The following is a 57,671-nucleotide window of genomic DNA, read 5'->3' as shown; positions in this document are numbered from 1 at the left end:
CTGACGATTTGTGCAAAGCAAGATCAAGACAGCGAGCTTTATACTCGATTGGCGAACTTCGAAGCTTAATAGAAGTATTCAGTCAGATTGAAGACAACAAAGCCAACATCACTGTTGGCTTTTTTATATGCTAATTAAACGAACCAGCGTTTAGCTTTCAACTTGAACAAGCTTCAAGTACGAATGCAGCTCTCCGCTCTTATACTCAACCGCAGAGTGAATATTAAGGTCAGCACGAGCCACAACAGCAAACTGGTAGCAGTTCTCACCCTTCAGAATCTCGACGTGTAACAAACCGTCTTTTAGTTGCCACTGCCCTGTTGTTTCAAATCGGTCGAACAAACGATATTCAATCAAAGAACCGTCAGCATTGAAGTGCACTTCAGTGATGTAACCGCCGGGGCAGCTCTTCACCCAAACTCGATTCTCGATATCACTGACCGTAAAGTTACGCCTTGTGTCACGCCACGCTAGAAAGCCTTCGCTATCATAAAGAGCAATGTCGAGATCAGTTCTAGAGATTAACGGCTGCTCATTTTGCTCACGACAATAAAGTTGAAGCAAAATTTGCTGAACTGTTTCGCTCTGTAATTCACTCATTGTGGCTTCCCTTTATCATTGCTCTGCGTTAGACGCAGTATTGATCAACAAATTCTATTTAAAGCGGGCTACACAAGCTCGTAAGAAACCACATACAGTTGAGAGATACCCGGGTAGATATCTTGAATCACGTCTTTCAGTACTTGCAGCGTCATGTTCTCTTGCTGAGCATGGAACTCACCTAAGTCATCAAACAAAATTGGCTCAACGCTGATGATCTTAAGATTACAGAACACACGGTCTTGCTCTAGCGTCGATACTTCCACAACACTGCCTGGCTGGTAGTCTCGCTCAGATTCATCACGAATAGTAATCGTCTTCTTGCCAGATAGGATGTCAGTTTCAAAACGTTCGAAGAACGTCATAGTGGTCGGTGCGGTCATTTATTTCGGTCGCTTTACATTTAAAGGTTAGGTAAATGTTTATATACCAGAATGCGTGTTCAAGCGAATAAAAATTAGGTGCGGGATGCGAGATGCGAGATGCGAGATGCGAGATGCGAGATGCGAGATGCGAGAGAGTATGGCAAAGCCAAATTACAGGCAATAAAAAAGGAGAACCGAAGTTCTCCTTTTCTTAAACCTTTAAGCTAACTCTAAATTATAGAGATGCTTTCGCTTTTTCAACTAGAACAGCAAATGCTGCTTTGTCGAATACTGCGATGTCAGCAAGAATCTTACGGTCGATCTCGATAGATGCTTTCTTTAGGCCATTGATGAAACGGCTGTAAGATAGACCATTTTGACGAGATGCCGCGTTGATACGTGCAATCCAAAGTTGACGGAATTGACGTTTCTTGTTGCGACGGTCACGGTAAGCGTATTGACCAGCTTTGGTAACTGCTTGGAAAGCTACGCGGTAAACACGTGAACGTGCTCCGTAGTAACCTTTAGCTTGTTTTAGAACTTTCTTATGACGTGCACGAGCTTGTACACCACGTTTTACGCGAGGCATTATGCTTCTCCTAAACTAAACGAATTTATAAACTAAAAAGAATTAAGCGTATGGCATCATACGTAGAACTTGAGCAACTTCACATTTAGGAAGGATCGAGTTCGGACGTAGCTGACGCTTGTTCTTAGTAGTACGCTTAGTCAGGATGTGACGTTTACCAGCGTGCTTAAACTTAATACCACCAGCAGTTTTCTGGAAACGCTTAGCAGCACCTTTGTTGGTTTTCATCTTAGGCATGATGAATAACTCCGCATTGTTGAGTTGTTAATAACATAGTAATTAGGGCGAATAAAACCCCACAACCTGAGGCTGCAGGGTTCAATTACTTGCAAAGCCGTTAATTACTTCTTTTTAGGGGCCAACACCATGATCATCTGGCGACCTTCAATTCTCGTTGGGAAAGATTCGACTACTGCAAATTCTTCAGTATCCGCTTTCAAACGATTAAGAACGTCAACACCGATTTCTTGGTGAGCCATTTCGCGGCCACGGAAGCGAATTGTTACCTTCACTTTGTTGCCGTCTTCTAGGAAACCAGTCAGGTTGCGTAGTTTTACCTGATAGTCTCCAATATCAGTTCCAGGTCGGAATTTAATTTCCTTGATCTGAACCTGCTTTTGCTTCTTCTTCTGCTCTTTCGCAGCTTTGCTCTTCTCGAAGAGGAACTTACCGTAGTCCATCACACGACAAACTGGCGGCTCGGCGTTAGGGCTGATCTCTACAAGATCCATACCAGCTTCATTTGCAGCTTCCATCGCTTCAGCGATTGATACTACACCAACAGCTTCGCCGTCTGCGCCAGTTAGACGCACTTCACGAACGCCACGAATGTCACCGTTTAAACGGTGCTGGTTTTGTTTGGCCGGTTGTTGGCCACGTCTTCCGCCTTTAATAGCTATTCCTCCAGATTGAGCTTACGGCTTGAAACCTCGGCTTGGATGTATGAAATAAAGTCATCCACTTTAAATTTGCCAAGGTCCTTACCTTTACGTGTACGTACTGCAATTTCGCCGGCTTCCATTTCTTGGTCACCACACACAAGCATGAACGGTACACGTTTCAAAGTATGTTCGCGGATTTTAAAGCCAATCTTCTCATTTCTCAAGTCTGCTTTGACTCTAAATCCACTTTTTTGCAGTTTTTTCGTAATTTCTTGTACATATTCAGACTGTTTGTCTGTAATGCCCATTACAACTGCTTGTTCTGGCGCCAACCACGTTGGGAAGAAGCCAGCGTATTCTTCAATAAGAATACCAATGAAGCGTTCTAGTGAACCTAAAATCGCGCGGTGGATCATAACTGGCGTGTGACGCTCGTTATCTTCACCTACGTAAGTAGCACCTAAACGTTCTGGTAATGCAAAATCGAGCTGCACTGTACCACATTGCCAAGCGCGGTCCAAACAATCATGCAAAGTAAATTCAATCTTAGGTCCGTAGAACGCACCCTCGCCTTCTTGAATCTCGTATGCAATGTCCATTGCCTCTAGCGCTTGCTTAAGGTCAGCCTCTGCACGGTCCCACATTTCGTCTGAACCTACACGCTGTTCTGGACGAGTAGATAGCTTAACAACGATGCTTTCGAAGCCGAAAGTTGTGTAAGTATCGTAAACCATTTCAATACAAGCTTTAACTTCTTGTTGAACTTGGTCTTCAGTACAGAATACGTGAGCATCATCTTGAGTGAAGCCACGAACACGCATAATGCCGTGAAGTGCGCCAGACGGCTCGTTACGGTGACATGAGCCGAACTCAGCCATACGTAGCGGTAGATCACGGTAAGATTTCAAACCTTGGTTGAAGATTTGAACGTGACCAGGACAGTTCATTGGCTTGATAGCGTATTCACGGTTCTCTGAAGAAGTAGTGAACATCGCTTCAGCGTACTTATCCCAGTGACCAGAGCGTTCCCAAAGAACACGGTCCATCATTAATGGGCCTTTAACTTCTTGGTAATCGTACTCAGTCAGTTTTTGACGAATAAATACTTCTAGCTCACGGAAGATAGTCCAACCGTTGTGGTGCCAGAACACCATGCCTGGTGCTTCTTGCTGCATGTGGAATAGGTCAAGCGCTTTACCGATTTTACGGTGGTCACGTTTAGCCGCTTCTTCTAGGCGCACAAGGTGAGCTTTAAGTGCCTTCTTGTCGTGGAATGCAGTGCCGTAGATACGTTGAAGCATCTTGTTGTCACTGTTACCACGCCAGTATGCACCCGCTACGTTAAGTAGAGTGAAGTGCTGGCAGAAGCTCATGTTAGGCACGTGTGGACCACGACACATATCGATGTATTCTTCGTGATGGTACAGGCCTGGACGATCGTCTTTAGAAACGTTCTCGTCCAAGATTTCAATCTTGTAAGTCTCGCCGCGAGCTTCGAATGCGTCGCGCGCTTCCTGCCAGCTAACTTTCTTCTTAACAACCTGGTATTTGGTCTTCGCTAGCTCTTTCATGCGCTTTTCGATCTTTTCTAGATCGTCTTGCGTTAGAGAGTGCTCAAGATCGATATCGTAGTAGAAACCGTTATCGATAGTAGGACCGATCGCCATTTTCGCTTCTGGAAAAAGCTGCTTAACCGCGTGGCCTAAAAGGTGAGCACAAGAGTGACGAACGATTTCAAGGCCATCAACTTCATCTTTAGCTGTGATGATTTCTAGGCTTGCATCGTTTTCGATAAGATCACAAGCATCAACACGCTCGCCGTCTACACGACCAGCAATGGTAGCTTTCGCAAGACCAGGACCGATTGATAGGGCAACATCTAGAGTTGATACAGGGTTGTCAAATTGACGCTGACTACCGTCAGGAAGAGTAATAATTGGCATTATTTGTCCTTTACAGTGGTGTTGCACACCAAGCAACACATGAAAATGTTTAATATATGTCTTTCAATCAACGAGTACGCTGATTGGGGATATATGCATAATAAATATACCCACATAGAAGCAAATACAGATGCCCTATTTGTAGGTATCCGAGCATTGTAACGAAATAATATAAAATGACAATGATGCGCTGTGGGTATGGCGCCGAAGCCGCCCCTCTCCCCTGCAGTCAAATTCAGGCAATTCGCACACCTATCGTGTTATAGACGCAATAAGTCTTCTTGCATAGGATTGATGAAGCGAAACAAAAGAGGTAAATGTAGGGTATTGATATTCTGAGCCTCAACCATTCTTTTTACTCTGAACAAAAATATAGACTCATAAGAGTAATTTTTGGGAGTATTTTCGTCAGTGGTTTGGCAAATGACTTATTGGCAGGGAACACTATTTGGGGCTGTAATACATCTAACCTAGAGATTAAATTTAGCCCCGATGCATTAAATCGCTTCTTCGCACAATTTTGCTGACTTTGATTTAGACAGACTAGTTTCTTTTTTTATCATAGCTGCACATTTTTCACCGATCATAATAGACGGTGCATTAGTATTTCCCGACACAATAATAGGCATGATAGATGCATCCGCTACTCTTAAGCTTTTTAGCCCATGAACTTTTAGCTCATTATCAACGACTGCCATTGCATCATTGCCCATCTTACAAGTACCAACGGGGTGATAGATGGATTGACTGTATTTTGTCGCAGCTTCCAACAATTGTTCATCCGTTTGATACTTTGAACCTGGTACAAACTCTTCAGAAATAACCGAAGATAAAGGACTCGCATCGGTGATTTCTCTCGCTACCTTTATCGCGTTTATTGCAACAGCTTTATCTTTAGGGTGCGAGAGATAGTTAGGTTGGATACTAGGGTGCACGGAGTAGTCTTTGCTGGTGATCTTCACACGACCTCGACTTTCAGGACGCAATTGACAAACCGAAGTAGTAAAGGCCGAAAATGGGTGCACTCCTTCTCCAGGTTTGTCCGCACTGAGTGGCTGCATATGAAACTGTATGTCAGGCCTTGTTAAGTCAGAGGAAGACTGAGTGAAAATACATACCTGACTAGCAGCCAACGTTAAAGGACCTTTGCGAAACAGAGCATATTTAACTCCCACTGTCAGTTTATGCAAAGGTGTTCTCAACTCATCGTTCAGTGTTGTACAACTAGTTTTGTAGACCAGACGAATTTGTAAATGGTCTTGAAGGTTTTCTCCAACTCCAGGTAAATGATGAACGCAATCAACACCTACTGCTTCTAACTCCGCTCTGTTGCCAACTCCAGACAACTGTAATATTTGCGGTGAGCCAATTGCACCAGCACTGACAATAATCTCTTTAGCTGCCGAAACATACATTGCTTTTCCATTGCAAAAAAATTCAACACCTTTTGCTGTCTTATCGACAATATCAAGCTTGGAGGTATGTGCATGAGTCAATATTGTTAAATTATGGCGCTTTCGAGCCGACGTTAAAAAAGCTTTTGCACTGCTGCACCTCAACCCATTAAATGCTGTCTGCTGAAAATAGCCTACTCCTTCTTGGTTCTCACCATTAAAATCATCATTCCAAGGAATACCTACCTCTTGAGCTGCCTCCACAAATCGTTCGGCAATATCCCGTTTCAGTCTAAGATCTGACACTTTCAACGGCCCATCCACGCCATGGTACTTATCTTTTCCTCGGCTTTGACATTCAGACATTTTAAAATAGGGAAGCACGTCGTCATAACTCCACCCCTCATTACCAAGTGACGCCCAGTCGTTATAATCTTCTTTTTGCCCACGTATATATAGCAACCCGTTCAAGGAGCTGCTCCCACCAAGTACTTTGCCTCTAGGCCATTGTAATTGTCGATTATCAATACCTTCATCACGATCGGTTAGATAACACCAATCAGTTGACGGGTTGTGCATGGTTTTAAAATAACCAACCGGGATATGAATCCAAGGATTCCAATCTCGACCACCAGCCTCAAGTAATAACACTGAAACATCTGGATCCTCACTTAAACGACTAGCAATTGCGCACCCAGCCGACCCCGCCCCTACAACAACATAATCAAAGACACCCACATCCTTATGTAACCTTCCCATAACAAAATCTCCTTTGCATTTTCATAAATCGAGACACAGCGTCCCAAAAAACATAAACCAATAACAATAATTAGTAAATATCGAGAGAATATGAATTGTTTTTTGTTGACTTATCGCACACTAATAACAACCCAACTTGGACATTTAACATTTTTTAAACAAGTGTAATTGGGCTATTTACATGAATCAGGATGGGTACATGAGAACTTCAAAAGACAAACCATATAGCCGACGCGACTTTTTTAATGTTGCAAAGCGTGCCGGGCTTACATCAGCTTTATTCGCTGCAGGGACATTAGGGACAGGGGCTACCTTAAGTAGCCTGGCAAATGCGTCGGAAAGCGTATCTCGAACTCGAGAAAAGAAAAAACCAATCGTAGTCTTAAAGTTTGGAGCCTCTGGCTTTAATGAACAAAACTTAGATATCCAAAAGTCGGGACAATTATTTTTCGCTAGAGATCTTGAAGAAAGAACAAATGGTGAAATACAAGTTGAATTCTTTGGCTCCAATCAACTATGTGGGCAATTGGATTGTATAAGAAAAACTCAGCAAGGAATCGTTGACATATATTCCGCATCTACACAAAACTCCGCTGCTGGTGCGCCATACATGAATGTTCTTGATTTTGCATACATGTTCCCTACGCGAGCTTCGCAATTTCATTTTTTTTATGACAAACGAAGCGAATCATTGTTTCGTGAACCATTACGTAAACGCCACAACATTCAATTCCTATTCACGCACTGTGACTTACGTGGACTCATGTTAGGCAACAAATGGAAAGACAAACCCTTGGTTACGTCGCTAGCCGATATTCAAGGCACCAAAAACCGAGTAACAGGAACCCAGTTAGGGCGTATCGCCATGGAGCAACTCAATCTCAACCCTGTACCAGTTGCCTGGGCTGAAACAATTGATGGGCTCCGACAAGGACTACTTGATGGTGCGGAAACTTGGATGAGCGCAGCGGCATATTCAGGAATGACATCAGTAATATCTCAAGCGATCGATTTACGCATGTTCTCTGGCAACGAGAGTACAGCTATGAATTACGACGTTTTTGAAAAGTTAAGCGATAAACATAAAGAAGCGGTCATGGAATCTGCATATTGTGCACAAATTTTTACTCACGGAATGAATGAAGGTGGGTTGTACGAAATTATTGGTGCACAAACTCACCCTAACGAGAATACGCAATTCCGACAAAATAATATCCGCTTTGCTGCACTTTCAGATGAAGAGAGATTTAAGGCTGAACAAATATGCTCACCGGAATATAACCCAGAACCATGGCAAAAATGGCGTAATCGTTTAAATGCTTGGGCAGGCGATATTGATATCTATAAAGAAATTCACGGGATTGCTAGAGAACTCCCTAAAGACGCAGCGGTAGTCAACGTCAAACCACAACGTTGGTGGTTAGGTTAATACTCTGACAACCCATTAAATAAAACTAAGGCATGACATCATGAATGAAATCATCAGCACTGCCGTCCACCCGGCAACCTCAGTCAAAAAGTGTTTGTATTGGCTAGATAACAACATAGAAAAATATCTCATTGTGAGCAGCTACTCTATAATGACTGTCATTATCTTCGTTGAAATAATCAGACGTTTTTTCTTTAGTATTCAGGCTCCGTGGAGCACTAGTATCCCTGTACTACTATTTTTATGGCTTACCTGGGTCGGCGCAGCTGTCAATGTCAAAAACCGTACTCACTTATCGCTCACCGAAATTAGATTACGCCTCCCTTATCAAGCGCAATTTGTATGCCTCATATTAGATGCCGTTCTCTGGCTAGTTTTTGCGGGCGTCGTTCTTTATTTTGCAACGGATCAGGTAAGGATCGCTTACGACAATTTTGCAATTGTTCAAGGAACTGACGATGTCATGCAGTGGTGGTTTTATATGGCAACACCAGTAGGCTGGACATTAATAATCTATCGAGTGATACAGAACTTCTTCCAAGATTGTAAACGGTACATAAATAATGAGCCATTGATAATCCAGACATCATTAGCGGAGAAAGAAGCATGAGTGAAGGTGATTTGATTAGCATTATTAGTGTCATCGTTTTGGTTCTATTTCTAGCAGGCATCCCTATATTTTTAATCATTGGGCTATGGGTTGTTGGGGTTAGTATCGTCATTGACTTTACCCTCGCTAACATCGGTGTAACGCTATTTGAGGGGTTAAACTTTTTCGGCTTACTAGCATTACCTCTTTTCATTCTAACCGGCGATCTAATTAATGCTGCAGGCATTGCAAAACGACTCTCTGATTTTGCGTACTCTATTTTGGGTTCCATTCGTGGTGGTATGGGTATGGCTGCGATTGGAGCTTGTGGGATGTTCGCAGCCATTTCCGGGTCTAATGCTGGGACAACAGCCACAATTGGCTCAATAATGGCTCCAGAAATGAAAAAGAATGGTTACGACGAAAGATTTTCTGCAGCCACAGCAGCATCAGGAGGAACTGTTGGAATTATTATTCCGCCGAGCGTGATATTCATTGTGTATGGCTTCATGATGAACCTTTCCATAACGGATCTGTTTATTGCAGGAATGCTGCCAGGTAGCCTCATGGTATTAGCGATGATGTTCGCATGCCATCTAGTTGCTCGAAAACAAGGATGGGGAACAGTTATTCCTTTTGTCGCAAAGACCAGTTTCAAATATGCAAGACGCGCTTACCTCGGCTTCATTACTATTGGTGTAGTCGTCTACGGCATTTACTCTGGAGCATTCTCACCAACAGAGGCCGCTGCATTCACCGTTGGGTTCACAATTATCGCAGGCTGTATTCTGACCAAAGACTTACATTTCAAAAACATTCCTTCTGTGATGCTCAAATCAGGGCAGATTACAGGGATGCTAGCACCATTAATCGCGATTTCTGTCGTCATGCAACAATTACTTTCCATGATGGGAGTCGGTGAAATAATTGGTAACGCACTTAATGGATTCGGAAGCTATTACGCAGTCTTATTTATGTGTATGGGGATTATACTTTTAGCCGGGATGCTCTTAGAAAGCTTACCGGTTACCATTATTTTAGCTCCAATTCTCGCACCTATTGCCACAGGCATTGGCGTCGATCCGATTCATTTTTCAGTTATCTTCTTAGTCGGAGCTGCAATTGGTTTTGTCACACCACCGTTCGGCTTAAATTTATATGTCGCAAGTAGCGTAACCGGGATCCCTTATGGTAAGTTAGTTCGGTTTGTCATACCTTACTTCACAGCGCTATTTATCTCGTGGGTTTTGATTGCTTTATTACCGAGCATTTCATTATTCTTGGTTCAATTTGGCGGCTAAAGTAGATTAACCGAATTTGCAAGCAATGACCCATTGCTTGCAAATTTATCAGAAAAAACAAAGGAGAAGCAGCATGAGCAATAACGAATCATCAAGTAATTCAGCACTGTCACGTGCATTTAAGATTACTGAGTTCATCGCTAGTGAGACACGCCCCGTTACAGCGGTTGATATTGCTTTGTTCCTAAACCTTCCTAAGGCCAGCGTACACCGGATACTCAGTCAACTTGAAGAGGAGGATATTATTGCGAGAGATCTCCAAGGTCGCTTCTTGTCTATCGGTTCTCGATTTAAAAAAATGTCTCTAGACGTCCTGTCACATTTTGATGGGCGCGCACCTCGCCAGATGGTTTTAAAAGAATTAACAGACGAAATACAGGAAACCTGTAACTTATCCGTATTAGATGGATATGAATTGTTGTATTTTGAGCGTGTTGAGGCTAATTGGCCTATGATGGTCAACTTAAAATTAGGCTCGAGGTTACCTCTGCACTGTACTGCTAGTGGCAAGCTATTTTTGGCCTTAATGCCAAGAAATAAACGAAAGCAGATACTTTCGACCCTAACACTAGAACCACAAACAAAACATTCGATTACCAACGTCGACGACCTAAACAGAGAGCTCGACGAGATTGGGATTCGTGGTATTAGCATCGACAATGAAGAGCTCATTGAAGGTATGGTTGCCATTGCAGTCCCAGTTTGTGATCAAGACGGAAATATGATTGCAGGCATGGCAATACACGCACCTACATTGAGGTTGAGTGTTAGTGACTTACTCACTAAAGCCGGTAGGTTGAAGCTTGCAGCAAAAAAACTAGAAAGCCTAATGACATTTCAATCCCAGATTACCGATGAGGCGGTAGAGTAACGTGACACGAATAGATGTATCCCAATAGGCCTAAATACCGAGTTCACAAACGAGCACAAGTTAAAATAACAAAGTAACAGGTAGTATTACTTCAATGACTCTTCATTAATCTACAGTGCCTTTGAGCACCGTGGTCTTCATCTCTCTACTTTTAAAACTCACCTTTCGAACTAAGCTATAGATAAGTGACGGAATACGGATGAGGTGCATATGGAGAGACAGGCTACTTTTATATCGTTAATACCCTCTTTGCCGTTAATCATAACTGCTGCTATTTACACTCCAGCGGCTTGAGCCAATAAAGATTACGGCCCCTTAATCAGTTATACTCAAGCACCATTGCAGTCTGTTCGTCTCACTCCGGCACTTCGCTCTGGCTTCCCCCTCAAAGAGAATAAAGTTGAAATATTTACCGCCTTAACTGCCGCGAGTATCTGGGCCAATTCCCACGACTACCACTTAGACTATTATCAGAATCAGCTTCACACTGGTTTGCGATGGCAATTAACTAAAACGTGGCAAGTAGAATTCAATTACCGCTACCTTTACGCCGCCAACAATAACCTAGACAAAATCACCATTAACTTTCACGACCTATTTAGCATCGACCAAGCAGGTCGAGATCAGAAAGAGAGACACCAATTCGACATCTATGCACCAGACCATGGCGTCAATAATCGAGACTTCTCCGGCGACACATTGACTAGCGCTTTCACGCTCTACACCCAATATCAGATCATAGATATAGAAAACCATGGCTTATCTTTTGGCGTCTCCCTTTATCATAACAAAGTCAGCCACGGTGCATTTAAGGGAAACAGCACCGAACAAAGCGCTCAACTCAATTATGCATACCAACTCGACATCAATACCTTCTATACAAGCTTAGGATTAGCGAATCAGTCCAGTAGAGAAGTGGAGAATAGCTTTTCACATAAAAAAACGACATGGTCATGGATGGGAGGATATCAACTCACGCTATTTGAAAATCATGAGTTACACCTAGAGTATCGTTGGTATGAAGGCGCAGAAGACGGTGAAACTGAGTTTTCAGAAGCCGCGAATGAAATGATGTTTGGCTATCGCTATCTCATGCAACGCTCGGCAATTGAGATATCCATAATCGAGAACATTTTCAATATGGACAACTCCACCGATGTTGCTTTTCAATTGGCCTATCGGCACCAGTGGTAAACCCATTTCAGGACGGGGCAGATAGTAGAATCAAAAAAGCCGAATGGTTAAGTTCGGCTTGAAAAGTTGTATTGTCTCTATTAATTAATAGACAGAGCGACTGCTAACAGAGAGGGAACTACGCACTCATGATTCTTGATACAGCGTTGCGAATGTCTGAGTCGGCCGCATTAGCAGGTAAGCTGAATGAGATGTATTGGTCGCCGCGGAAGCTCATTGAGCGGTCGATTTCTGCTAGGCAGTGAACCATTGAACCTTCAACGATGAATGACAGCTCGATCTCTTTATTATTCATGAAGCCGCCGCTGCGAAACTCAATCTCTTGGTAACAGCCCGAACGAGAAGCAAAGCTGTTGCCTTTTAAGAAGCCCTTCTCTACGTCAGCTTTCACCATTGCCATACCGGATGCTTCCACGCCTTGGATGATTTTAGCAACTGTTGGCAGTGGGTGTACGGAGATAAAGTCACGGTCTTTAGGGTCAATCGCGAAGCCAATATCTAGGTTGGTTTCTACCCACACATGGCATTGGTTCATTTGTGCGTTCAACGCGGTGACTGGCGTTTCGTCATTTAACTTAAGACGGAATGGAACCAGTTTGGTTTCGTCCGGTTGGATAACGAAAGGCTCTACGGCTTGAATACGACCCAGTGAAAAGGTTTCGTAGCTGGTACTGTCTTCCGTTTCTACTTTTACTTCTGTGTTGAGAACCAAGTTAATCAAGTCGATTTGTTGCTCAACGTCGCCACCAACAATGTGAACATTGCCAGACAACTCTCCACCTTGGAAAACTTCAATATTATCTAAGACAGTATCAACCTTTGCTGCACCGATGCCCAACGAGGCCTTTAATTTCTTAAACATATTATTTCCCTTTCTAATCATCTGATTTACGAATAGTTATTACGTGACAATTTGCGACACTTGCCTCACAGAATCAAGCAATTTGCCCCATCTATGTTGAATAAGGTCACATTGCCCGAGGAAATGTTGAAATCGTGAAAAATTCCGTTACTCTATTTGTATAGTCAAATAAGGTTTCATTATGTCGAAAGCGCCGCTCTACCTTCAGATAAAACAGTTCATAGACGATAATATCAACAGTGGTCACTGGCCAGTGGGTTACCAGATAACCACAGAACTCGAACTCACAGAGCAGTTCAATGTGAGTCGAATGACGGTCAATAAAGCCATTCGAGATCTTGTGTCTGAAGGCAAACTCATCAGGAAGCCAAGGCTAGGTACTTTTGTTTGTGAACCAGACGAAAAAGCGCAATCTCCGCTGCTTGATATCAACAACATCGCACAAGAGATCAAAGACCGAGGTCAAACGTATGCTAGCCAGGTTATCAAGCACAAGAGCATCAAGGCAGATGAAAGCACCGCGACACGGTTAGGTGTGATGATCAATGCCGAAGTATTCTATAGTGAAATCATCCACTTTGCTGACAACACACCGATTCAATTGGAAGCGCGCTGGGTGAACTCGCAAGCCGCACCAAAATACCTAGAGCAAGACTTTTCAACCTCTACACCCAATGAATACCTTTCAAAAAGCTGCCCGTTGAGTGCAATCGAGCACACGGTTGAAGCCATTATTCCTGACTCTCAAATCAGAACGTCACTAAAGCTATCTGAATCAGAACCTTGCCTACTTTTGAATAGAAGAACATGGAGTAAAGAGCGCCTCATCAGCTTTGCATTGCTCTACCATCCTGGTTCTAAGTACAAATTAAGCTCCAAGATACTTCTAAATTAAAGAACATCATCCTGATCGCCGATCACATTTTTGCAACATCGACTTGATTCGGGTCAGCGTTTAGCCTATTTATTTGTATATACATTTAATGTTTAGCAAAGATCTAGGTGATTATGAATTTGATCCTCAAAAATGCACGAGTGGTCTCCATGAGCTCGGGAGTCGACGGTTATCAGCCCTCTTCCCCTCAAGATATCGTTATCGAAAGCGGTAAAATCGTGTCCATCTCTTGTTCAAACCAAGGCGCACTTGCTTCTGAGTTAGAACAAGTACGTGTTGATGGTTCTTTGGATTACGTCACCTATGACTGCAAGAACAAGCTAGTGACACCCGGATTAATTGATTGCCACACTCACCTCGTATTTGCGGGTAATCGTGCCAATGAATTTGAGCAGCGTTTGAATGGTGTGTCTTACACCGACATCGCCAAGCAAGGCGGCGGCATTCTAGCGACAGTCACTGCAACACGCGCAGCGCAAGAGTCTGAGCTGGTTGAAATGGCATTACCGAGACTTGATGGCCTACTAAGAAGTGGCGTAACCAGCATCGAAGTAAAATCTGGCTATGGTTTAACACTTGATGATGAACTCAAAATGTTACGCGCAGCCAAAGCTTTAGAGAATCATCGCCGAATTAAGATCACCACTACTCTCCTTGCAGCGCATGCTGTGCCACCCGAATACAAAGAGCAACCGGACAGCTATATCGATCTGGTTTGCCAAGAGATCATTCCTAAAGCTGCAGAGCAAGGGCTCGCCGATGCAGTTGACGTGTTTTGCGAATCTATCGGCTTCAACCTAGAACAAACCGAACGTGTATTTGCAGCAGCCAAAGCACATGGCCTCGCGATTAAAGGCCACACTGAACAACTTTCGAATATGGGTGGCAGCGCGCTTGCAGCTAAATACGGCGCACTCTCTGTTGACCATGTTGAATACCTTGATGAAACCGGAGTAAAAGCACTGGCAGAATCAGGCACAGTTGCCACCTTGCTACCCGGTGCTTTCTACTTCCTGAAAGAGACTCAACAGCCACCTATTGCTTTACTTCGTGAACACAAAATCCCAATGGCGATCGCGACCGACCTAAACCCCGGCACATCTCCCTTTGCAGACTTAACGCTGATGATGAACATGAGCTGCACCCTGTTTGGTACGACGCCTGAAGAAGCGCTACGCGGTGTAACTTGTAACGCGGCGGCTGCCATTGGTAAGTCACAAACCAAAGGCAAAGTCGAAATCGGTTATGCCGCAGATTTGGCTATCTGGAACATCGACCACCCTGCAGATCTAAGCTATCAAGTCGGTGTTCCTCACCTGCATAAACGCATTGTTAATGGCGAGGTGTGTCATGACTCAATCTAAATCCAACGGTATCCAAGAGAACGCAACAACCGTGCATAACTTTGTGTGGACCGGACGTAATGATCTTGAAGATAGCGCACTCGGTACTCGCGTTCATCACATTACCAAGCAAGTGCAAAGTAGTGAGTTAAGTGACAAGCTGACTGACGGTGATATCGCCTTGGTAGGCTTTGCCAGCGATGCCGGTGTTGCAAGAAATAAAGGACGCGTGGGCGCGAAACAAGCACCTAACTTGATACGCCAAGCGTTGGCGAATATGGCGTGGCACAGTGACGCACACATCGCCGATCTTGGTGATATCGAGTGCAATGATGGTCAATTAGAAGTCAGCCAAAAACAGTGTGCTTCTGTGATTGCCAATGCCTTAGCAACCAACAAAGTGATTACCCTTGGCGGTGGTCACGAGGTGGCTTGGGCAACGTTCCAAGGTCTCGCTGAGCACCTAAATAAAATTCAATCAGAACACAATCCTAAGATCGGCATCGTTAATTTTGATGCTCACTTTGATCTTCGTGAATTTGAAAGCGACATCACCGATGTTAAACCGAGCTCCGGCACGCCTTTTAACCAGATCAGTGATTACTGCCACGCACATCAATGGCCGTTTCATTACGCTTGTCTTGGTGTGAGTGCCGCCAGCAATACCAAAGCGCTGTTTAACAAAGCTGACCAACTGGGCGTGTGGTATGAACACGACCGCAACATGACCCAAGTGAATCAAGTCGCTCAACTGATCAAGTTACAAAAATTCATCGTTGAGTGTGATTATCTCTATCTCACCATTGATCTCGATGTTTTCCCCGCAGCTACTGCGCCGGGCGTAAGTGCACCAGCGGCAAGAGGCGTGAGCTATGAAGCGCTTGCTCCTTTTCTAGAACAGATTTTCCAACACAGTGAAAAACTCATTATCGCGGACATAGCGGAATACAACCCAGACTACGACGTCGATGGCCAAACGGCTCGATTAGCGGCTCGTTTATGTTGGGATATTGCCAGTGCAATGGCCAGCGACTAATCCAGCTATACCGATAACTACAACTACAACTACAACGATATAACGTGAAACAGAAGGAATTCCAAAATGACGGAACACCACAACAGTGACCCTCGTCTCGACACGACTCGCGAAATTCGCGCACCTCACGGCACCACTTTGCGCGCTAAATCTTGGTTAACAGAAGCACCACTGCGTATGCTGATGAACAACCTAGACCCTGATGTGGCAGAACACCCACATGCACTGGTTGTGTATGGCGGTATTGGTCGCGCGGCACGTGATTGGAAATGTTATGACAAAATTGTTGAAGTATTAGAGCGTTTAGAGGACGACCAAACGTTACTTGTTCAATCCGGTAAACCTGTGGGCGTGTTCCCGACTCATAAAAACGCACCTCGCGTACTGATCGCTAACTCGAACCTTGTTCCACACTGGGCGAACTGGGAACACTTCAACGAGCTCGATAAAGAAGGCTTGATGATGTACGGCCAAATGACCGCGGGCAGCTGGATCTACATTGGTTCACAAGGCATCGTTCAAGGTACTTACGAAACCTTTGTCGCTATCGCGAAGAAGCACTTCCAAGGTGAAGCAAACGGCAAGTGGGTTCTAACGGGCGGTCTTGGTGGAATGGGCGGCGCTCAACCTCTTGCTGCAACGATGGCTGGCTTCTCAATGATCGCAGTGGAGTGTGATGAATCACGAATCGACTACCGCTTGCGTACTGGCTATGTAGACAAAAAAGCCACCAGCTTAGATGAAGCGATGGCAATGATTAAAGAGTCAGACACGCCAATCTCTGTTGGCTTATTAGGTAACGCCGCAGACGTCTTCCCAGAGTTAGTTGAACGCAATATCACACCTGATGTGGTGACTGACCAAACCTCTGCCCACGATCCTCTTAACGGCTACTTGCCGCAAGGTTGGACGATGGAGAAAGCCGCACAAGAGCGCTCCATTGATGAAGCAAAAGTGGTGAAAGCCGCTAAGCAATCTATGGCGATTCAAGTACAAGCGATGTTAGACCTGCAATACCGCGGCGCAGCGACCGTGGATTACGGTAATAACATTCGCCAAATGGCACTGGAAGAAGGCGTAGAAAACGCGTTTGATTTCCCAGGTTTCGTTCCGGCTTATATTCGACCTTTATTCTGCGAAGGTATTGGTCCTTTCCGTTGGGCGGCACTATCTGGTGACCCAGAAGACATCTACAAAACAGACCAAAAAGTAAAAGAACTGATTCCAGACAACCCACATCTACATAACTGGCTAGATATGGCGCGTGAACGCATTCAGTTCCAAGGCCTGCCAGCGCGTATTTGTTGGGTTGGCTTGAAAGATCGTGAACGCTTAGGCCAAGCATTCAATGAAATGGTGAAAAATGGCGAACTGAAAGCACCAGTTGTTATCGGTCGTGACCACCTAGATTCAGGTTCAGTAGCAAGCCCGAACCGCGAAACAGAAGGCATGATGGATGGATCAGATGCCGTATCAGATTGGCCTCTATTGAATGCCCTTCTGAACACAGCGGGCGGCGCAACTTGGGTTTCTTTGCACCACGGTGGTGGCGTTGGTATGGGCTTCTCGCAACACTCAGGCATGGTGATTTGTTGTGACGGCAGTGAAGATGCATCACAGCGTATTGCTCGCGTACTTCACAATGACCCAGCAACCGGCGTTATGCGTCATGCTGATGCAGGTTACGATATTGCCAAGCAATGTGCCAAAGAGCAGAAGCTTGATTTACCTATGCTAAACGAAGAACTTCGTCGCCTTTAATGTCTGGAGAGAACATGTTGAACTTATTACTTAAGCCAGGACTTCTTGGCCTATCTGAACTTCGAAAAATCAGCCGTAGCCCTGTGAACTTATCACTCGATCCTGCAGCAATCCCGGATATCGAAGCGAGCATGCAAGTTGTCGAACAAGTGATTGCTGAAGACCGCACTGTGTATGGCATCAACACGGGTTTTGGCTTATTAGCAAACACCAAGATTGCGCCTGAAGATCTCGAAGTTCTACAGAAAAGTATCGTACTTTCTCACGCTGCGGGCATTGGCAAGTTCATGTCTGATGAAACCGTACGCTTGATGATGGTATTGAAGATTAACAGCTTGTCTCGCGGTTACTCTGGTATCCGCCTCAAAGTGATTAACGCTCTTATCGATCTTGTGAACGCGCAGGTTTACCCGTGTGTTCCACAAAAAGGATCAGTAGGCGCATCTGGAGATCTTGCTCCCCTCGCCCACATGAGTACCGTTCTGCTAGGTGAAGGCCAAGCACGCCACAACGGCAAGATCATCACTGGCTTAGAAGCAATGCAGATCGCAGGTCTTGAACCAATCACACTTGCGCCGAAAGAAGGCTTAGCGCTGTTAAACGGCACACAAGCATCGACTGCCTTTGCATTAGAAGGTCTGTTCGCAGCGGAAGACTTGTTTGCGTCTGCAACCGTATGTGGTGCAATGTCTGTTGAAGCTGCACTGGGTAGTCGTCGTCCGTTTGACCCTCGAATTCATCGCGTTCGTGGTCATCGTGGTCAAATGGATGCCGCGCTTGCTTATCGCCATATGCTTGATCAAAAGAGTGAGATTGGTGAATCACACACTTGCTGTGAAAAGGTTCAAGACCCTTACTCGTTGCGCTGTCAGCCTCAAGTGATGGGTGCCTGTTTACAGCAAATTCGTAATTCAGCAGAAACGTTAAACGTTGAAGCGAACTCGGTATCGGATAACCCACTGGTATTTGCTGAAGACGGCGACATTATTTCAGGTGGTAACTTCCACGCAGAACCTGTGGCAATGGCAGCGGATAACCTAGCACTTGCGATTGCAGAAATTGGTAGCCTTTCTGAACGAAGAATGGCACTGCTGATTGATAGCGCACTAAGCAAACTTCCACCTTTCTTGGTCGATAACGGCGGCGTTAATTCAGGCTTTATGATTGCTCAAGTAACCTCTGCTGCTCTGGCAAGCGAGAATAAAACACTGGCACACCCAGCATCAGTAGACAGCCTTCCAACATCGGCAAACCAAGAAGATCATGTATCTATGGCAACCTTTGCGGGTCGTCGACTGCGTGACATGGCAGAAAACACCCGTGGCATCTTGGCTGTTGAATACTTAGCAGCAGCACAAGGCTTGGATTTTAGAGCACCAAATCTCTCTTCTCCTCGAGTAGAAGAAGCAAAACAGATACTGCGCGAGAAAGTCAGCTTCTACGACAAAGATCGCTACTTCTCACCAGATATCGAGCAAGCAAATCTACTGCTCAAATTATCAGTGCATAACCATCTAATGCCAGAAGGCCTACTGTGTAGCTTCTAAGGTTTGGCGAAATAGCACGTCATATAAACAGGGGCTATTGATTAGCCCTTGTTGCATTGAATCCAAGCCCCTATTCCCCTCAAAATCGTCACATACCATCCAACGTATTTATCTAATCGACTGATATATAAGCAAAGTTAACTGGATAGACCATTAGAACGAAGTTAGTTAGCTATAATCCACCCCAGATTTGATGACTAATAGCGATACTATGTTTCTGACACCTTACTTTTCTACTGAAGACAATCAATTTCAATTCACTCGTGAACAAGCAAGCCACTTTGCTAAAAAAGTAGCTGGCGATTTCAACCCGATTCACGATGAAGACAACAAGCGCTTCTGTGTACCTGGCGATCTTTTATTTGCAGTACTTCTGCAAAAAGAAGGCATCAGCCAAAAAATGCGTTTTGATTTTTCAGGTATGGTTGGTAACGGTATTGCGTTAAGCGTTGACAACAAGTGTGAAAAAGAGAGCTCACTTATCGATGCAAATGGTAAAGAGTACCTACACATGTCTTGTGAAGGTGAGAAGAGCCATGATCAAGCATTCATCGAGCACGTAGTAACAAACTACGTTAAGTTCTCTGGCATGAACTTCCCACACATCATGGTTCCTCTTATGGAAGAACAACAAATGATGATCAACTGCCAACGTCCTCTAGTGATTTACGAGAGCATGGAAGTTGAATTTACTCGCCTAGACCTGTCTCACCCAGAAGTTGAATTCTCTGGCGCGACTTTTGATGTTGAAGGCAAACGTGGCATCGTGACCCTGAACTTCGATTTCAAAGAAGACGGCGAAGTAGTAGGTAAAGGCGTGAAGCGTATGGTAGCAAGTGGCCTTAAGCCATACGACCAAGCTTCTGTAGACGACCTAGTAAACCGCTTCAACGAACGCAAAGAGATGTTTCTAGCTCAGTTCACAGCCGCTGCTTAATCAGCTCTAGAACAAGATCAATAAAGCCCAGCTTGATAATCTCAAGCTGGGCTTTTTTATTTCGATTACTAAGCCAGCACTCAAATCATCACTAAATCCAGCGTCCAACCTTTTGTTTGTAATCAACATATTCTGCGCCGAATAATTGTTCTAGTGCTCGCTCTTCGGGTTTGATTTGGAAGTAATTCATGTAGATTACGAAGCCAAAGCTAAGTAGTACACTGAAGATATTCTGGAAGAAGTAGCCAAAGCAAAATAGCAGGATGAACAACCCTAAGTACATTGGGTTTCGCGTGTAGCCAAAAATTCCACTGTCCACGACGGCTGAAGCGGTTTCGACTTTGATCGGGTTAACGGTGGTTTTCTGTTTTCGAAATTCCAATATGCCGGATATTCCAATCACACCACTCAATGTGACTCCGATTCCTAACACAATCATTCCATGAGGCAATGCCAGTGTCCCTTGGCTCAACTGTTGAGCGCAGAAGTATGATGCTACGAATACAATAATGAACAGTGCAACTGGTGGTACTTTTAATTCTAGAAATTTCATACTTTTCCTTATTAACATTCCTTTGTTAGTTTAGAAAAAAGCCCAGCAATTGCTGGGCTAAATGTATTAGAGAATTTTTGCTAGCGCCTGTAATGGGTGAGCAAGCTTCTCACCTTCAAAACGCTTCACTTGGCTGCGGCAAGAATAGCCCGTCACCAAGCAACGATCTTTTGGTAAGTCCTGCATTTGAGGCTTCCAGCTTAAACCATATATGTCTTTCGACATTTGTAGCTTATCGACTTCGTGGCCGAAAGTTCCCGCCATACCACAACAGCCGACAGGAACGCTGGTTAACGCCGCCCCAAAGTGTTTGAAGATAGTACCCCACTCTTTTTCAGCGTTCGGCATTTTGGTTTTCTCAGTACAGTGAGCAAACAAGTACCACATATCTTCACTTGCTGAGCGTGCTTCGAACTCACCTAGCGATGGCATTAACCATTCATGCACAGTAAGTACATCAAAGTCGCCGCGCTTGTCACCTAAGATCTCGACGTATTCATCGCGGTAACAAAGCACAAGAGCAGGATCAACACCGACCAAAGGAATTCCGATATCCGCCACCATCGACAAGAAATCCGAAGTCGATTTCGCCTCACGTGCAAAACGATTTAAGAAGCCCTTGATGTGCAACGCTTTACCATTCGGTTTGAACGGCAGCAGTACCGGAGTTTTGCCAAGTTTTTGAGCCAGAGTGACGAAGTCTTCAATCACCTCGGCATCATAGAAGCTGGTAAACGGGTCTTGAACGATCAGCACATGCTGTTTCTTCTGTTCAGAAGACAAGCCTTCTAAATACTGTAAATCGAAGAGTTGCAGCTCTTTACTCGCTAGACGATTTTTGAGCGTAGGCACCGACATCAATGGTGCATCAACATAACCGACCGTTTTAGCTGTTGCCGTTTGGATCCACTTTTGACCCAATGCAGCGTTGACTACTTTTGGCGCTTTCGCCATCAGCGGCAGCATGGTTTCAATGTTGGCAACTAGATAATCTTTTGCAGGGCGCTGGTAACGCGAGTAGTAGATGTTCAAGAATCGAGAACGGAAACTTGGTACATCGACTTTGATCGGACATTGACTCGCACACGCTTTACACGCCAAACAACCGTTCATCGCCTCATGAACTTCATGCGAGAAATCGTACTCATGGCGTTTGTTCATCGTATTGCGAACACGCTCAATCATAGTCTTAACGGGTGTGTTGTCTTTCAACGCTTCTTGCTCAAGGTCGAGAATATCAACGCCTTGTTCAGTCAGTTGACGCAACCACTCTCTTACCAAGCCTGCGCGGCCTTTGGGTGAGTGACGTCGGTCAGCCGTAACTTTCATTGAAGGACACATTGGCGAGCTAGTATCGTAGTTGAAACACAAGCCGTTACCGTTACATTCCATTGCTTGCTTGAAGCTGTCACGAACTTGTACGTCGATCTGACGGTCGTAGAAACCACGCTTGGTATCGGTGACTTTCACCAATTCAGCGTCACTTTCTAAAGGCGTACAGATCTTGCCTGGGTTCATCTTGTTGTGCGGGTCGAATGCTGCTTTAATACGTCTTAATTCGGTAAACAGCTCTTCACCAAAGAAGTCTGGGCCATACTCAGAACGGAAACCTTTACCGTGCTCGCCCCACATTAAACCGCCGTATTTCGCCACCAGCTTAACCACTTCATCAGAGACTTCATGCATCAATGCTTCTTGCATCGGGTCACACAGATCCAATGCTGGACGAACGTGTAATACGCCCGCGTCAACGTGACCAAACATGCCGTAATTCAACTCTTTTGAATCGAGTAACACTCTAAATTCAGAGATGAAATCCGCGAGGTTTTCTGGTGGTACACAAGTATCTTCAGCAAAAGCGACTGGCTTAGCTCGGCCTTTCGCCGCACCTAACAGACCCACTGCTTTCTTACGCATGTTGTAGATTCGGCCAATGCTCGCCAAATCGCTACAAACTTGAAAACCAATCACGCCGGCTTCTTCGCTTTCAACCATGGTTTCAAGGCGTGCAGTCAGCGCTTGAACTTGCTGTTCAACTTCCGCTTCATCTTGGCCTGCAAACTCAACCATGTTGATGCCAAGCATCTCTTTGTTCGGAACATCAGTCAGCAAATCGCTCACGGTGTGCCAAACGATGTCTTGCTTCGCTAGGTTCAATACTCTTGAATCTACCGTTTCAACAGACAGTGCTTTCGCTTCCACCATGAACGGCGCATTACGCAGCGCAGAATCAAACGTGTTGTATTTCACGTTAACCAGTGTGCGCGCTTTTGGAATCTTGGTTAGGTTTAACTTTGCTTCCGTGATGAATGCTAAAGAACCTTCAGCGCCACATAGAACGCGAGTTAGGTCAAAGCTGTCATCTTGTTCGTTGATTGCATTCTTTAGGTCATAGCCTGTTAAGAAGCGATTCAGCGGAGGGAATTTATCTAAGATTTGAGCGCGTTTGTCTCGACAAACCGCCTCTGTCACCGCAAGTGCATGGTGAGCGAATTCACCCTCTACAGGTAAGCCGTGTGATAAATCAGATTCTAGACATGAACCATCTGCGAACACCGCTTGCAGCGACAATACATGGTCAGACGTTTTGCCGTACTTCAATGACCCTTGGCCCGAAGCATCGGTATTGATCATGCCACCCAAGGTTGCTCGGTTACTGGTAGAAAGGTCTGGAGAGAAAAAGTAACCATAAGGGCGAACAGCGTCGTTCAATTGATCTTTAACGACACCAGACTGAACTCTTACCCAGCCCTCTTTCTCGTTAATCTCAAGAACCTTATTCATGTATCGCGACAGGTCAACCACGACACCTTTTGTTAAAGATTGTCCGTTGGTTCCGGTACCGCCGCCACGAGGGGAAAAAGTCACGCGTTCGTAAGCGGATTTAGAAACCACTTTACCGATAAGCACAACGTCTTGCGTTGTTTTAGGAAGGATGACCGCCTGCGGCAATTGCTGATAGACACTATTATCAGTCGCCACAGCCAAACGGCTAGAATATTGAGATTCAATGTCGCCAGTAAAGCCCGCTGTTTTTAGTTCATCTAAAAAGCGTACGACAACTGGATCGACATCAGCATTGAGTTGAAGTCTTGGTAACATTTGCTTCCTGCCCCTACTTCGCTGATCCTATCAGCATTGGGTTATCTGAGATTTATAATAATTTTCTTTGAATTTCGTCACTTTACTACTATTAAGATCATATAAAAAGGTGATCAAATCAGAATCTCAGTGCAAGAATGGAGAAATAGTCACTTTCGTCTTAATTCAGTAACAATATACTGAATAACATTTTGTTTAAGACATCTCCACGAGCACATCACAATGAAAAAAAACAAAACAGTCACAACTGAAGATATCCTTCTTAAACTATGCCAATCAGTCTCAAGCGTACTTACTTCAGCGACGGCTTCTCAGGTGTCCTATTCAGCCATGGTTCAAAAGATCAACAAAACAAGCCTCAAGCCAGACTTTGGTTGCTTCGTTCTGTTTGACGGCGGCTTTTCTGGTCTTGTTGTTATCAATTTTACGTCCAAAGCAGCGTTAGAGATCTACACCAATTACATGCGCAATATGGGCATGCCTGAAAACGAGCTCGCTGTGCTTCATACTTCAGACGAAGTGGGTGATGTATTGGGTGAGTTGATGAACCAATTGGTGGGTGACTTCACCAATAAAATCCGCAAAGAGCTGCAAACCAACATCACACAAAACCAACCGAAAATGCTGGCTCTGAACAAGCAAGTAAACCTTTCTGTTGATACTAACCTCGATCGTCCACAAGCTCGTCGTGTGACCTTCTCTACCGCCAATAACAACATCTTCTACCTTGAGCTTGCGATGGATAAGACCGAATTCATTCAATTGGAAGAATTTGAAATCGCAGAAGACGAATGTCCAGATAGCATTCTTGAGGCGACTCAGAAAAAAATGCAAGAAGCGAACAAGCCAGCTCAAAGCTCTGGCAATGATTCTGCAGCAGACCTACTCGATGAACTGGGTATCTAGTTTGCAAATGCTCTAGTCACTTTAAAAAATCGTGTCACTAACGCCATCAATACGCTTGATGGCGTTTTTGTTTTTACCGTCAAGTCGGCTCATGCAGTTCAATGTTTACCGCCTCACTTGTTCATCAAACCAGTTTTGCCTTTCTGTTACCCGCGAAAACATGTAAAATGTTGGACTTTTAAAAATTTGCGGTACTGATTAAATTGTCGATGGATAAGAAAAAAGCCCTAAAGAAAATTGCCAAGTGTCTTGAGCTTGGAAATTCTGCGAACGTCAATGAAGCTGCCAATGCGATAAAAATGGCGCATAACTTGATGCTGAAATATGGTCTCGAAAAAGACGATATTGAATTTATCAAGATGGGGAAAACTCAGTCCAGTCACCTGTTACCTGCAAATATCAGTTCTACACTGCTGCGCGTTATTCGCGGTATCAACACCAAGTTTGGCGTAGAAGCCGTGTTACTGAATCACAAAGGCCTCAAGCGCGTTGAATTCATTGGTGAAGCCGACCGCGCGATCTTCGCAGCCTTCGCTTTCGATATCATTTATCGCGAGCTGAATGAACACACCGGCCAATTCAGAAATAGCTTTGCTGGCTCTGGCACAGGGTCCTTAGAAGTGACACGCCGCGTGAACTCGTTTGTTTCAGGCTGGGTTGAAGGTGCGCTTGAAAAGCTACCAACCATTACTCCCGACGACGAATCAAACAACAAGATCAATAACTACATTGATAAAGAATTCAAAAATATCGACCGTGAAACGTTCAAGCAGCAACTGAGAGAAGCGATGAAAAACCTCACCGCCGATTATGAAGTTGGTTTGAAGAAAGGTCGTAAATTGTCTGTTAATCGACCAGTTGGCGGTACCCAGGCAGCTAAAAAGATAACTAAATCATAGAGCCACTTTACATTGCTTCGACGTATTGATAAAAACCATCAATAAGATTTACAGGACTATGTTTGTCACTCGAATTCATTCGTTTGACAGAAGTACATGATGGAGAAATACGTTAAAAAAATCACACTAGCCCTAGCGTTTACTATCGCTTTAACGGGTTGTCAGGCAACTCAACGCCAAAACGCGACAACTGGCGAATCTGAGGCTAACTCTGCAACTCAAGGCGCTCTAATTGGTGCACTCGCTGGTGCCGTTGCTGGTGCTGCAACTGGTGACTCTAAAGACCGTGGTAAACGTGCACTTATTGGTGCTGCCGGTGGCGCCGCTGTTGGTGGTGGTATTGGTTACTACTTTGACCGACAAGAAGCTGCCCTTCGTGAAGAGCTAATGAATTCAGGCGTTCAAGTTGAACGTGTCGGTGAGAACCAACTTCTACTTCGCCTAGAAAACGGCATCGGTTTTGATTCTGGCTCCTACGCTTTGGAATCAAGCATTCACAATACCCTTCGCGGCGTTGCTCGCATCCTAGTTGAATACCCAGACACTAGCCTAGTGATTGAAGGTCACACTGACAGCGAATCGACGAACCAAATCCTTTCTGAGCGTCGAGCTGAATCTGTTCGTGCATTCTTGATCTCTCAAGACGTTGCTGCAGGTCGTGCTATTGCTCGTGGTAACGGTGAGCGCTACCCTCTATGTGACAATAACACCTCTCAAGGTCGTGCTTGTAACCGTCGCGTAGAAATTCAAATCTTGCCGCTTAAGTAGCACGATTAAAGCCCAGTCCATCTTTATCTATTGAATTAACCTCTATATAGTTGTTTATCAGTTATGTTACTCATTTAACGTGATAATAATAATCAACGACCATAAAGCGTATTCATACTGACATATCGATTCTGGGCTTTTTTACGAGACTTATCTTTTGCTGATCCTATCCAACATTCTGTCATCATCATTTCTTAGAACACTATTTCTAGCCCTCATCTTTTCCACGATTCAACTGTCCACCACACATTTCGTGCACGCAGCAAGCAGTGATGAATTTTCACTAGAATCACAACCTCAAGATCCAGTTTCTCAATACCAATTGGCTCAAGCTTATGAATCGGGTGTCGACGTTCCTGTTAGCACCAGTGATGCATTGTATTGGTACACGCAGTCAGCAGAAAACGGCAACCCAAACGCGCAATTTAGACTGGGTGAATGGTACTTGGCAGGTACAGGTGTTGAACAAAGTAACAAGCTTGCTTTGGAATGGTTTATTAAAGCGGCGTTGCAAGGTAACCAGCGCGCACCTATCGAGGTAGCAAAACTCTACGAATCCTCGCTAGAACAAGACCTCCTTCAACCATTAGATAAAGCGCAGCTATGGTATGAAGCAGCCTTAAAAGATAATCCACAAGCAGAAGAGGGCTACAACCGCATTTTGGAAGCACAATTCAACCAGCAACGTGCAAAACAGATCTCTTCAATAGAACAGCTCGATGACAGCATCGACTCTGAAATAGACACCAGTCAGGGGGGATCTAAGCACGTTCAATCTAACCAAGCATCACGCTCTAACCTCTCCAGTTCTAACCTAACTAGCTCTGACTATATGATTGGTGCTGCGTTGGCCGTGTTGATTTCAATCATCAGCATTATTGCGACGCTCGTTATCTCAAGAAAAAGACAAGCTCTAAAGTCGGGTGATTCGCGACAGCAACAACAATCACTTGAAGCGCAGCTTAGCTCGAAGGACCTTACGATTAAGCAGCAAAAACGCCAGCTGAACACTATGTTCCACGAATTGAAGAAGCAGAAAAACAGCAAAGGTCTGAGTAATTTGCAGGTGGCCTGCGCGCTATTTGGCTACACACCTAGCTCAATCCCCGACCAGAAAAGCATCAAGATCCGATACAAACAGCTATCAAAGATCTACCATCCAGATGGTCACGGATGTGACGAAGAAATGAAACGTTTGAACAATGCGCTAAAAACCATTTTACAAAATGTTACAAAACCGTAAACAAACACACATCTTCATTTTCCTAGATCTCAAAGATATCGATTTTATTGGTGTTGCAATCGATCCCCCTCTCAAAAACGGGTAACAAACTATTAACTAATGGGTCTTACTTGTGTCATAATTTGCGCCGAAAATACACCTGACTTAAACAGGTGAGGAGAGAATATGTTCACAATAGAAGGCGTTTGTGATTGGTGCAAAAAGCCAAGCCTAGTTAAAAAGCACGACTACCTAGATGGTAAGTGTCATCATGCATGTAACGAGTGCAATGATATTGCAACCATTGATGTTCGCCAGTTCAATATTGGTGAAATGGAAATGAGAGCAAAACTCTCCCAAGCGACATTGAGATAAGCAACACCGTGAAATATAAGAAAGCGCCTAAGGCGCTTTTTTTGTGCCTGTGGTTTTAGATCTTCTTTCTTCTTTCTTCTTTGTTCTTTGTTCTTTGTTCTCTCTTCTATACAGGTATATACAGTACTTTTCTGCAAAAACCAGTGTATACACCTGTATAAAGCTCACATTTATTCAACTTATGATACAAAACAGCAGATTCATTCAAATTTAATTTATCGAATACTTTCAATGATTTAATCATTTACCATCCATAACCTCAGACGAAATCGTCCAATAATCCCGCAAAAAACGCTTGATCTTATAAGCAACTAAAACTACTGTATACACATACAGCATGTATATAAGGACAGCAAAATGATTCAAGCACACGTTAAAGCACAACACTCTAGCCCGCTAGTTCACTGCGCATTTACATCAATTTCTCGTAAAAGCAAAAATTCAAACGAGGAAGCGTTGTTTGCAAGAATGGCGTTGCTGTCCAATCAACATCAGTGGTTACTGTTTACGGCTCAAACACCAAGACCATCGGCTAAGCAGCTTAAGCAACATAATGTTTGCTGCGACCGCGTTATTCATATGAAAGCCTCTCATCAAATGACTGAGGTAGAGACTGTCGAGAAAGCAATCCGCTCTAAGAATGCGAGCGCGATTGTTGCAAGTGCATCGATTGATCAGTTCAGCCAACAGTACCTAAGAACATTAGGGTTACGCTTTCAATGTGAAGTCTTCTTTATGGATGCAAATTCAGAGCGTATTCACTAAGCCACCTTGCTTAATAACATGTTGGCTTAATAACATGTTGGCTCAAAAACATGGTCCACAAACATAGCTTAATCTTTTAGCTAACAAACTTAATTTAACTTAAGAAACAATTCGCCAAAACACAGTCCAAACATACTGCCTTCCCCTGCCCTACAATTCGCCCATTTTTTAGCGGATTGTTAGGCGGGGGTTTTTATTTAAACAACAGATTTAGCAAACGTTTGCTTTTTCTCTGGAAGCAAATAGTAGATTGGGTATAATGCCCGTCTAATCATGTGCACACCGCACTTCTCTGTATGACGTTTGATAAAAGATAGGAATGTCTAAATGAGCCTTGCTGATCAAGTTCTTGCCGTAAATGATGACCTACCAATCCGTACTGATAAACCTGTCCACAGTGGCAAGGTTCGTTCGGTCTACTGGTTAACTGAAGAAGATAGCCAACGACTAATTAAAGAGAAAGGCTACGATGTAGCACCAGATGCGCCTTTAGCAATCATGGTGATCAGTGACCGTATCTCTGCATTTGATTGTATCTGGCGTGGTGAAGGGAATCTTAAAGGTGTTCCAGGTAAGGGAGCGGCTCTGAATGCTATCTCTAACCACTGGTTCAAATTGTTTAAAGACAACGGACTTGCTGACAGTCATATTCTTGATATCCCTCACCCGTTCGTATGGATTGTACAAAAAGCTCGCCCAGTCATGATCGAAGCGATTTGTCGTCAATACATCACTGGTTCAATGTGGCGTGCATACGCAAACGGCGAACGTGAATTCTGTGGTATCGAGATGCCTGAAGGCCTTGAGAAAGACAAGAAGTTGCCTGAGCTACTGATCACGCCTTCAACAAAAGGGATTCTGAAAGGTATTCCTGGCGTTCCAGAAGCTGACGATGTGAACATCACACGCAACAACATCGAAGATAACTTCGCAGCATTCAACTTTACTCAAGCAAGCGACATCGCGCATTACGAAAAACTTCTTAAAGAAGGCTTCAACGTAATCAGCCAAGCGCTAGCCAAAGTAGACCAAACCTTTGTTGATACCAAATTTGAGTTTGGCTACGTCAACGATGCTCAAGGCAAAGAAAAGCTTATCTACATGGACGAAGTCGGTACTCCAGATTCATCTCGCATTTGGGATACTCAGGAATATAACAACGGCAACATCGTTGAGAATTCAAAAGAAGGCTTCCGTCAGTTCTTGCTTAACTACTTCCCTGATGCCGACATTCTTTTGAATAAAGAGCGTATGCCAGAACGTGAAGCATTGGCTCGTGACAATGAACTTCCACTGGATTCTCTAATGTCTCTGTCTCGCACTTACCTTGATATCGCAGCGAAAATCACAGGTGCGGAGATCGTACTGAGCGAAAATCCTAAGCAAGAGATCATCGATGTACTGCGCGCTGACTATGGTCTAATCGACTAGTCGCTTAATTGCTAATTGCTTAATCGCTTAATCGCTTAATCTCAAAATAAAAAGCTCGAAAGCTAATAAGCTCGTAGACTCAAGTTTTAGATACTAAAAGGGCCTCAATATTTGAGGCCCTTTTTACGTGTACGTTTTTACTATTCCTCGAGAGAGATTATAGGCGAGCTGAAGTTACAGCTTAATCGTGAACTCTTCTCCAGAATTACCCGCAATCACTAAATGACTGCGCGATTCAATATACTCGATCTGCTCTTCTTCAAGTGAATATGGCATCACCACTTTGAGCTCATTGATCCCTTCCAGCTTAGCGAGCTTGAGTAAGGTAACAATGTTCGACTCATCACTTTTACGCGTCGACATTGATTTCAATGCCATCTGCCATAAACGATCCTCTGGGGTGCCCAACTCTTTAATGCTATCTCGCCAGACGGTACTGAACACTGGCGCAATTGTGGTGAGTGCTTCCAGAAAAGTCCATTTTTTACTGCATGAGGCGCCAAGAAATGTTGTGTAATCGAACTCTACACGCGTCTCTTCCTGTTTATCCATGATGTCCCCCGACACTTTGGCAACACAATATACTCAATATCTATCAACTCTTTCTTTATAGCAATAGGATATAGAAGAATAGTCTTTTATGACCTTTTGATTGGTTAAAAAGGCATATAAAAATCAAACTTGTAACAAAATAAGCACTGAAAAATCATATATGCATCTATTTGATTAATATTTTAGAGATAAAACTTATCCATCTATTTGATATCAATTATTCGACTCGCTTTTTTGAACTGAATACGCCAACCAGACCATGTCGGTAGCTCCCAACGTTTTGGCGATAACTTTCGGCTACCCGACTGATAATGGACGTAAATCAGCTTTCTTGCGGGCAAGTATTCAACATCGAGTTGCAAGTCGGCAAGGCTCAATGCAAACGGGTATTTTTCCGAAAATTCTGAGTAGAGCCAAGTTGGAATGCCATCGAACGGTATGTCTGCATGATCGAACATTTCCAATTCGCTGACATCAGTAACACCTAGTACTTCAAGCTGCTCTATAAACCATAGCTCAAAGTTAATGTTCTCAATTTCTGGTGTGTATTTAGTTTGTTCATTGAGACCAAGTTTCACATACAACTGCCAGTGTTTGATTTCTTGAGTGCGAGCCTTTGCAAAACCGGGAAGCTGCTCTCCATTTAACACAAGGTCGACGATAGGTTTTAACGATAGTTGCCCTTCAGCGGCGACGAGTTTGGTTGTAATCGTGCGGCCTGCGTACACCAATGCCATCTCGGTAAAAACACCATCATCATTCACAACGGTTTCGCCTTGCTCCCACTCTCCTAGTTCAGCATCAATGAGAAGCTCAAGAGGAATGGGGGTCGTGACCGTCGCTAAGGTCAGTGTTTGCTTAACGCCTCTTCCCGGCAAGCTGTGAGTATCCAACACCAACATCGCTTGTGCATTATCAGGGAAACGGTTCTGACGACCGAGCACCACTTCTAAAACACCATTGGCAAAGGCTTCTTTCCTTTTCAGTCGGCGCACAAACACCAGTTCAGGATGCAGATTCACAATGGTCTTGAGCAATTCAATGCGTTGGAAACGTGACGCGACTTCTAGCTGAGGAAGTTCAAATACCTCCCGCATTTGCTTCGCCAATCCTTGAGCTTCATTCAGAGCCTGTTGGTCGATGTCTAAATGCGGATATTCTCGACCGCGCACAATCTGAATCAACAGGCTTAAATCACACCCTTCCTTCTCTTGTTGCGCGAGCGCTTCAAGATGTTCTGCATTGTTTGGTAACTGATACAAGCGAGCAGGAACGGACAGCGCCGCAGTGAGATCAACCATCGCCTCTTTTAATGCTTTGGTTTTGATTCGAGTAACGATATCGGCATACAAAGCATCAATCGGCAACGGATACAGCTTTTTACCATGCTCGGTAACTTGATGGTCGGCGTTAATCGCTTCCATCGTCAGCAAGGTTTGAGTTGCACTGTTGAGTGATTTCTCTGGAATAGGGTCAAGGAAGGACAAGCTCTCAAGCGGAGATCCACAACATGCTGCGGCCAACATAGGTTCAGTCAGCTCTTCACGCTGCAATTCAGGCGGTGTGACTAACTCTAACGCCGCATGTTCACCATATAGACGCACGCAAACGCCATCCATTACCCTACCCGCGCGGCCAGCTCGCTGTTTGGCACTCGCTCGTGATATGGATTTAAGCATCAGTGTGGTTCTGCCATTACGCTGAACGGTGCGTCTCTCTAATCCTGAATCTATCACCACGCCAATGTCAGGAATGGTTAATGAGGTTTCTGCAACGTTGGTCGCAAGGATGACCTTTTTCAGGCCATTACCTTCAGTATGGATATTACGACCCGATAACGCTGAATCTCGCTCTTTATCACTGACCGACGCATGCAATTTAACAACTTGGATATCTGGATTTTTCGCTAAGGCTTGTTCGCATTGCACGATCTCTTTTTTACCCGGTAGAAAAACCAACATATCGCCAGAAGAAGCGATCAACTGATGATTAACTTCTTCCACGATACGCTGCTCTAGATGTCGGATATCAGGCAGTGTTCTGGATTCATTCGCTCTGTGCTCAATCTCAACTTGATAGGTTCGCCCTTCACAGCTTATGCGATTCGCATCCAAATAATGAGCAAGGCGTTCACCCTCAATGGTTGCTGAAGTGATCACCAAACGATGGCTCGCTTTTTGTTTCAGAATCGCCACCAGCAGATCAATGTCCCAGCGCCTCTCGTGAAACTCATCCACCACGATCACATCAAAACTAGCGAGTCCATCTTCTGATAACCAACGCAGCGCGATACCGGGCGTCACAAAAACAACGTTAGTTTGCTCGTTGTATTCCGACTCAAGCTTAATCGCATAGCCCACTTTGCTACCCAACTTCTCGCCTGATCGCTGCGCGAGATATTTAGCCAGTGATGTACACGCGATGCGTCTTGGCTCCACCACTAACACTCGCCCATGTTGAGAGGCCCAAAGTGGCAGGCGCGTTGATTTACCTGATCCGGTTTCCGCCTCTACGACAAGGTGAGAATTAGCGATTTGTTCGTGGAATACGTTTTGATAAGCATCGATGGGAAGTAATGACATAAAATGGCGAGTAGCGAAAAAGTGTGAGCAAAGTATAACGAATTATCGTGTTGAAATTCGATAAGTGTGGGACAGAGGTAAGAATATCATTTTGTTTGCTCAGATCGCGGAGAAACTATTTACAATTGAATAACTAAACCGTTATCATTTTTTAGTTACCCTTTCTCCCATATTAGGCATCCAATGAACAACGATAAACGCCCTCTATATATCCCTTATGCTGGTCCTGCTCTACTAAGTACACCTCTTCTAAACAAAGGCAGCGCATTCTCTGCTGAAGAGCGCAGTTCTTTTAACCTTGAAGGTTTGTTACCGGAAACAACCGAAACAATCCAAGAGCAAGTAGGACGTGCATACAAACAATATTGTAACTTCGAAAGTGATATGGATAAGCATATCTACCTTCGTAACATCCAAGACACTAATGAAACGCTTTTTTATCGTTTAGTTCAAAACCACATCTCTGAAATGATGCCTATCATTTATACGCCAACAGTTGGCGCAGCATGTGAGAACTTCTCAAATATTTACCGTCGTGGCCGTGGTCTGTTTATCTCATACCCGAACCGCGATCGTATCGATGACCTACTGAATAATGCGACAAACCACAACGTTAAAGTTATCGTGGTTACGGATGGTGAGCGTATTCTTGGTTTGGGAGACCAAGGCATCGGTGGTATGGGTATTCCAATTGGTAAGCTAGCACTTTATACAGCTTGTGGCGGTATCAGCCCAGCTTACATGCTACCAATCGTGCTCGATGTGGGTACTAACAACCCTCAACGTCTTGCTGACCCAATGTACATGGGCTGGCGTCATCCTCGTATTACGGGTGCTGACTACGATGCATTCGTTGAAGAGTTCATCCAAGCGGTTCAACGCCGTTGGCCTGATGCATTAGTTCAGTTCGAAGATTTCGCACAAAAGAACGCAATGCCACTGCTTGAGCGCTATAAAGATCGCATCTGTTGTTTCAACGATGACATCCAAGGTACAGCAGCAGTAACCGTAGGTTCTCTACTTGCAGCATGTAAAGCAGCGAACAGCAAACTGTCAGATCAGCGTATCACCTTCTTAGGTGCGGGTTCTGCGGGTTGTGGTATTGCTGAAGCTATCATTGCTCAAATGGTGTCTGAAGGTATCAGCGATGCACAAGCTCGCTCTCAAGTTTACATGGTTGACCGTTGGGGTCTGCTACAAGAAGGCATGCAAAACCTGCTTGATTTCCAACAGCGTCTGGTTCAAACCAACGAAAACACCAAAGACTGGGAAAGCGATGGCACTGGTTTCTCTCTACTAGACGTAGTTCGCCACGCGAAACCAACCGTATTGGTTGGTGTGTCTGGTGCTCCAGGTCTATTCAGCAAAGAAGTCATCAAAGAGATGAACCTACACAGTGAACGCCCTATCGTGTTCCCACTGTCGAACCCAACAAGCCGTGTTGAAGCGACGCCAAACGACATTATTCGTTGGACTGATGGCCAAGCACTTGTTGCGACAGGTAGCCCATTTGAGCCAGTCGTTCACAACGGCACAACTTACCCAATCGCTCAGTGTAACAACAGCTACATCTTCCCAGGTATTGGCCTTGGTGTATTGGCTGTGAATGCTTCACGCATCACTGACGAAATGCTAATGGAATCAAGCCGTGCACTTGCTACGTGTTCTCCACTAGCAATCAATGGCACAGGTGCTCTACTTCCACCATTGGAAGAGATCCACACGGTATCTAAGAAAATTGCTCTTGCGGTAGGTAAAAAGGCGATTGAACAGGGCGTTGCTCTAGAGATCACTGAAGAAGCACTGCAACAAGCGATTGACCAGCACTTCTGGCAGCCAGTTTACCGTCGCTACAAGCGCACGGCATTCTAATAAAGCGTACTGCGCTTGGAATAAAGAGCGTTAACGACTCTTATATGAGCCTCTGCAATTGCAGGGGCTTTTTTCTTTAAACTGTCTTGTCTTTTTAACTGATTTTTCTCATTTTTATTTGGTATTATCGAGCACTCAAAAATTAATGCTCAGTGAAAGGACCATACCGAGAGTGAAATTTGATTCTCACATTATCCGTAGCTACATAAAAAAAGCTTACAAAAAACTGCAAGGTTTTCTGTTTGGCGCTTTCCTCGTGTTCTTAGTAGGCAGCGCTGCGGTTATTGCGATCGATTATTGGGTTTCATGGCAAGCGGAAGATCGCATCATCTACGATATAGATGAAGTGCCCGAGCTTGAGGTCGCCGTTGTGCTTGGCACGAGCAAATATTTGGGTCGAACACTCAACGACTATTATAAGCACCGAATCGAAGCCGCGATTGAGCTGTTCGACCGTGAAAAAGTCGACCAGTTTCTGTTAAGTGGTGATAACGCTCATCGCTCTTACAATGAGCCGTGGACGATGAAACGCGACTTGCTGAAAGCGGGTGTACCCGATGAACGCATTAACCTCGATTACGCAGGCTTTAGAACCTTAGACTCGATTGTTCGCGCTAAAAAGATCTTCGACACCGACAACTTCCTGATCATTACTCAGAAATTCCACTGTGAAAGAGCACTATTTATCGCTAATTCTTACGATATTCATGCACAATGTTTAGCGGTTTCAGGCCCTACTCATCATTCAGGCACCTCTATCCGTTTGCGTGAAGTTTTTGCGCGTACCAAAGCCTTCTTAGATTTGTATATTATGGGGACAACGCCAAAGTTCCTTGGACCTAAAGAGCCCATTCAATCGAGTCCAAAACCAGAATCATTTCCGATTCCAAACCCTATGACTGACCCCTCTGTAAACCCTGTTGTAGATCCTACAACAAACCCTATTGCAGACCCAGCAGAGACAGATGTGTAGAAAACTACACATTTTGAATTTGTTGCCTCACATTTCCCCACTGTTACACAAAAACACACCAACACGCCTTTATTAACTTAAGTAACATTCTCCCAACAAAGTCTGACCCTACATCAAGCTATATACCTCGAAAATAATAAGCACGACTCAATGAAGTCGTGCACCAATAAAACGAGGATAACAAAAGGAGCGTCTTATGACGGCACTTGTTACTACACTGAAACACTGGTTGTTCACCCGCAACAGCATGATATTAATTGGTAATTTCACGCTATTCGCACTCTTGCTCAACACCCTTCCTTTCGAATCACAAGTCAATACTGGTTTGAGTATTCTCGTGTTCGTTGCGGTTCTATGGTTAACCGAAGCTATTCATGTCAGCATCACCGCTCTGCTCGTTCCACTCTTGGCTGTCTTGTTTGGTGTGTTCAATACGCCCGCTGCATTAGCGAACTTCTCGAACCCAATCATCTTCCTATTCATGGGTGGTTTTGCCCTTGCTGCTGCGCTCAACAAGCAAGAGCTCGATAAGGCGATTGCCGACAAAGTTCTGCTGATTGCAAAAGGCAGAATGTCGGTGGCGGTGTTCATGCTATTCGGTGTGAGTGCAGGCTTGTCGATGTGGATTTCGAACACAGCAACGACTGCAATGATGCTTCCCCTTGTTCTTGGCATCATGAACAAAGTTGACCAAAGTGAAGACCGCAACACGTACGTGTTCGTACTGCTGGGTATCGCTTACTGTGCATCGATTGGTGGTATCGCAACCTTAGTGGGTAGCCCACCGAACGCAATCGCCGCTGCAGAAGTTGGCTTGAGCTTTACTGAGTGGATGGCGCTAGGTCTTCCAATCTCAATGATCTTACTGCCAATCGCGATGATTATTCTTTACGTGATGACTAAGCCAAAGCTTGACCACAAATTCGAGCTAGACCACGCTCCCGTTGAGTGGACAAACAGCAAGAAAATCACACTGTCTATCTTCCTTCTAACCGTAACGCTTTGGATATTCGGTAAACCAATCAACGCAATGATTGGCGGATTCTCTAAATTTGATAGCTTAGTAGCGATTGGCGCAATTGTACTGCTTGGCGCTTCTAGAGCGGTGGAATGGAAAGACGTTGAGAAGACAACGGACTGGGGTGTTCTTATCCTATTCGGTGGTGGTATCTGCTTAAGTAACATTCTAAAAGCGACAGGAACCAGCGTATTCTTAGCACACTCACTAAGCGGATTTTTAGAAACAGCTGGCGTACTGCTTACGATTCTAGCCGTGGTAGCGTTCGTGGTATTCCTAACGGAATTTGCGAGTAACACAGCGAGTGCAGCACTTCTGGTGCCAGTATTCGCAACCATCGCTGAAGCACTTGGTATGTCGCCAGTTATTTTGTCTGCACTGATCGCTGTTGCTGCGTCTTGTGCCTTCATGCTTCCTGTTGCAACACCACCAAACGCAATCGTGTTTGGCTCGGGTCACATCAAGCAGAAAGAGATGATGCGAATCGGTATGGTGTTGAACCTAGTTTGTATCCTAGTTCTGACTCTGTTCGCTTGGATCTTCTGGTAAACACTAACGTTCTATAAGCGCATGCTTACAGGAATGCTCCCCTAAACTGGTTGAACTTCCCCCGGTTCAACCAAGACAAAAATGCCCGTTCAGCGTAAGCAAGCACTGAACGGGCATATAAAAACAAGAAACGCTTTCCCTTTTGGTGGCCTCGCGCCACCTTTTTTGTTTTGGCTTTTGGGAGAAGAACCATAAAAACGCCACACGTCACATATGCACGTGTGGCTTATAAACTCATCAAAACAATTTTCAGATTAGTGACTCAAGATCACCTGATTTCGACCTGAATGCTTTGCTTGATATAAAGCTTCATCAGCGCGAGCAATAGTCTCTGTCACTCGCTCTTGTTTCATCTCGGCAACACCGATACTGCATGTCAGCGGATCGCCATGAACCCAAAGGTGCTGGCTGACTAAAAGTCGGATTTTCTCGGCCTTTCTTTGTGCTTCGCCAAGATCAGTCTCAGGGCAAAAAACAATGAACTCTTCACCACCCCATCTCACCAACTTGTCGGTAGCGCTGATCGAACTGCCCACCACCATGCTGAACTCACGTAGAATATGGTCACCCATTTGGTGTCCGTACTTGTCATTTACACTCTTGAAGTAGTCGATATCGAGATACAACATACCCAGCTTGCCATGTCCTTGCTTCACATGTTGTGACTGCATTTTCAACCAATCACGAATCGCGTGGCGGTTTAGTATTCCGGTTAACTCATCACGATGGGCCATCTCTGAAAATTCAAAATTCTGTTCTCTCAGTGCGCGATTGACGTTCTTTAAGTGGTGATGTCTTTTCTCTGCGATCACCATGCGTTTTCTAGAACGGTGCAGTTCTGAAATCAAGAACACGGTGCCCGTGCCCACCCAAACAAACAGTAAGATTAAGAACAAGCTTTCCGCAGAGATATACGAGCCTTCAAACTCGATGCTGCGAATAACAATTCGATGATGGCCTAGCTTCGCACCCGATGCGGTAGCAAACTCGACCATATTCACATTCGAATATTCAGGTGCAGAGTGCTCTAACGCCACATCATTGTCGGCTAACCACCATGTCATCACTTGCAGGTTTTTGATCGGAATCTCAATCACACCACCATCGACTCCTGGAGAAAACTCCATCCCGTTGTACTTATGTGTGTACTCGTCATCGGGAACAGAATAAGCAGGATTGTAGTTGCGTAGGTAAGTTCTCAAACGGCCACTAGAGTCAGCCTCCGCATGGTAATCAATGTTCACTCTAAAGGTGTGGTACTGAGAAAGGTCAAGGCCCGAGGTGATGTCAGGGTTGATACGAATCGACAGCCCACAGTAAGGCCACGGATACTCAGATTCTTTAAGTTCACAATCGAGAGTGTACTGTCCATTTTCATAGGATAACTGGGACGTACTGACTCCCCTATCAACTTGATCACTGGTCGCGATAAATTCATATTTATCAGGGGTAATTGCCGTTATCACACGATTTCCGCTCACACGGTAATACTGCACAATGGCAAGCGTTGTGATAACTAGAAAGATAACAATCTTATGGATCCACTTCACGTCTAAGCTTCCTGCTTAATATCCCTATAGTTGGGATTTCACGATAAAAAACAAGTTAGATAAATTAGTGATCTTAATACCAATAAATCACTAAAAAACGTTATATCACGCCCGAACAAAATGTCATACTATATTTTAATGGATGTATTTGCTGTTGATTATTCACGGCGAGAATCAAGTAATATTGCGTATAAAAACAGGCTCTATTTGTTATACTCATCGCATAATCATCGTTAACCGTACTGCCTGCTCACAGCGCAATCGAGTCGACGAAATAATAATCAAAATACAACGAGTAATGTCATGTCTTTATTAGCAAAAGGAACACTCAAAAAGATGAGTGCTTCCCTTGATGGCGCGGTTACCTACCGTTTGCCAGTAGGCGAAGAGTTTGTAGAGCTAAACCCTCTGATTGGTAAAACCATCAACCTCACTCACACCGGCAATATTTTTTGCTGCTCATGTGGTAAGAAAACTAAGAAGAGCTACTCTCAAGGCCACTGTTTTGTGTGCATGAAAAAGCTAGCAAGCTGCGACATGTGCATCATGAAGCCAGAGACTTGTCACTACGATGAAGGCACGTGTCGCGAGCCTCAATGGGGTGAAGAGAACTGCATGGTTGATCACTTCGTTTACCTATCGAACACATCAAGCCTAAAAGTAGGTATCACTCGTCACACTCAAATCCCTACCCGTTGGATTGACCAAGGCGCGACTCAAGGTTTGCCTATCTTGAAGGTAAAAACACGTCAGATTTCTGGCCTGATCGAAGTTGAGTTAGCAAAGCACATTGCTGACAAAACCAACTGGCGCACGCTGCTTAAAGGCGACGGCGACGATATGGAATTGGTAGAAAAAGCCAAAGAACTGTTGCCGTTGGTTGAGGATAAAATCCAAGAGATCAGAGCGAAGTTTGGTGATGATGCTATCGAGATTCTGAGCGAAAACATCACTTCATTGAGCTACCCAGTTGAACAGCACCCAGTGAAGATTGTGTCGCACAACTTTGACAAGAACCCTGAAGTATCTGGTGTGCTGCAAGGTATTAAAGGCCAATACCTAATCTTAGATACGGGCGTGATTAACATCCGTAAATTTGGCTCTTACGAAGTGGAAGTGTCTGCATAACTTGTAGAACTTAAACGTTTCTTATAGTTAGAAGCGCTTAGTGAATAGCCAAAAAATAAAATGCCCTCAAGTGATGACTTGAGGGCATTTTTCGTTGTCGCTCCTATTCGCTTTCGATGGCGATTTTAGGCGTTAGAGCGCAACCACATCTCCGTCTACACAATTCTTGCCGTTGGCTTTCGCGCGATAGAGAGATTGATCGGTTAAATTCACGAGTGCATCAATCGTGACACCGTCTTCACAGGCTTGGCTATCACTGATTCCGATACTGACACTCGAATTAAATCGTAACTGTTCATCAATCTTAAATTCGGTTTGATTAAACTGCTCTCGGATCTGATCAGACACTTGACGCGAAATCTGAGGCGACGCATTAGGGATAAATACAATGAACTCTTCACCGCCCCATCGACCTGCGACACCGCCCACAGCCTCAACATTACGCTTAGTAATATCAGCCAATGCGCAAATTACCTCGTCACCCACCATGTGCCCGTAGGTATCATTGATCGATTTGAAGTCATCGATATCAAGCAGCATACACACTAAGTGAGTCTCAGAGACAAGGTGCTCTCTCAGCCACTCATAAATCGCCCTACGGTTAAGCAAATCCGTCATTTCATCGTAATTCGCTTGGTGTACCAACTGCTTTTCCAGCATCACCTTTTGAGTCACATCTTCGAGCACAACCTGAACGGCTGGCTGACCTTTCCAAGTAATCGCATTGTCGTAAATATTGAAGAACCGATGAACGCCGTCAAAGCCAATGTTTTCAACCACGGTACTAGTACCTGACAACTCCCCTGATACGATCGCGTGATAGTGCTTGCTGATGCCATCGGCATTCTGTTTTGGTACCAGTTCAAGGATAGAGTCCAGCTCTAATACTTGCTCGATGGAAGCCGCGCCTTGCATGTTGACCCAAGATTGATTAACCATCAGCGGCTTGAAATCTCGGTGAACCAAGATGCCCTGCCCAGATTGCATGATCATGTCGTGATACATCTTATCTTGCTCACGCACCGCATTTTGCAGCTGAATCGCAGGGGAAAGATCGATCACTGTGACTTGCAGTGCAGGTCTTCCCTGCCACTCCGTCACATGGTCGATAGAAAACACGGTGAACTCTCTGCCATTGCGATCAACATTGGTATAGGTGTGAACCTGAGGGTCGCGTTGACCACTGACCGTTTCAAGGTAATTTTGATAAGCTAAAACATGGTAATCTTCTGAGATTAAATCTAGAAAGCTATCGATATTAGAAAGTAGTTCTTCGGGCGATTGGTATCCATAGATGCGAGCATAGTTAGCGTCAACACTCACTACATTCATATCTTGAATAGTTATTACACCGTACGTGGATTCGAAATTTATTGAAGACATTGCCAACTCCGCACTCTAGCTACACTTCACAAACTGGAGCATAACAACACATCCTGCCAACGCTTCCACAGAATCTATCACGCGCTAGGGACATTAATATGCCATCTAGTATATCGTACTGTTGCGAGCTTCTCTACAATTCAATCGCTAACACGAGTTAGTAAAAGTAGACAAGCATCTCAATCCCATTATTCGCGTCAAAAAACAGAAATAGATAACCTATACCAATGTAACCATTATCTTTTTCTATTTTTGGGTTAAATCTGATGAAATAACCCGTGCACTACTCGTTCCAATCAGAGAAATAAGAGACTAAAAAGTCGATAGCCAACCGTGCTCTCTGTGGAAGAAAGCGACGGTTCTGATAAACAATCCAACTGCTTGTGCCCGATCCCCAATACTCTTCTAACACAGGAACGAGTTTTCCATTGCTAAGGCCACCATTGAAGCTGCTTTTAGGAAGATAAACGATACCAAGCCCCTCTTCGCAAGCTTTCAGTACCGCGCTTGAATTGTTGCTTCTCCAACGACCATGAACTCTTACCGCAGTTAGCGGCTGTCCATCTTTCTCGAATAACCACTGGTCACTGTTGGCGATAATACAGCTGTGCAGCTTGAGTTGTTCTGGATTCGCTGGCGCACCAAACTCAGCAATGTAATCTTTGCTTGCTGCCGCAGCCATTGGGCGATCAACCAACTTTCTTGCCACCAGCCCTGAATCGTCTAATCGACCGTAGCGAATGGCGAAGTCGATACCATCCTCGATGAAGTTCACCATCTTAGTGTTGAAGTTCATTTCGATAGTCAGTTCAGGGTGATCTTTAGCAAATTCCATCAGTGCTGCGGCAACATGGTTTTCTGCAAATGCGCCCGCCGCACTGACACGTAAAGTACCGCTCAACTGAGTTTGTTGAGATGTGACTTGTTCATTCGCTTGTTGCAGCCCAATCACCAAGTCTTTGCACTGTTGGTAATAAGTGTGGCCAGATTCAGTCAGGCTAACCATCCGTGTTGAACGCGCAAGCAGAGCCACTCCCACTCTCTCTTCCAACCTTGAAACCTGCCGACTCACATGGCTGGTACTGCAACCTAGCTGTTTAGCGGCCGCTGAAAAGCCGTGACACTCAGCGACCGCAACAAATTCATTAATCCCTTCAAAGCTATCCATACATAATCTACTCGCATTTTATCTTTGCTATATAGCAACAATGTTTTGCCTGTTTAGCATATTATCACCTAATCGGTTTGGAACTAGTATTAGATACAACAAGACGGCGATAGCTAAGTAACAACACGATACCTAGCACTAAGCGTTAGCACCTAACGAACAACATCAGTGCTTAACGAAAAGCGTCAGCACCTAAATAGAAAAACAGCAGCTCAAAGGGACGAATCATGAAAAAAATACTAATACCTGTAACTAACCACGCAACACTAGGCGATACAGACCAAGCTAACGGTACTTACGCGCCTGAACTGACTCATGCACTGAAAGAGATCATTGCTGCGGGTTTTGAGTACGACATCGCGTCTATCAAGGGTGGTAAAGGCCCATTGTACGGAACCGATATTGAAGGGGATTCAGTAAACGCCGAGATCTTGGCTGATGATGACTTCCAGAACCGCATTAATAACACGATTCCTGTAAGCCAAATTAATGCAGAAAGCTACGACGCTATCTTCTACCCAGGTGGATTCGGTTTGCTTTCTGACTTAGCAACCGACGAGCAATTCGCAGCTATTGCGGCTAAACACTATGAAGATGGCGGTGTGATCGCATCTGTATGTCACGGCCCAGCAGCACTGCTTCCGATTGTTTTAAGCAACGGCGAGAAGCTATTGAGCTCTAAATCGGTGACTGGTTTTACACGTGAAGAAGAGATCGACTTTGGCACCATCAACGACATTCCATTCCTATTGGAAGAGTCTCTTGCTCGCAGCGCAGCGCGTTTCAACAAGGTTCAACCTTGGCAAGAGCTTGTAATTGTTGATGATCGAGTAATTACTGGCCAAAACCCAACCAGTGCGCACGCAGTAGGTGCAACTCTGGTTAAGCACCTGTCTTAGTTAAATCAAGGGCTTACTCGAATAACTGGCGTTGATCAAATAAGCTCAATCAAACAAAAAGAGCATACTTCCTACTCAATATTCTTGAGAGAAGCATGCTCTTTTTTCGATCTAAAGGCACAAACAGCAAAGGTCAGTGCCTTCTTATTAATTACTTCTTGCTAATAGTTTCTCGCTAATGGCTTCTCGCTAGTTACTTCGCAAGATCCCTTCAAGCACATTGAACAGCAAGTCGATCTCTTCAATCGAGTTGTAATGCATACAACCAATACGCACCACGCCCTGCTCTTCAATACCCAACTGTTTCACCAAACCTAATGCGTAGAAATGTCCGTTCCACACACAGATATTATGTTCACCCAACTTCTTGGCGATGAACTCTGGAGAGTGATTATCAAAGGTAATCGCAAACGTTGGGGTTCTTAGATTCGAATCAAATTCGTTTTTCCCGTAAAGCTTTGCCCCTTCAAGGTCGGCCAAGCGTTTAAGGAAGTACTCACTGAGTTGGCTTTCATGCTTATTATAAAGCGCATAGCTTTGCTCTAAACGAGAACGCAATGAATCGGCTGGGTCGCCTAATTGCGCTAAGTAATCCACCGCCGCAATCACACCGGCAAGGCCTTCGAAGCTTTGCGTGCCTGTCTCAAAACGACCTGGGCCGATATTGGTTGCAGGCTCAACCTTGTAAGGCTTTAAAGTATGCAGCCATTGCGGCGCAACATAAGCAATACCCACATGCGGGCCGAAGAACTTATAAGCTGAACACGCTAAGAAATCACAATTCAGCTGCTGAACATCAATCAAGTGGTGTGGCGCGTAATGCACGGCATCGACATAAACCTGAGCACCATGTTGATGTGCTAGTTCGATCACTTTCGCCATATCAACAATGGAGCCAGTGGTGTTCGAAGCAAACGTCACCGCGACAAGTTTGGTTTTCTCGTTAAGCAGCGATTCAAAATGCGCCATGTCTAGGCTGCAATCCGACTCGTCTACGCGAACTTGGCGAACAATAGCGCCTTTGTCGTCTGCCGCTTGCTGCCAGCTCGATACATTTGAGTAATGGTCTAACGCCGTGACGATAACTTCATCGCCCTCTTTCCAATCACGGCTGATCGCTCGGCTCAATTGGAAGGTCAGAGATGTCATGTTCGCGCCGAACACAACGTTGCCAGAAGACTCTGCATTAAGCAGTGCTTGCGCCGCTTCTCGCGCTTGCTGCATTAAGCTTGTGGTCTTTTGGCTAGAAAAATAGTGGCCGCCTAGGTTTGAATTGAAATGCCCTAGGTATTCGGTCATTGAAGCTAAAACATTCTCAGGCACTTGAGATCCACCTGGCCCATCAAAAAAGGTCACAGGCTTGCCGTTATGATATTGGCCTAAAGCACTAAACTGTTGGCGCACATCATTAAGAGTGAAGGACATTGCGCGCATCCTTAGCTGTTAGAACAAACACATCCATATAACCCATCTCATCGTGGTCTATGGTGCGAATCGGTTGTGCATTGTGCCAAAGCTTACTGTCTGCCAGCATCGCAACCTCACCATCACCTAACACCTTTCTAAAGAATGGCGCTTCATGTGAGTCTTGATACAGCATGATTTCACCACCCACAATGTTGTGACGGTTCACACCGATCAAAGCGATATGGTCAAAGCCATCTTGGTGAACCCCTTCAGGAGCAACCTGAGTTTCTTCAAAAATAGCGGCAATGCGGATCTGATGGATTTCGATTTCTTGTCCGTCTTCAAGCCCGTTGGTTTCAATAAACAGTTCACACATCTCTTGCATGCCTTGGCTGCTTAGAATTGGTGCTTCAATCGGCTCGAACTGACGAACAACATCACCTTGAAAGTGATTAATGTTTTCAGACTGAACAAAGTTATGTTTGTCTAGCTCAACGACTTGTCCATTACTGAATTGAACCACCGAGTACCTTCTCAATCGAAACTGGCCATCCGCATGCTCTGTACTTGGTAGCTTAGAGAATGAAGGTGACAACTCCTCAACCGCGTGGTTACTGAGGTGGGTAATATGTAGGGTATTTTCGTGAGCATGTAACATCATCGACTCCTTAATGATTGTTAATTTACTTTCGATATTTAACACTTTGTTTACATAAAGGATACTTGAAGATCTTGTCAAATCAACATTAAACAATCATTTATCCCGTCAGAAATAATAATTCAGATAGTAAAACTAACTTTAAATTCAAAAGCAGTGCATAACACCAGAATAAAAGATAACCAACTCTTAAAACTAGCACACTCCACTAGCTAGTTATAAATCCCTGCAAATTTAAATTTAACGATATTATTAACTAGAAAGTAATATTTCATATTGTGTCAGCCCTTTCGCTTCAATACGCCAGCCTTCTTATATGAGTTCAGGCATCACACTCGCCATCATTCATTTCTATGCTTTTGCACAGCGAAATACGACCTACCTATCAATTGCCAAGCTATTGATTATTTACACAACAAACTGAAATTGGTTAATTTATGAGTACGCCAGAATCCACACGCCTTTGCTTGCGCGTCTGGAACAGGTCGAGTTCGGGGGGAACTCGGCCGCCCTCAAAGGTTTACCTCTTTTAAGGGAACGAGTTGATTAGTCTTTCGTCACGAAGGTGTTTGAAGTGGAATGTTATGAAAAGAATTGATTTACTAGGTTCTGAAAACCAAAAAATGAAGCTTTGAAGTCGACATAACTATGAGACTCAGAAACCTGCTCTAATTCTTCTGTTGAACACTTGAGCTCTTTACCAAGATAAGATATTTAGTTTATCGATGAAAAAGTTTAAAATGGCTAACTAAAATAAAATATTAGGTAGTAGTAGTGAGAATTGTAGACCTGTTTTCGGGACTTGGTGGTTTGACAATTGGTGCTTTACAGGCAGCAAAAAAATTAGGTTTAGATTTTGAGATATACCTTGCGAGTGATATGGAACCGTCGTGTTCAACCTTCTATCAAAGCAACTTCCATGATTACATTAAACATTTCCACGATTCTGATATAACACTTTTAAATGTTAACGATTTGCCAAAAGCTAAGATTGATTACCTTTTCGCTGGTCCACCATGTCAAGGACATTCAGACCTTAACAATCGTTCTAGGCGAAATGATCCTCGCAATAATCTTTATCTTGAAACTGTAAAGGTGATTCAACATTTAAAGCCATCATATTTTTTGATTGAAAATGTGCCTTCAGTTATCCACTCAAAACAAGGCGTAGTTTCTCAGTTAATAGAAAAACTCGATGGCTTATATCATGTTCAAGAATTAGTCGTGGACTTTGAACGTATGGGGATAGCACAAAGCCGTAAAAGACATATATTGTTAGGCAGCATAAAACCTATAGAATCCAATATTTTATCATCTATTTATGAACAACAGGATACTCAAACGCTCAAAGATGCGATCTATGATTTGGTTACAGTCAAACAAGATACAATGTTTGATACTCCTTCCCGTATGACAAGCGTGAATAGAGAAAGAGCTGAGTATCTTTACAAGCAAGATATCTTCGATCTTCCAAACCATTTGCGTCCTAAGTGTCATCAAGGAAATCACAGCTATAAATCTATGTACGGCCGTTTGGATTGGGATAAGCCATCACAAACTATTACTGGTGGATTTGGCTCGATGGGGCAAGGTAGATTTTTACACCCATCTTTACCGCGAGTTATTACGCCGCACGAAGCAGCAAGGATCCAAGGTTTACCAGACTGTCTGGATTTCTCCAATGTAAGCAAACGTGGTGCGCTGCAGCAAATGATAGGGAATGCAGTTCCTCCAGTATTATCAAAAGAACTAATAATAAAATTGGAAAATACAAATGAGTAACGAGTTAGTTGATTTAGACGCCCTAGAAAGGCAACTGAGAGACACACAAACGAGTATTACCTACGATACAAAAGAGTACGTAGTTGAGGTTATGGTAACTCGTTTTGAAAAAGGCTTTTTCTACATTCCAGATTATCAGAGAGAGTTTGTTTGGGCAGAAGATCGCCAGAGCAAATTTATCGAATCAGTAATCATGGGATTACCCATCCCTTTTCTTTTTGGGGTTCAAGACCCTCAAGGAAACACAGAGATCTTGGATGGTGCCCAGCGTATGAACACCTTGCGTAACTTCGCCCTTGATCGTCTTGTTTTGAAAGATCTGACACGTTTAGATTTACTAAATGGTTTAAAATTTTCAGACTTACCAGCTTCACAACAGTTAAGATTCAATGACCGCTCTATGAGAATGGTTATATTACCAGAATCTGTTACAAAGCAATCTCGGTTAGACATGTTCGAAAGAATTAATACTGGTAGTGAAGATTTGAAGAAAGCAGAAATTCGAAAAGGGTCTTTTTCCGGTCCGTTTTACGATTTTGTTTGCTCTTTGGCAACCGACGAGCAGTTCAACCGCTTATGCCCTGTGTCTCATAAATCTGCTCTTCGTGGTGAACGTGAAGAACTAATTTTGCGCTTCTTCGCTTATTCAGATAAATATTTGGAATTTAAGCATTCAGTATTTAATTTCTTAGATGATTATTTACGTGAAGCTAATAAATTGAATTTCGATATTGTCCAATTAGAATCTGAGTTTAGAAGCATGCTTAATTATGTCGAAGCAAACTTACCTGATGGCTTTAGAAAGACAGCGAAGTCTAAGACGACTCCTAGAGTAAGGTTTGAGTCTATAGCTATTGGAGTAAATCTCGCCCTAAAAGCAGAACCAGAACTTGATAATAAGGGTGATGGCTTTGTGCGCACCTCAGATTTCAACAAACATGTAACATCGCATGCTAGTAACTCAGGACCGAGATTAAGAGGTCGCGTCGAATATGTTCGAGACTGGCTATTAGAGGCTTAATAATGCGAGCGTTTACTGATGAATACGATAAACGAAAAGGTGAAATAGAAGCTTACATTACACTTTTACAAGCTTTAAGTTCTGATGGAGCTAAGGTCACTGATATAGATGATAATGAAAGTTCAGTTTCAGCTATTCAACAAAAAGTGTGTAAAGCTTCATGTTACCTTTTAATATATAACTTGGTGGAAGCTACCGTAATGAATGGCGTTCAAAGTATCTATAACAGGATAAAAGATGAAGGATTAGGCTTCTCGGCTATTATGGATTTGTTAAAAAAGGTCTGGTGGCACTCTAAGGGAGAAAGCCTAACATCAACACCGAAAGGTGAACTAATCGAAACCGTTTATAACTATTACTGCGAAACACACTCTGGTGATGCATTAGACTTTAAAGATTTTGTTTCAGGAGTTTCAGGTAATATGGATGCAGATGGTGTGCGTAATGTATGTCATAAATACGGAATCCGCGCAGTTGCAGATGGACGACATCTTGGTAACGTCAAGCAGTATAGAAACTGGCTTGCTCACGGCAACAAATCATTTTCTGATATTGGTCAAGATGTTACAGTAACACAGCTAATTGAGATTAAATCCAATGTATTCTCGTTCTTAGATGAATATGTAAGTAATGTGAATACATACCTTGATAACCAATGTTATAAAGCAACACCTCAAAATTAGGCTCCATAGGGAGCCTTTACTGTCCCCCCCATACTAACCCGCACGCATAAAGCTGTGACTTAGAGCAATCGTTAGATTTTATACGTACCTTTGCTCATCACCCATTCACCCCTCCCTACCACAGCCTCGATTGCATATTAAATTAGTTAATTTTTAGGTTTAATTTATGTGATTGAATACTTAAAATTTCTCTGGGAAATGTCGGTTTAAATGTAGACTTCATCTTGCACCCACTAAAACATACAAGCTTCTTCAAAGTCGATTTCAAAATCAACGGGCGGTAGGTTTGCTAGAGGCTTGTTCGTACCATTCAGTAGTTCGACCTTCGCGGATCTCCCTACTTCGTTTGTGTAGATAGTCGCTAGATAAAGTTTGTCTGAACGGTGGAATGCGTCGTGAAAGCACACTTCTTTGTTCAGCAAGCTGCCAGCAATGGTTTAAGCTCAGGAATGCCAGCCCACTTGACGCAATGGCTTTCGCCAATGTTCCAACCACGAAAACGTTTGTCTCGATTAAGTTCTAAACTATAACGATTAATTACACTTCAGCCCTTGTTTAACCTTTTATTGCCTCCATATTTTCCATACAATCCTAAGCGATTATAAATTAAAACAAATTCAATTTCGGAGTCCTCATGAGCGACGTAAAGCACTGTAATTTATTGATTCTTGGTTCTGGCCCTGCTGGCTATACAGCTGCAGTTTACGCTGCTCGTGCAAACCTAAACCCAGTTCTGGTTACTGGTATGCAGCAAGGTGGTCAGCTTACAACCACAACAGAAGTGGAAAACTGGCCGGGTGATGCGGAAGGTTTAACAGGCCCAGCACTGATGGATCGCATGAAAGAGCACGCAGAGCGCTTTGAAACAGAGATCCTGTTCGACCACATTAACGAAGTCGACCTTTCAAACCGCCCTTTCCGTCTTAAAGGCGATTCTGGCGAGTACACGTGTGATGCGTTGATCATCTCAACGGGCGCATCGGCTAAGTACCTAGGTTTAGATTCTGAAGAAGCATTCAAAGGCCGCGGCGTTTCTGCTTGTGCAACGTGTGATGGTTTCTTCTACCGCAACCAGAAAGTAGCGGTTGTTGGTGGTGGTAACACGGCGGTTGAAGAAGCACTTTACCTGTCTAACATCGCGTCTGAAGTTCATCTAGTTCACCGTCGTGACACGTTCCGCGCTGAAAAGATTCTTGTGAAGCGTTTAATGGACAAAGTAGAGAACGGCAACATTGTTCTTCACACTGATCGCACGCTAGACGAAGTTATAGGCGACGACATGGGCGTGACTGGCGTTCGTATTAAAGATACTCAGTCTGATAAAACAGAAGATATCGAAGTAATGGGCGCATTCATTGCTATCGGTCACCAACCAAACACTGAAATCTTCAAAGGCCAAGTGGATATGAAAGATGACTACATCATCGTTCAGTCTGGCCTTGAAGGTAACGCGACACAGACAAGCATCCCTGGCGTATTCGCTGCAGGTGACGTAATGGACCACAACTACCGCCAAGCAATCACTTCTGCTGGTACAGGTTGTATGGCTGCACTGGATGCTGAACGCTTCCTAGATGGTCTTAACGATAAGTAAATCTGAGATTGCAGATTTGATTATCGGTGCTCTCGCCTCAGTAGATGCAGGGCGTCATCACATTTTGTTGTAAATCCCTAGAGCCCAGTGGTATATCCACTGGGCTTTCTTTTGTATACTAGCCGCCCTCAACAAATAATAATTATCATTAAGCCTTCATAATGGATAAGAAAAAACAACGCAGCTTGAACAAGTGGCTTAAGCAACAGAGTAAGTTAGCGAAACGCTGGCTTATGATTGCGATTAGCCTTGGCGTACTTTCAAGCGTGTTCTTAATTGCTCAAGCAGCTCTTCTCGCCTCTATTCTTCACCAGCTGATCATCGAAAATGTCGATAAATCTGAACTGGTTGGTCATTTCGCAGGCTTGGCATTATCGGTCGTTGGCCGTGCTGGCTGTACATGGGGACGTGAGATCGCAGGTTATCGCTGTGGTGAACAGATCCGTGTCTACATCAGGCAACTCATCCTTGATAAGTTACGTGAGTTGGGCCCTGCTTATATCAAAGGCAAACCTGCGGGTACGTGGGCAACCCTGTTGCTAGAACAAGTCGAAGACATGCAAGACTTCTTCTCTCGTTACTTACCTCAGATGTCTTTGTCGGTAATGATTCCATTCATTATTTTGGTTGTGGTGTTCCCAGTAAACTGGGCAGCAGGACTGATCTTCTTGATTACTGCTCCACTGGTACCAATGTTCATGGCACTTGTGGGTATGAAAGCAGCCGATGCAAACCGTAAAAACTTCAAAGCACTGCAACGTCTTTCTGGTCACTTTTACGACCGTTTGCAGTCAATGACAACCATCCGTCTATTTGACCGCACAAACGCTGAAACAGAAGTATTGAAAGGTGCATCTGAGGTGTTCAGAACGCGCACCATGGATGTATTGAAGATCGCTTTCTTGTCGTCTGCAGTACTTGAGTTCTTCACGTCTATCTCGATTGCGATGACGGCGGTTTACTTTGGTTTCACTTACATCGGCGAGCTTAACTTCGGCCACTACGGCGTTGGCATTACGCTATTCGCAGGTTTGTTTATCCTTATCTTGGCGCCAGAGTTTTACCAACCTCTGCGTGATTTAGGTACTTTCTACCACGCGAAGCAACAAGCGGTTGGCGCAGCTGAAAGTATTGTCGAGTTCCTAGAAACCGACATCACTAAGGTTAAATCAGGCGACACTCAGCTTGATCCGGCTCAAGGCATCAATATTGAAGCTCAAGATCTCAAAGTGTTAAGCCCTGAAGGTGTTCAACTGGTTGGCCCTATCTCGTTTGCACTGAATACTCGCCAATCGACTGCGTTAGTTGGTCCAAGTGGTGCGGGTAAAACAAGTTTGATCAACGCCATTCTTGGTTTCATGCCTTATGAAGGAAGCTTGAAAATCAATGGCATTGAACTGCGTGACCTAGACTTAGCCTCTTGGCGTAAAACGATTAGTTGGGTTGGTCAAAACCCGTTGCTACTGCACGGCACAATTCGTGACAACGTCACTCTAGGTAAGCACGATATCACTGACCAAGTTGTCGAGAATGCACTTGAGCAGTCTTTTGCTAACGAATTCGTAAATGAGCACGGCTTGGATTATATGATCTCTGATCGCTCTGGCGGTCTGTCTGTGGGTCAGTCTCAGCGTTTAGCTCTGGCTCGCGCAATGATTCAAGACGGTCAGTTCTGGTTGCTCGATGAACCCACTGCCAGCTTAGATACTCGTAGCGAACAGTTGGTAATGAAAGGCATCAATAGCAATATCGAAAGCCGCACTGCCCTACTTGTGACGCATCAACTTGCCCCGCTTCAATCGGTCGATAACATTCTGGTTATGCGCGATGGTGGTCTGGTTGAACAAGGTCATTACTCTCAGCTTTCGACTGCGGGTGGTTTATTTGAAGAGATGCTTAACGCGAACTTAGCTCAACAAGATAATAAGGGTAATTTAGATGCGTGATTTACTGCCTTACCTGAAACTCTATAAAAAGCATTGGTTTGGCCTATCGCTAGGCATGCTATTGGCTTTTGCTACTCTGTCGGCTTCTATCGGCTTGTTAACGCTATCAGGCTGGTTCATTTCAGCTTCTGCGGTTGCAGGCCTTACGATTGCACGTGAAACCTTCAACTACATGCTACCAGGTGGTGGTGTACGTGGTTTAGCAATGAGCCGTACTGCGGGTCGTTGGGGTGAACGTGTTGTGAGCCACAATGCGACATTCAAACTGTTAACTGATCTGCGTATCTTCTTCTTCAAGAAGCTGGCTCCGCTGATCCCAGGTCGTATTTCAAACCTTCGTGATGCTGATCTTCTGAACCGCTTGGTTGCTGATGTCGACGCCATGGATCACGTGTACTTGCGCTTAGTAAGCCCTGTGACGGTGGGTGTGTTCGGGATTTTCTTCCTGACTCTGTTCTTAATGTGGTTCGATAGCTCACTAGGTTTAATCTTAGGTTCTATCCTTCTGATCATGCTGTTGGTTTGGCCAATCTTGTTCTACAAATTGGGTAAACGTAACGGTGGTGAGCTGACACAGAACAAAGCGGATCTTCGTGTGACAACGCTAGATTGGATTGAAGGCTACAGCGAGCTAACTCTGTTCGGTGCTGAAGAGCGTTACCGTAATGCGATTCTAGAAACGCAACGAAAGCTGATGGCGAATCAGTTTGTGAATGCTAACCTAACCGGTATGGCTTCAGCTGCGCTAATGCTGTTCAACGGTTTAACGTTGGTTCTTATGCTTTGGCTTGCGGCTGACGGTGTGGGTGGTAATGCACCAGACCCGTTCATCGCGCTAATGGCATTCGCAACCATGGCAAGTTTTGAACTGCTGATGCCTATCGCAGGCGCGTTCCAGCATTTAGGTCAAACTCTGTCTTCTGCTCGTCGCTTGAATGAAGTTATTCTGTCAGAGCCTGAAGTTCAGTTTGCTGAAGAGAAACTCGACATCAACAAGCCGCTTGATATTACGTTCTCAAACGTGACGTTCAACTACCCTGACTCTGAGCGCAGTGTTCTGAACGCTGTTGACCTAACGATCCCTGCCACGCACAAGGTTGCGATTGTTGGTCAAACGGGTTCTGGTAAATCGACTCTGATCCAGCTTCTGACTCGCTACTGGGATCCTAAAAAGGGCTACATCTCAATCGCGGGTATTGAACTGACGCAGTGGAATGAATCGCAGCTTCGTGAATCAATCAGTGTAGTAAGCCAACGTGTCGACATTCTAAATGGTACTTTGCGTGACAACTTGTTGATTGCAAGACCAGAAGCGACCGATGATCACTTAGCGAACATCCTAAAAGACGTTGGTCTAGAAAAGCTGCTTGAGAATAACGCACTTGATAGCTGGTTAGGTGACGGTGGTCGTCAACTGTCTGGTGGTGAGAAGCGCCGTATTGGTATCGCACGCGCGATTCTTCATGATGCTCCTATCCTGCTTCTAGATGAGCCAACAGAAGGCTTAGATAAGCAAACAGAACACAGCATCATGACGCTGTTCGAGAAGCATTTTGAAGGCAAGACGGTTATCTTCATTACTCACCGTTTGATTGGTCTGGAATCGATGGATTCGATCGTTCTGATTGAACAAGGCGAGATTGTTGAAAACGGCTCTCATGAGAAACTGTTAAACGAAGCAGGACGTTATTTCCAACTTCGTCAGGCAATCTAGCTTCCCCTTAAGCTATAAAGAAAACTATTCAAGGCCCGAGTTTATGCTCGGGCTTTTTTGTGTCTGTGATTCTAGTCTCGAGCAACCATTCCCCCCTAAACGGTTGTTCATGCGCTGATTAGTTTTGCCCTTTCCTACAAAAACTTACCATTTACAAAGCAACGAGTTGCACACAATTCAAGTCGTAGCACATTACTATGATCATCTTTCTAGGATAATACGTATCAATCAACCTCATGGAATAACCTCCCCCTAAAATAATGGAGAACAGTGTATGTCTTTACGATTAATCGCAACAACGATAGCGCTTGTAGGTGCTAGCTTTACCGCTCAAGCGAGCTCGGAATGTGAAGTATCGATTGATGCTAGTGATCAAATGAAATTTTCAACTGACACATTAAGCGTTCCAGCGAGCTGTAAAGAAGTGAAGCTGACGCTAAACCATACTGGTTCTATGCCAGCCCAATCAATGGGTCACAACGTCGTTATAACAGACACTGCGTCGCTACAAGCAGTAGGCATCGATGGTATGTCGGCAGGTATCGACAATAACTACGTAAAACCTGACGACAGCCGCGTTTACGCCTTCACTCGTGTTATCGGTGGTGGCGAGTCAACCTCAATCACTTTCAGCACAGAGAAAATGACAGCCGGTGGCGACTACTCTTTCCTATGTTCATTCCCGGGCCACTGGGCAATCATGAAGGGCAAGTTTGAGTTTAAATAACTCGTTAGTCTAGATTGTACAGATACATCAAAGCCCCAACCTAAGTCAGGGCTTTGTTATATTGGCTTCGATTACAGCTTGAAGCGGCTGATTTCGCTTTCTAGCTCGTGAGACAGTTCAGAAAGCTGCGCAGCTTGCTCTGCAGCTTGGTGTGCTTCGTCTGCTAGCTCGTTAGATACGTCACGGATTCCTTCAGTGTTACGAGTAATCTCAGACGTTACTGACGCTTGCTCTTCTGCAGCAGAAGCAATCTGTGTTGCCATGTCACTGATGCGTTCAACAGCAGCATGGATTTGCGTTAGGCTTGCAGCCGCTGAGTTCGCGTCATCAACACTGGTTTCAGCAAGAGTACGGCTATCGTTCATGATGTTAACCGCTTTGCCTGTTGTACCTTGCAGCAACTCAATCGTTTGTTGAATTTCTTGCGTTGAACCGTGTGTACGTTGGCTCAGAACTCGAACTTCATCCGCTACTACTGCGAAACCACGACCTTGCTCACCGGCACGTGCTGCTTCAATAGCGGCGTTAAGTGCAAGTAGGTTTGTTTGTTCTGCAATACCTTGAATGTTAGACAAGATAGCGTTGATGCTGTTGCCGTGCTCTTCAAGTTCTAGAATCACGTTGGTTGCGATTTGAACTTCTTGAGCCAGGTTTTGGATAGAGCTTTGAGTCTGTGTCACTTGACCAGTACCGTGCTCACACGCGCCAACCGCTTCAGATGAGTTCTGTGCAGTATGGTCTGCGTTACCTGCGATCTCTTGTGTTGCTGCAGCCATTTCGTTAACGGCTGTTGCTACCATGTTGATCTCGTCTTGTTGCATTTGGATACGAGCACTACGTTCTTCAGCTTGAGAAGCCGTTTGACGTGCTTGGTTGCCTAGCGCAGCAGATACTTCGCTTAGCTTGATCACCATGGTGTGCATGTTACCCACAAAGCGGTTGAAGTTTGCTGCAAGCTGACCAATTTCGTCGTCGCTCTTAGGCTCAAGGCGTTGAGTAAGATCGCCCTCACCTGAAGCAATTTCTTCAAGTGCTGCTGAAACGCGGTTTAGGTCGCGGAATAGGAAGCTTACTAACCAAGACACGAGTACGATTACGATGAGCGTAATAACGACAGCAGTGATGATCAGCTGAGTAAGTAGCGTTGAGTGGTTCGCTTCTTCTGTTGCTTTGTCCATCTGAACCGCGAAGATCCAGTTAGTGTTAGGCACCTTCGTGAAGTAAAGCAGCTTGTCTGCGCCGCGCTCTTTGATGATCTCGATGCTACCCGTACGCACTGCGTTTTCGATGATAGGCATAGAGATATCGTTTGAAAGCTGGCTTACCGGCTTCAAGCTTAGTGCTGAATCTGGGTGTGCTAGGAATGTGCCGTCAGAGGCATCAATTAGCATTGCGTAAGCGTTGTCACCAACATCAAGGCTGATTACATCGTTAACCAACTGGTCGATCAGTACGTCTGCACCAACAACACCAACAAGTTGGCCGTTGTGGCGAACAGGTTCTGCGATCGTTACTAGAAGTGCTTTGGTGATTGCATCTTGGTAAGCCGTAGTAATGATTTGCTTACCTGCAGCGTTTGCTTCTTGGTACCAAGGACGTTGACGAGGATCGTAATCTGCACGATTACGTTCAGGATGTGAACGGTACATTTCACCTTCTGGAGTACCTAAAAAGATATCGTCAAAGCCACCCGCTACACGAGCTTGTCTAAGGAAAGGAACAACATCATCCTCTCGTGAAAAGTCATTAAATGCTGATGCGATATCAGTACGGATATCAATCCAGTTTTTAATACCTTCAGATGCTGCTTCAGATACGCTTTCAGCTCGTAGGTATACGCCATTACGAGTCTGTTCAAATAATTGGTTTGCTGATAACCAAGTTAACGCTGTTGCCATAACGACAACAGCAGATAGGCTAGCACCTATTAACTTCTGCTTAAGTGTTAGTTTCATGTCAAAGTTTCACGAGTAGTGGGAAATCTCGCGCATACTACCCAATATCAGTATTAAATTCGAGCGATTTTATAATTTAATAACGTAATATAATTTTAAGCAAACCATAAGCTTAAGTAATGTCAAATCCTTGGCTTATCGCCAAATTTAAGGCGGCATTATCTCTACGGTTATTAGGGCGTGTTGATCTTTG

General features: G+C 44.4%; 48 protein-coding genes and 3 pseudogenes (1 of these 51 running past the window's edge). 32 read left to right on the top strand and 19 right to left on the bottom strand.

Features of this window, described 5'->3' with window-relative positions; genetic code table 11:
* Nucleotides 1-69: the end of a leucine-rich repeat-containing protein kinase family protein gene (locus AB4329_RS15735; RefSeq protein WP_229647055.1), read on the top strand. It extends 1,170 nt beyond the left edge of the window; the window shows 69 of its 1,239 coding nt (coding positions 1,171-1,239); its start codon lies beyond the left edge, outside the window; the stop codon is at nucleotides 67-69.
* 81 nt (nucleotides 70-150) lie between these two features.
* Here the strand turns inward: AB4329_RS15735 and AB4329_RS15730 are convergent, their stop codons facing one another.
* The 7 genes from AB4329_RS15730 to AB4329_RS15700 form a co-directional block, all read right to left on the bottom strand.
* Complete coding sequence (locus AB4329_RS15730; protein WP_017063604.1) at nucleotides 151-600, bottom strand: hypothetical protein; 450 nt, start codon at nucleotides 598-600, stop codon at nucleotides 151-153.
* Nucleotides 601-668: 68 nt separating this feature from the next.
* Nucleotides 669-983 (bottom strand): N(4)-acetylcytidine aminohydrolase, encoded by a 315-nt coding sequence (gene yqfB / locus AB4329_RS15725; protein WP_017063603.1) that lies wholly within the window; start codon nucleotides 981-983, stop codon nucleotides 669-671.
* Between the two features lie 217 nt (nucleotides 984-1,200).
* Nucleotides 1,201-1,554, bottom strand: a complete 354-nt coding sequence (gene rplT / locus AB4329_RS15720; RefSeq protein ID WP_004733517.1) for a 50S ribosomal protein L20 — start codon at nucleotides 1,552-1,554, stop codon at nucleotides 1,201-1,203.
* Nucleotides 1,555-1,596: 42 nt separating this feature from the next.
* On the bottom strand, nucleotides 1,597-1,791 hold the full coding sequence (gene rpmI, locus AB4329_RS15715; RefSeq protein ID WP_004738430.1) for a 50S ribosomal protein L35: 195 nt from the start codon (nucleotides 1,789-1,791) through the stop codon (nucleotides 1,597-1,599).
* A gap of 104 nt (nucleotides 1,792-1,895) precedes the next feature.
* Complete coding sequence (gene infC, locus AB4329_RS15710; RefSeq protein ID WP_076654893.1) at nucleotides 1,896-2,447, bottom strand: translation initiation factor IF-3; 552 nt, start codon at nucleotides 2,445-2,447, stop codon at nucleotides 1,896-1,898.
* A 2-nt stretch (nucleotides 2,448-2,449) separates the two neighbouring features.
* Nucleotides 2,450-4,378, bottom strand: a complete 1,929-nt coding sequence (gene thrS / locus AB4329_RS15705) for a threonine--tRNA ligase (RefSeq protein ID WP_017059786.1) — start codon at nucleotides 4,376-4,378, stop codon at nucleotides 2,450-2,452.
* 497 nt (nucleotides 4,379-4,875) lie between these two features.
* On the bottom strand, nucleotides 4,876-6,531 hold the full coding sequence (locus tag AB4329_RS15700) for a GMC family oxidoreductase (RefSeq protein WP_102320511.1): 1,656 nt from the start codon (nucleotides 6,529-6,531) through the stop codon (nucleotides 4,876-4,878).
* Between the two features lie 199 nt (nucleotides 6,532-6,730).
* Between AB4329_RS15700 and AB4329_RS15695 the strand changes: the two genes are divergently transcribed.
* The 5 genes and pseudogenes from AB4329_RS15695 (at nucleotide 6,731) to AB4329_RS15675 (ending at nucleotide 11,915) form a co-directional block, all read left to right on the top strand.
* On the top strand, nucleotides 6,731-7,960 hold the full coding sequence (locus AB4329_RS15695; protein ID WP_198594319.1) for a TRAP transporter substrate-binding protein: 1,230 nt from the start codon (nucleotides 6,731-6,733) through the stop codon (nucleotides 7,958-7,960).
* A gap of 40 nt (nucleotides 7,961-8,000) precedes the next feature.
* The gene (locus AB4329_RS15690) at nucleotides 8,001-8,570 is read left to right on the top strand and encodes a TRAP transporter small permease (protein ID WP_017059783.1); all 570 of its coding nucleotides are present in this window, start codon (nucleotides 8,001-8,003) and stop codon (nucleotides 8,568-8,570) included.
* Complete coding sequence (locus AB4329_RS15685; RefSeq protein WP_017059782.1) at nucleotides 8,567-9,850, top strand: TRAP transporter large permease; 1,284 nt, start codon at nucleotides 8,567-8,569, stop codon at nucleotides 9,848-9,850. Before AB4329_RS15690 ends, AB4329_RS15685 begins: the two co-directional genes overlap by 4 nt.
* Before the next feature lie 73 nt (nucleotides 9,851-9,923).
* A complete protein-coding gene (locus tag AB4329_RS15680) occupies nucleotides 9,924-10,721 on the top strand; it encodes an IclR family transcriptional regulator (RefSeq protein WP_017059781.1) in 798 nt (265 codons plus the stop codon).
* Between the two features lie 210 nt (nucleotides 10,722-10,931).
* Nucleotides 10,932-11,915: pseudogene (locus AB4329_RS15675) on the top strand (DUF3187 family protein).
* Between the two features lie 118 nt (nucleotides 11,916-12,033).
* Here the strand turns inward: AB4329_RS15675 and AB4329_RS15670 are convergent.
* Nucleotides 12,034-12,777 (bottom strand): sporulation protein, encoded by a 744-nt coding sequence (locus AB4329_RS15670; protein WP_372138707.1) that lies wholly within the window; start codon nucleotides 12,775-12,777, stop codon nucleotides 12,034-12,036.
* A 181-nt stretch (nucleotides 12,778-12,958) separates the two neighbouring features.
* On the opposite strand from AB4329_RS15670, the gene hutC reads away from it, so the two are divergent.
* The 6 genes from hutC to AB4329_RS15640 all read left to right on the top strand — a co-directional run bounded on the left by hutC (nucleotide 12,959) and on the right by AB4329_RS15640 (nucleotide 20,296).
* Nucleotides 12,959-13,672 carry a histidine utilization repressor gene (gene hutC / locus AB4329_RS15665; RefSeq protein WP_017072048.1) on the top strand — a complete coding sequence of 238 codons (714 nt, stop codon included), beginning with the start codon at nucleotides 12,959-12,961 and terminating at the stop codon, nucleotides 13,670-13,672.
* A gap of 113 nt (nucleotides 13,673-13,785) precedes the next feature.
* On the top strand, nucleotides 13,786-15,036 hold the full coding sequence (hutI, locus tag AB4329_RS15660; RefSeq protein WP_229647056.1) for an imidazolonepropionase: 1,251 nt from the start codon (nucleotides 13,786-13,788) through the stop codon (nucleotides 15,034-15,036).
* The gene (hutG, locus tag AB4329_RS15655) at nucleotides 15,023-16,051 is read left to right on the top strand and encodes a formimidoylglutamase (protein WP_372101262.1); all 1,029 of its coding nucleotides are present in this window, start codon (nucleotides 15,023-15,025) and stop codon (nucleotides 16,049-16,051) included. The genes hutI and hutG overlap by 14 nt, the downstream gene beginning before the upstream one ends.
* 66 nt (nucleotides 16,052-16,117) lie before the next feature.
* Nucleotides 16,118-17,812, top strand: coding sequence for a urocanate hydratase (gene hutU, locus AB4329_RS15650; protein ID WP_017063597.1), 1,695 nt, complete (start codon nucleotides 16,118-16,120; stop codon nucleotides 17,810-17,812).
* Nucleotides 17,813-17,826: 14 nt separating this feature from the next.
* Nucleotides 17,827-19,359, top strand: a complete 1,533-nt coding sequence (gene hutH, locus AB4329_RS15645; protein WP_017067090.1) for a histidine ammonia-lyase — start codon at nucleotides 17,827-17,829, stop codon at nucleotides 19,357-19,359.
* Between the two features lie 211 nt (nucleotides 19,360-19,570).
* Nucleotides 19,571-20,296 carry a DUF3581 domain-containing protein gene (locus AB4329_RS15640; protein WP_017067089.1) on the top strand — a complete coding sequence of 242 codons (726 nt, stop codon included), beginning with the start codon at nucleotides 19,571-19,573 and terminating at the stop codon, nucleotides 20,294-20,296.
* Nucleotides 20,297-20,387: 91 nt separating this feature from the next.
* Here the strand turns inward: AB4329_RS15640 and AB4329_RS15635 are convergent, their stop codons facing one another.
* Both AB4329_RS15635 and AB4329_RS15630 read right to left on the bottom strand, forming a co-directional pair.
* Nucleotides 20,388-20,849: an isoprenylcysteine carboxylmethyltransferase family protein gene (locus AB4329_RS15635; protein ID WP_372138706.1), complete on the bottom strand. Its 462-nt coding sequence runs from the start codon at nucleotides 20,847-20,849 to the stop codon at nucleotides 20,388-20,390.
* Nucleotides 20,850-20,915: 66 nt separating this feature from the next.
* Entirely contained in the window at nucleotides 20,916-23,951 is a 3,036-nt protein-coding gene (locus tag AB4329_RS15630) for an FAD-binding and (Fe-S)-binding domain-containing protein (protein WP_017066184.1), read from the bottom strand.
* 222 nt (nucleotides 23,952-24,173) lie between these two features.
* Between AB4329_RS15630 and AB4329_RS15625 the strand changes: the two genes are divergently transcribed.
* The 8 genes and pseudogenes from AB4329_RS15625 to AB4329_RS15590 all read left to right on the top strand — a co-directional run bounded on the left by AB4329_RS15625 (nucleotide 24,174) and on the right by AB4329_RS15590 (nucleotide 30,317).
* Complete coding sequence (locus AB4329_RS15625) at nucleotides 24,174-24,857, top strand: DUF3334 family protein (protein ID WP_017059770.1); 684 nt, start codon at nucleotides 24,174-24,176, stop codon at nucleotides 24,855-24,857.
* 209 nt (nucleotides 24,858-25,066) lie between these two features.
* Nucleotides 25,067-25,756, top strand: coding sequence for a DUF2786 domain-containing protein (locus AB4329_RS15620; protein WP_017059769.1), 690 nt, complete (start codon nucleotides 25,067-25,069; stop codon nucleotides 25,754-25,756).
* Nucleotides 25,757-25,855: 99 nt separating this feature from the next.
* Nucleotides 25,856-26,524 (top strand): OmpA family protein, encoded by a 669-nt coding sequence (locus tag AB4329_RS15615; RefSeq protein ID WP_372138712.1) that lies wholly within the window; start codon nucleotides 25,856-25,858, stop codon nucleotides 26,522-26,524.
* A 157-nt stretch (nucleotides 26,525-26,681) separates the two neighbouring features.
* Nucleotides 26,682-27,249, top strand: a pseudogene (locus AB4329_RS15610) (tetratricopeptide repeat protein); the annotation flags it as partial.
* Nucleotides 27,250-27,329: 80 nt separating this feature from the next.
* Nucleotides 27,330-27,767 (top strand): annotated as a pseudogene (locus AB4329_RS15605) (hypothetical protein); the annotation flags it as partial.
* A 165-nt stretch (nucleotides 27,768-27,932) separates the two neighbouring features.
* The gene (locus AB4329_RS15600) at nucleotides 27,933-28,121 is read left to right on the top strand and encodes a hypothetical protein (RefSeq protein ID WP_017059767.1); all 189 of its coding nucleotides are present in this window, start codon (nucleotides 27,933-27,935) and stop codon (nucleotides 28,119-28,121) included.
* A gap of 357 nt (nucleotides 28,122-28,478) precedes the next feature.
* Nucleotides 28,479-28,886: a SulA-like leucine-rich domain-containing protein gene (locus AB4329_RS15595; RefSeq protein ID WP_372073740.1), complete on the top strand. Its 408-nt coding sequence runs from the start codon at nucleotides 28,479-28,481 to the stop codon at nucleotides 28,884-28,886.
* Between the two features lie 327 nt (nucleotides 28,887-29,213).
* Nucleotides 29,214-30,317, top strand: coding sequence for a phosphoribosylaminoimidazolesuccinocarboxamide synthase (locus tag AB4329_RS15590; RefSeq protein WP_017055177.1), 1,104 nt, complete (start codon nucleotides 29,214-29,216; stop codon nucleotides 30,315-30,317).
* A gap of 174 nt (nucleotides 30,318-30,491) precedes the next feature.
* Here AB4329_RS15590 and AB4329_RS15585 read toward each other — a convergent pair whose 3' ends face one another.
* Nucleotides 30,492-30,869 (bottom strand): hypothetical protein, encoded by a 378-nt coding sequence (locus tag AB4329_RS15585; RefSeq protein ID WP_017059766.1) that lies wholly within the window; start codon nucleotides 30,867-30,869, stop codon nucleotides 30,492-30,494.
* A 203-nt stretch (nucleotides 30,870-31,072) separates the two neighbouring features.
* Nucleotides 31,073-33,451: a helicase-related protein gene (locus tag AB4329_RS15580; protein ID WP_372138705.1), complete on the bottom strand. Its 2,379-nt coding sequence runs from the start codon at nucleotides 33,449-33,451 to the stop codon at nucleotides 31,073-31,075.
* Nucleotides 33,452-33,634: 183 nt separating this feature from the next.
* On the opposite strand from AB4329_RS15580, the gene AB4329_RS15575 reads away from it, so the two are divergent.
* From AB4329_RS15575 to AB4329_RS15565, 3 genes are all read left to right on the top strand, one after another.
* Nucleotides 33,635-35,323, top strand: coding sequence for an NAD-dependent malic enzyme (locus AB4329_RS15575; protein ID WP_017059764.1), 1,689 nt, complete (start codon nucleotides 33,635-33,637; stop codon nucleotides 35,321-35,323).
* A gap of 172 nt (nucleotides 35,324-35,495) precedes the next feature.
* A complete protein-coding gene (locus AB4329_RS15570; RefSeq protein WP_017063589.1) occupies nucleotides 35,496-36,296 on the top strand; it encodes a vancomycin high temperature exclusion protein in 801 nt (266 codons plus the stop codon).
* Between the two features lie 196 nt (nucleotides 36,297-36,492).
* Nucleotides 36,493-37,863: a DASS family sodium-coupled anion symporter gene (locus AB4329_RS15565; protein ID WP_017059762.1), complete on the top strand. Its 1,371-nt coding sequence runs from the start codon at nucleotides 36,493-36,495 to the stop codon at nucleotides 37,861-37,863.
* A gap of 254 nt (nucleotides 37,864-38,117) precedes the next feature.
* Here AB4329_RS15565 and AB4329_RS15560 read toward each other — a convergent pair whose 3' ends face one another.
* Nucleotides 38,118-39,413 (bottom strand): GGDEF domain-containing protein, encoded by a 1,296-nt coding sequence (locus tag AB4329_RS15560; protein ID WP_372138703.1) that lies wholly within the window; start codon nucleotides 39,411-39,413, stop codon nucleotides 38,118-38,120.
* A 303-nt stretch (nucleotides 39,414-39,716) separates the two neighbouring features.
* Here AB4329_RS15560 and AB4329_RS15555 point away from each other — a divergent pair, with 303 nt between their 5' ends.
* Nucleotides 39,717-40,541 carry a DUF2797 domain-containing protein gene (locus tag AB4329_RS15555; protein ID WP_029235797.1) on the top strand — a complete coding sequence of 275 codons (825 nt, stop codon included), beginning with the start codon at nucleotides 39,717-39,719 and terminating at the stop codon, nucleotides 40,539-40,541.
* A 132-nt stretch (nucleotides 40,542-40,673) separates the two neighbouring features.
* On the opposite strand, the gene AB4329_RS15550 is transcribed toward AB4329_RS15555, so the two are convergent.
* Together AB4329_RS15550 and AB4329_RS15545 are read right to left on the bottom strand one after the other, a co-directional pair.
* Complete coding sequence (locus tag AB4329_RS15550; protein ID WP_017059759.1) at nucleotides 40,674-41,924, bottom strand: sensor domain-containing diguanylate cyclase; 1,251 nt, start codon at nucleotides 41,922-41,924, stop codon at nucleotides 40,674-40,676.
* A gap of 283 nt (nucleotides 41,925-42,207) precedes the next feature.
* A complete protein-coding gene (locus AB4329_RS15545) occupies nucleotides 42,208-43,092 on the bottom strand; it encodes a LysR family transcriptional regulator (protein WP_372138701.1) in 885 nt (294 codons plus the stop codon).
* Nucleotides 43,093-43,319: 227 nt separating this feature from the next.
* Here AB4329_RS15545 and AB4329_RS15540 point away from each other — a divergent pair, with 227 nt between their 5' ends.
* Nucleotides 43,320-43,991: a type 1 glutamine amidotransferase domain-containing protein gene (locus AB4329_RS15540; protein ID WP_102548915.1), complete on the top strand. Its 672-nt coding sequence runs from the start codon at nucleotides 43,320-43,322 to the stop codon at nucleotides 43,989-43,991.
* A 189-nt stretch (nucleotides 43,992-44,180) separates the two neighbouring features.
* Here the strand turns inward: AB4329_RS15540 and AB4329_RS15535 are convergent, their stop codons facing one another.
* Both AB4329_RS15535 and AB4329_RS15530 read right to left on the bottom strand, forming a co-directional pair.
* Complete coding sequence (locus tag AB4329_RS15535; protein WP_108111515.1) at nucleotides 44,181-45,416, bottom strand: cysteine desulfurase-like protein; 1,236 nt, start codon at nucleotides 45,414-45,416, stop codon at nucleotides 44,181-44,183.
* Complete coding sequence (locus AB4329_RS15530) at nucleotides 45,400-46,056, bottom strand: 2OG-Fe dioxygenase family protein (RefSeq protein WP_372138700.1); 657 nt, start codon at nucleotides 46,054-46,056, stop codon at nucleotides 45,400-45,402. The genes AB4329_RS15535 and AB4329_RS15530 overlap by 17 nt, the downstream gene beginning before the upstream one ends.
* Nucleotides 46,057-46,830: 774 nt before the next feature.
* Here AB4329_RS15530 and AB4329_RS15525 point away from each other — a divergent pair.
* Genes AB4329_RS15525 through AB4329_RS15515 form a run of 3 tightly spaced genes read left to right on the top strand, consistent with a single transcriptional unit; the run spans nucleotide 46,831 to nucleotide 49,542 of the window.
* Nucleotides 46,831-47,838, top strand: a complete 1,008-nt coding sequence (locus AB4329_RS15525) for a DNA cytosine methyltransferase (protein WP_372138699.1) — start codon at nucleotides 46,831-46,833, stop codon at nucleotides 47,836-47,838.
* Nucleotides 47,831-48,859, top strand: coding sequence for a DUF262 domain-containing protein (locus tag AB4329_RS15520; RefSeq protein ID WP_017099616.1), 1,029 nt, complete (start codon nucleotides 47,831-47,833; stop codon nucleotides 48,857-48,859). Before AB4329_RS15525 ends, AB4329_RS15520 begins: the two co-directional genes overlap by 8 nt.
* 2 nt (nucleotides 48,860-48,861) lie before the next feature.
* Entirely contained in the window at nucleotides 48,862-49,542 is a 681-nt protein-coding gene (locus tag AB4329_RS15515; RefSeq protein WP_017099615.1) for an MAE_28990/MAE_18760 family HEPN-like nuclease, read from the top strand.
* Nucleotides 49,543-49,775: 233 nt separating this feature from the next.
* On the opposite strand, the gene AB4329_RS15510 is transcribed toward AB4329_RS15515, so the two are convergent.
* Complete coding sequence (locus AB4329_RS15510; protein ID WP_372138698.1) at nucleotides 49,776-49,964, bottom strand: hypothetical protein; 189 nt, start codon at nucleotides 49,962-49,964, stop codon at nucleotides 49,776-49,778.
* 212 nt (nucleotides 49,965-50,176) lie between these two features.
* Here AB4329_RS15510 and trxB point away from each other — a divergent pair, with 212 nt between their 5' ends.
* The 4 genes from trxB to azu all read left to right on the top strand — a co-directional run bounded on the left by trxB (nucleotide 50,177) and on the right by azu (nucleotide 55,523).
* A complete protein-coding gene (trxB, locus tag AB4329_RS15505; RefSeq protein WP_372097759.1) occupies nucleotides 50,177-51,136 on the top strand; it encodes a thioredoxin-disulfide reductase in 960 nt (319 codons plus the stop codon).
* A gap of 161 nt (nucleotides 51,137-51,297) precedes the next feature.
* Nucleotides 51,298-53,082, top strand: coding sequence for a heme ABC transporter permease/ATP-binding protein CydD (cydD, locus tag AB4329_RS15500; RefSeq protein ID WP_017059751.1), 1,785 nt, complete (start codon nucleotides 51,298-51,300; stop codon nucleotides 53,080-53,082).
* Nucleotides 53,075-54,796, top strand: a complete 1,722-nt coding sequence (cydC, locus tag AB4329_RS15495) for a heme ABC transporter ATP-binding protein/permease CydC (protein ID WP_004733398.1) — start codon at nucleotides 53,075-53,077, stop codon at nucleotides 54,794-54,796. Before cydD ends, cydC begins: the two co-directional genes overlap by 8 nt.
* A 274-nt stretch (nucleotides 54,797-55,070) precedes the next feature.
* Nucleotides 55,071-55,523, top strand: coding sequence for an azurin (azu, locus tag AB4329_RS15490; protein ID WP_017063577.1), 453 nt, complete (start codon nucleotides 55,071-55,073; stop codon nucleotides 55,521-55,523).
* A 71-nt stretch (nucleotides 55,524-55,594) separates the two neighbouring features.
* On the opposite strand, the gene AB4329_RS15485 is transcribed toward azu, so the two are convergent.
* Nucleotides 55,595-57,478, bottom strand: coding sequence for a methyl-accepting chemotaxis protein (locus AB4329_RS15485; protein WP_372055528.1), 1,884 nt, complete (start codon nucleotides 57,476-57,478; stop codon nucleotides 55,595-55,597).
* Between the last annotated feature and the right edge of the window lie 193 nt (nucleotides 57,479-57,671).

Origin of the sequence: Vibrio sp. 10N.261.54.A5, assembly GCF_041471145.1 — a bacterium.
Taxonomy (GTDB): domain Bacteria; phylum Pseudomonadota; class Gammaproteobacteria; order Enterobacterales; family Vibrionaceae; genus Vibrio; species Vibrio crassostreae_C.
The sequence above is the reverse complement of the archived record's forward strand: the minus strand, read 5'-3'. Positions and strand labels throughout refer to the sequence as shown.

What these genes read in the sequence shown, in the direction of transcription:
- AB4329_RS15625 (WP_017059770.1), top strand. Translation starts at nt 24,174, where the DNA reads ATGAAAAAAAACAAAACAGTCACAACTGAAGATATCCTTCTTAAACTA.
- AB4329_RS15590 (WP_017055177.1), top strand. Translation starts at nt 29,214, where the DNA reads ATGAGCCTTGCTGATCAAGTTCTTGCCGTAAATGATGACCTACCAATC.
- hutG (WP_372101262.1), top strand. Translation starts at nt 15,023, where the DNA reads ATGACTCAATCTAAATCCAACGGTATCCAAGAGAACGCAACAACCGTG.
- AB4329_RS15565 (WP_017059762.1), top strand. Translation starts at nt 36,493, where the DNA reads ATGACGGCACTTGTTACTACACTGAAACACTGGTTGTTCACCCGCAAC.
- AB4329_RS15540 (WP_102548915.1), top strand. Translation starts at nt 43,320, where the DNA reads ATGAAAAAAATACTAATACCTGTAACTAACCACGCAACACTAGGCGAT.
- AB4329_RS15685 (WP_017059782.1), top strand. Translation starts at nt 8,567, where the DNA reads ATGAGTGAAGGTGATTTGATTAGCATTATTAGTGTCATCGTTTTGGTT.
- AB4329_RS15580 (WP_372138705.1), bottom strand. Translation starts at nt 33,451, where the DNA reads ATGTCATTACTTCCCATCGATGCTTATCAAAACGTATTCCACGAACAA.
- AB4329_RS15550 (WP_017059759.1), bottom strand. Translation starts at nt 41,924, where the DNA reads ATGTCTTCAATAAATTTCGAATCCACGTACGGTGTAATAACTATTCAA.
- hutI (WP_229647056.1), top strand. Translation starts at nt 13,786, where the DNA reads ATGAATTTGATCCTCAAAAATGCACGAGTGGTCTCCATGAGCTCGGGA.
- hutH (WP_017067090.1), top strand. Translation starts at nt 17,827, where the DNA reads ATGTTGAACTTATTACTTAAGCCAGGACTTCTTGGCCTATCTGAACTT.
- AB4329_RS15690 (WP_017059783.1), top strand. Translation starts at nt 8,001, where the DNA reads ATGAATGAAATCATCAGCACTGCCGTCCACCCGGCAACCTCAGTCAAA.
- yqfB (WP_017063603.1), bottom strand. Translation starts at nt 983, where the DNA reads ATGACCGCACCGACCACTATGACGTTCTTCGAACGTTTTGAAACTGAC.
- thrS (WP_017059786.1), bottom strand. Translation starts at nt 4,378, where the DNA reads ATGCCAATTATTACTCTTCCTGACGGTAGTCAGCGTCAATTTGACAAC.
- AB4329_RS15670 (WP_372138707.1), bottom strand. Translation starts at nt 12,777, where the DNA reads ATGTTTAAGAAATTAAAGGCCTCGTTGGGCATCGGTGCAGCAAAGGTT.
- AB4329_RS15630 (WP_017066184.1), bottom strand. Translation starts at nt 23,951, where the DNA reads ATGTTACCAAGACTTCAACTCAATGCTGATGTCGATCCAGTTGTCGTA.
- AB4329_RS15515 (WP_017099615.1), top strand. Translation starts at nt 48,862, where the DNA reads ATGCGAGCGTTTACTGATGAATACGATAAACGAAAAGGTGAAATAGAA.
- AB4329_RS15695 (WP_198594319.1), top strand. Translation starts at nt 6,731, where the DNA reads ATGAGAACTTCAAAAGACAAACCATATAGCCGACGCGACTTTTTTAAT.
- AB4329_RS15595 (WP_372073740.1), top strand. Translation starts at nt 28,479, where the DNA reads ATGATTCAAGCACACGTTAAAGCACAACACTCTAGCCCGCTAGTTCAC.
- hutU (WP_017063597.1), top strand. Translation starts at nt 16,118, where the DNA reads ATGACGGAACACCACAACAGTGACCCTCGTCTCGACACGACTCGCGAA.
- AB4329_RS15730 (WP_017063604.1), bottom strand. Translation starts at nt 600, where the DNA reads ATGAGTGAATTACAGAGCGAAACAGTTCAGCAAATTTTGCTTCAACTT.
- AB4329_RS15575 (WP_017059764.1), top strand. Translation starts at nt 33,635, where the DNA reads ATGAACAACGATAAACGCCCTCTATATATCCCTTATGCTGGTCCTGCT.
- AB4329_RS15700 (WP_102320511.1), bottom strand. Translation starts at nt 6,531, where the DNA reads ATGGGAAGGTTACATAAGGATGTGGGTGTCTTTGATTATGTTGTTGTA.
- AB4329_RS15640 (WP_017067089.1), top strand. Translation starts at nt 19,571, where the DNA reads ATGTTTCTGACACCTTACTTTTCTACTGAAGACAATCAATTTCAATTC.
- AB4329_RS15555 (WP_029235797.1), top strand. Translation starts at nt 39,717, where the DNA reads ATGTCTTTATTAGCAAAAGGAACACTCAAAAAGATGAGTGCTTCCCTT.
- AB4329_RS15545 (WP_372138701.1), bottom strand. Translation starts at nt 43,092, where the DNA reads ATGGATAGCTTTGAAGGGATTAATGAATTTGTTGCGGTCGCTGAGTGT.
- cydD (WP_017059751.1), top strand. Translation starts at nt 51,298, where the DNA reads ATGGATAAGAAAAAACAACGCAGCTTGAACAAGTGGCTTAAGCAACAG.
- AB4329_RS15520 (WP_017099616.1), top strand. Translation starts at nt 47,831, where the DNA reads ATGAGTAACGAGTTAGTTGATTTAGACGCCCTAGAAAGGCAACTGAGA.
- cydC (WP_004733398.1), top strand. Translation starts at nt 53,075, where the DNA reads ATGCGTGATTTACTGCCTTACCTGAAACTCTATAAAAAGCATTGGTTT.
- hutC (WP_017072048.1), top strand. Translation starts at nt 12,959, where the DNA reads ATGTCGAAAGCGCCGCTCTACCTTCAGATAAAACAGTTCATAGACGAT.
- AB4329_RS15620 (WP_017059769.1), top strand. Translation starts at nt 25,067, where the DNA reads ATGGATAAGAAAAAAGCCCTAAAGAAAATTGCCAAGTGTCTTGAGCTT.
- AB4329_RS15530 (WP_372138700.1), bottom strand. Translation starts at nt 46,056, where the DNA reads ATGTTACATGCTCACGAAAATACCCTACATATTACCCACCTCAGTAAC.
- trxB (WP_372097759.1), top strand. Translation starts at nt 50,177, where the DNA reads ATGAGCGACGTAAAGCACTGTAATTTATTGATTCTTGGTTCTGGCCCT.
- AB4329_RS15585 (WP_017059766.1), bottom strand. Translation starts at nt 30,869, where the DNA reads ATGGATAAACAGGAAGAGACGCGTGTAGAGTTCGATTACACAACATTT.
- AB4329_RS15615 (WP_372138712.1), top strand. Translation starts at nt 25,856, where the DNA reads ATGGAGAAATACGTTAAAAAAATCACACTAGCCCTAGCGTTTACTATC.
- AB4329_RS15635 (WP_372138706.1), bottom strand. Translation starts at nt 20,849, where the DNA reads ATGAAATTTCTAGAATTAAAAGTACCACCAGTTGCACTGTTCATTATT.
- AB4329_RS15485 (WP_372055528.1), bottom strand. Translation starts at nt 57,478, where the DNA reads ATGAAACTAACACTTAAGCAGAAGTTAATAGGTGCTAGCCTATCTGCT.
- azu (WP_017063577.1), top strand. Translation starts at nt 55,071, where the DNA reads ATGTCTTTACGATTAATCGCAACAACGATAGCGCTTGTAGGTGCTAGC.
- AB4329_RS15535 (WP_108111515.1), bottom strand. Translation starts at nt 45,416, where the DNA reads ATGTCCTTCACTCTTAATGATGTGCGCCAACAGTTTAGTGCTTTAGGC.
- AB4329_RS15680 (WP_017059781.1), top strand. Translation starts at nt 9,924, where the DNA reads ATGAGCAATAACGAATCATCAAGTAATTCAGCACTGTCACGTGCATTT.
- AB4329_RS15600 (WP_017059767.1), top strand. Translation starts at nt 27,933, where the DNA reads ATGTTCACAATAGAAGGCGTTTGTGATTGGTGCAAAAAGCCAAGCCTA.
- rpmI (WP_004738430.1), bottom strand. Translation starts at nt 1,791, where the DNA reads ATGCCTAAGATGAAAACCAACAAAGGTGCTGCTAAGCGTTTCCAGAAA.
- rplT (WP_004733517.1), bottom strand. Translation starts at nt 1,554, where the DNA reads ATGCCTCGCGTAAAACGTGGTGTACAAGCTCGTGCACGTCATAAGAAA.